Source organism: uncultured Methanobrevibacter sp. (assembly GCF_937898925.1).
Taxonomy (GTDB): Archaea; Methanobacteriota; Methanobacteria; order Methanobacteriales; family Methanobacteriaceae; genus Methanobrevibacter.
This window is the reverse complement of record NZ_CALDKF010000056.1, coordinates 1-54,335: the sequence shown is the minus strand read 5'-3', so window position 1 is coordinate 54,335 and position 54,335 is coordinate 1. Positions and strand designations below refer to the sequence as shown.

The 54,335-nt window shown below is 32.3% G+C and carries 50 protein-coding genes and 1 pseudogene; 10 read left to right on the top strand and 41 right to left on the bottom strand.

The window, feature by feature from the left end; all coding sequences use genetic code 11:
* The first annotated feature begins 191 nt into the window (after positions 1–191).
* Complete coding sequence (locus Q0409_RS10380) at positions 192–362, top strand: acyl-ACP thioesterase domain-containing protein (RefSeq protein ID WP_366940071.1); 171 nt, start codon at positions 192–194, stop codon at positions 360–362.
* 485 nt (positions 363–847) lie between these two features.
* On the opposite strand, the gene Q0409_RS04475 is transcribed toward Q0409_RS10380, so the two are convergent.
* The 9 genes from Q0409_RS04475 to Q0409_RS04435 all read right to left on the bottom strand — a co-directional run bounded on the left by Q0409_RS04475 (position 848) and on the right by Q0409_RS04435 (position 11,566).
* The gene (locus Q0409_RS04475) at positions 848–3,058 is read right to left on the bottom strand and encodes a CDC48 family AAA ATPase (RefSeq protein WP_298535531.1); all 2,211 of its coding nucleotides are present in this window, start codon (positions 3,056–3,058) and stop codon (positions 848–850) included.
* Between the two features lie 829 nt (positions 3,059–3,887).
* On the bottom strand, positions 3,888–4,712 hold the full coding sequence (locus Q0409_RS04470; RefSeq protein ID WP_298535530.1) for a winged helix-turn-helix domain-containing protein: 825 nt from the start codon (positions 4,710–4,712) through the stop codon (positions 3,888–3,890).
* A 1-nt stretch (position 4,713) separates the two neighbouring features.
* Positions 4,714–5,553 carry a winged helix-turn-helix domain-containing protein gene (locus Q0409_RS04465; protein WP_298535528.1) on the bottom strand — a complete coding sequence of 280 codons (840 nt, stop codon included), beginning with the start codon at positions 5,551–5,553 and terminating at the stop codon, positions 4,714–4,716.
* A gap of 358 nt (positions 5,554–5,911) precedes the next feature.
* A complete protein-coding gene (npdG, locus tag Q0409_RS04460; RefSeq protein ID WP_298535537.1) occupies positions 5,912–6,598 on the bottom strand; it encodes an NADPH-dependent F420 reductase in 687 nt (228 codons plus the stop codon).
* An 83-nt stretch (positions 6,599–6,681) separates the two neighbouring features.
* Complete coding sequence (locus Q0409_RS04455) at positions 6,682–7,518, bottom strand: SDR family oxidoreductase (RefSeq protein ID WP_298535525.1); 837 nt, start codon at positions 7,516–7,518, stop codon at positions 6,682–6,684.
* A 181-nt stretch (positions 7,519–7,699) separates the two neighbouring features.
* Positions 7,700–8,464 (bottom strand): glucose 1-dehydrogenase, encoded by a 765-nt coding sequence (locus Q0409_RS04450; RefSeq protein WP_298535522.1) that lies wholly within the window; start codon positions 8,462–8,464, stop codon positions 7,700–7,702.
* A 408-nt stretch (positions 8,465–8,872) separates the two neighbouring features.
* Entirely contained in the window at positions 8,873–9,562 is a 690-nt protein-coding gene (locus Q0409_RS04445; RefSeq protein ID WP_298535520.1) for a diacylglycerol/polyprenol kinase family protein, read from the bottom strand.
* Between the two features lie 121 nt (positions 9,563–9,683).
* The gene (locus Q0409_RS04440) at positions 9,684–10,832 is read right to left on the bottom strand and encodes a tocopherol cyclase family protein (protein WP_298535517.1); all 1,149 of its coding nucleotides are present in this window, start codon (positions 10,830–10,832) and stop codon (positions 9,684–9,686) included.
* 434 nt (positions 10,833–11,266) lie between these two features.
* Positions 11,267–11,566, bottom strand: a complete 300-nt coding sequence (locus tag Q0409_RS04435; protein ID WP_298535515.1) for a DNA-binding protein — start codon at positions 11,564–11,566, stop codon at positions 11,267–11,269.
* 185 nt (positions 11,567–11,751) lie between these two features.
* Here Q0409_RS04435 and Q0409_RS04430 point away from each other — a divergent pair, with 185 nt between their 5' ends.
* Complete coding sequence (locus tag Q0409_RS04430) at positions 11,752–11,946, top strand: helix-turn-helix transcriptional regulator (protein WP_298535512.1); 195 nt, start codon at positions 11,752–11,754, stop codon at positions 11,944–11,946.
* A gap of 147 nt (positions 11,947–12,093) precedes the next feature.
* On the opposite strand, the gene Q0409_RS04425 is transcribed toward Q0409_RS04430, so the two are convergent.
* The 4 genes from Q0409_RS04425 to Q0409_RS04410 form a co-directional block, all read right to left on the bottom strand.
* Positions 12,094–12,804, bottom strand: coding sequence for a hypothetical protein (locus Q0409_RS04425; RefSeq protein WP_298535509.1), 711 nt, complete (start codon positions 12,802–12,804; stop codon positions 12,094–12,096).
* A 503-nt stretch (positions 12,805–13,307) separates the two neighbouring features.
* A complete protein-coding gene (gene mtnP / locus Q0409_RS04420) occupies positions 13,308–14,081 on the bottom strand; it encodes an S-methyl-5'-thioadenosine phosphorylase (RefSeq protein WP_298535507.1) in 774 nt (257 codons plus the stop codon).
* Positions 14,082–14,226: 145 nt separating this feature from the next.
* Entirely contained in the window at positions 14,227–15,675 is a 1,449-nt protein-coding gene (locus Q0409_RS04415; RefSeq protein WP_298535504.1) for an RtcB family protein, read from the bottom strand.
* Positions 15,676–16,193: 518 nt separating this feature from the next.
* Positions 16,194–16,382 (bottom strand): hypothetical protein, encoded by a 189-nt coding sequence (locus Q0409_RS04410; protein ID WP_295607006.1) that lies wholly within the window; start codon positions 16,380–16,382, stop codon positions 16,194–16,196.
* A 254-nt stretch (positions 16,383–16,636) separates the two neighbouring features.
* Between Q0409_RS04410 and Q0409_RS04405 the strand changes: the two genes are divergently transcribed.
* Positions 16,637–17,104, top strand: coding sequence for an archease (locus Q0409_RS04405; RefSeq protein ID WP_298535501.1), 468 nt, complete (start codon positions 16,637–16,639; stop codon positions 17,102–17,104).
* Positions 17,105–17,225: 121 nt separating this feature from the next.
* Here Q0409_RS04405 and Q0409_RS04400 read toward each other — a convergent pair whose 3' ends face one another.
* The 5 genes from Q0409_RS04400 to Q0409_RS04380 form a co-directional block, all read right to left on the bottom strand.
* Positions 17,226–18,353 (bottom strand): ORC1-type DNA replication protein, encoded by a 1,128-nt coding sequence (locus Q0409_RS04400; protein WP_298535536.1) that lies wholly within the window; start codon positions 18,351–18,353, stop codon positions 17,226–17,228.
* 169 nt (positions 18,354–18,522) lie between these two features.
* Positions 18,523–19,260 (bottom strand): 6-hydroxymethylpterin diphosphokinase MptE-like protein, encoded by a 738-nt coding sequence (locus Q0409_RS04395; protein WP_298535499.1) that lies wholly within the window; start codon positions 19,258–19,260, stop codon positions 18,523–18,525.
* A 57-nt stretch (positions 19,261–19,317) separates the two neighbouring features.
* On the bottom strand, positions 19,318–20,106 hold the full coding sequence (gene surE, locus Q0409_RS04390; RefSeq protein ID WP_292787778.1) for a 5'/3'-nucleotidase SurE: 789 nt from the start codon (positions 20,104–20,106) through the stop codon (positions 19,318–19,320).
* Positions 20,107–20,291: 185 nt separating this feature from the next.
* Positions 20,292–21,557 (bottom strand): aldo/keto reductase, encoded by a 1,266-nt coding sequence (locus Q0409_RS04385; protein WP_298535494.1) that lies wholly within the window; start codon positions 21,555–21,557, stop codon positions 20,292–20,294.
* A 48-nt stretch (positions 21,558–21,605) separates the two neighbouring features.
* Complete coding sequence (locus Q0409_RS04380; protein ID WP_298535492.1) at positions 21,606–22,688, bottom strand: metallophosphoesterase; 1,083 nt, start codon at positions 22,686–22,688, stop codon at positions 21,606–21,608.
* 277 nt (positions 22,689–22,965) lie between these two features.
* Between Q0409_RS04380 and Q0409_RS04375 the strand changes: the two genes are divergently transcribed.
* From Q0409_RS04375 to Q0409_RS04360, 4 genes are all read left to right on the top strand, one after another.
* Positions 22,966–24,108 carry an alanine--glyoxylate aminotransferase family protein gene (locus tag Q0409_RS04375; RefSeq protein ID WP_298535490.1) on the top strand — a complete coding sequence of 381 codons (1,143 nt, stop codon included), beginning with the start codon at positions 22,966–22,968 and terminating at the stop codon, positions 24,106–24,108.
* A 296-nt stretch (positions 24,109–24,404) separates the two neighbouring features.
* Entirely contained in the window at positions 24,405–24,890 is a 486-nt protein-coding gene (locus Q0409_RS04370; protein ID WP_298535488.1) for a GerW family sporulation protein, read from the top strand.
* A 98-nt stretch (positions 24,891–24,988) separates the two neighbouring features.
* Positions 24,989–25,729, top strand: a complete 741-nt coding sequence (locus Q0409_RS04365) for a hypothetical protein (RefSeq protein ID WP_298535486.1) — start codon at positions 24,989–24,991, stop codon at positions 25,727–25,729.
* A gap of 25 nt (positions 25,730–25,754) precedes the next feature.
* Positions 25,755–26,114, top strand: coding sequence for a hypothetical protein (locus Q0409_RS04360; RefSeq protein WP_298535483.1), 360 nt, complete (start codon positions 25,755–25,757; stop codon positions 26,112–26,114).
* A gap of 35 nt (positions 26,115–26,149) precedes the next feature.
* Here the strand turns inward: Q0409_RS04360 and Q0409_RS04355 are convergent, their stop codons facing one another.
* From Q0409_RS04355 to Q0409_RS04245, 23 genes are all read right to left on the bottom strand, one after another.
* Positions 26,150–27,964, bottom strand: a complete 1,815-nt coding sequence (locus tag Q0409_RS04355; protein ID WP_298535480.1) for a thiamine pyrophosphate-binding protein — start codon at positions 27,962–27,964, stop codon at positions 26,150–26,152.
* An 81-nt stretch (positions 27,965–28,045) separates the two neighbouring features.
* A complete protein-coding gene (locus tag Q0409_RS04350) occupies positions 28,046–28,576 on the bottom strand; it encodes a hypothetical protein (RefSeq protein WP_298535477.1) in 531 nt (176 codons plus the stop codon).
* Positions 28,577–28,786: 210 nt separating this feature from the next.
* The gene (locus Q0409_RS04345; protein ID WP_298535475.1) at positions 28,787–31,207 is read right to left on the bottom strand and encodes a sodium-dependent transporter; all 2,421 of its coding nucleotides are present in this window, start codon (positions 31,205–31,207) and stop codon (positions 28,787–28,789) included.
* Positions 31,208–31,472: 265 nt separating this feature from the next.
* On the bottom strand, positions 31,473–32,960 hold the full coding sequence (locus Q0409_RS04340; RefSeq protein WP_298535473.1) for a sodium-dependent transporter: 1,488 nt from the start codon (positions 32,958–32,960) through the stop codon (positions 31,473–31,475).
* A gap of 243 nt (positions 32,961–33,203) precedes the next feature.
* Positions 33,204–34,928, bottom strand: a complete 1,725-nt coding sequence (locus Q0409_RS04335; RefSeq protein ID WP_298535471.1) for a Na+/H+ antiporter NhaC family protein — start codon at positions 34,926–34,928, stop codon at positions 33,204–33,206.
* Positions 34,929–35,300: 372 nt separating this feature from the next.
* Positions 35,301–36,728: a signal recognition particle-docking protein FtsY gene (gene ftsY, locus Q0409_RS04330; RefSeq protein ID WP_298535469.1), complete on the bottom strand. Its 1,428-nt coding sequence runs from the start codon at positions 36,726–36,728 to the stop codon at positions 35,301–35,303.
* A gap of 306 nt (positions 36,729–37,034) precedes the next feature.
* On the bottom strand, positions 37,035–37,463 hold the full coding sequence (pfdA, locus tag Q0409_RS04325; RefSeq protein ID WP_295607046.1) for a prefoldin subunit alpha: 429 nt from the start codon (positions 37,461–37,463) through the stop codon (positions 37,035–37,037).
* Positions 37,464–37,492: 29 nt separating this feature from the next.
* Positions 37,493–37,717: a 50S ribosomal protein L18Ae gene (rpl18a, locus tag Q0409_RS04320; protein ID WP_298535467.1), complete on the bottom strand. Its 225-nt coding sequence runs from the start codon at positions 37,715–37,717 to the stop codon at positions 37,493–37,495.
* Positions 37,718–37,820: 103 nt separating this feature from the next.
* Complete coding sequence (locus Q0409_RS04315) at positions 37,821–38,498, bottom strand: translation initiation factor IF-6 (protein ID WP_298535464.1); 678 nt, start codon at positions 38,496–38,498, stop codon at positions 37,821–37,823.
* A 69-nt stretch (positions 38,499–38,567) separates the two neighbouring features.
* Positions 38,568–38,828, bottom strand: a complete 261-nt coding sequence (locus tag Q0409_RS04310) for a 50S ribosomal protein L31e (protein WP_292778657.1) — start codon at positions 38,826–38,828, stop codon at positions 38,568–38,570.
* 11 nt (positions 38,829–38,839) lie between these two features.
* The gene (locus Q0409_RS04305) at positions 38,840–38,995 is read right to left on the bottom strand and encodes a 50S ribosomal protein L39e (protein WP_067145211.1); all 156 of its coding nucleotides are present in this window, start codon (positions 38,993–38,995) and stop codon (positions 38,840–38,842) included.
* A gap of 91 nt (positions 38,996–39,086) precedes the next feature.
* Positions 39,087–39,671: a hypothetical protein gene (locus tag Q0409_RS04300; protein WP_298535460.1), complete on the bottom strand. Its 585-nt coding sequence runs from the start codon at positions 39,669–39,671 to the stop codon at positions 39,087–39,089.
* Positions 39,672–39,691: 20 nt separating this feature from the next.
* Positions 39,692–40,057, bottom strand: coding sequence for a DNA-binding protein (locus tag Q0409_RS04295; RefSeq protein WP_298535458.1), 366 nt, complete (start codon positions 40,055–40,057; stop codon positions 39,692–39,694).
* A gap of 92 nt (positions 40,058–40,149) precedes the next feature.
* Positions 40,150–40,590 carry a 30S ribosomal protein S19e gene (locus Q0409_RS04290; RefSeq protein WP_292778664.1) on the bottom strand — a complete coding sequence of 147 codons (441 nt, stop codon included), beginning with the start codon at positions 40,588–40,590 and terminating at the stop codon, positions 40,150–40,152.
* Between the two features lie 81 nt (positions 40,591–40,671).
* The gene (locus tag Q0409_RS04285; protein ID WP_067148918.1) at positions 40,672–40,908 is read right to left on the bottom strand and encodes a YhbY family RNA-binding protein; all 237 of its coding nucleotides are present in this window, start codon (positions 40,906–40,908) and stop codon (positions 40,672–40,674) included.
* Positions 40,901–41,272: a ribonuclease P protein component 4 gene (locus Q0409_RS04280; protein WP_298535455.1), complete on the bottom strand. Its 372-nt coding sequence runs from the start codon at positions 41,270–41,272 to the stop codon at positions 40,901–40,903. Before Q0409_RS04280 ends, Q0409_RS04285 begins: the two co-directional genes overlap by 8 nt.
* A gap of 301 nt (positions 41,273–41,573) precedes the next feature.
* Complete coding sequence (locus Q0409_RS04275) at positions 41,574–42,155, bottom strand: adenylate kinase family protein (protein ID WP_298535453.1); 582 nt, start codon at positions 42,153–42,155, stop codon at positions 41,574–41,576.
* A 16-nt stretch (positions 42,156–42,171) separates the two neighbouring features.
* On the bottom strand, positions 42,172–43,266 hold the full coding sequence (locus tag Q0409_RS04270) for a GTP-binding protein (RefSeq protein WP_298535451.1): 1,095 nt from the start codon (positions 43,264–43,266) through the stop codon (positions 42,172–42,174).
* 361 nt (positions 43,267–43,627) lie between these two features.
* On the bottom strand, positions 43,628–46,333 hold the full coding sequence (locus tag Q0409_RS04265; protein ID WP_298535449.1) for an STT3 domain-containing protein: 2,706 nt from the start codon (positions 46,331–46,333) through the stop codon (positions 43,628–43,630).
* Between the two features lie 588 nt (positions 46,334–46,921).
* Positions 46,922–49,105: a DNA topoisomerase I gene (gene topA, locus Q0409_RS04260; RefSeq protein WP_298535447.1), complete on the bottom strand. Its 2,184-nt coding sequence runs from the start codon at positions 49,103–49,105 to the stop codon at positions 46,922–46,924.
* 336 nt (positions 49,106–49,441) lie between these two features.
* On the bottom strand, positions 49,442–49,624 hold the full coding sequence (locus Q0409_RS04255) for a hypothetical protein (protein WP_296855867.1): 183 nt from the start codon (positions 49,622–49,624) through the stop codon (positions 49,442–49,444).
* 302 nt (positions 49,625–49,926) lie between these two features.
* Positions 49,927–51,744, bottom strand: a complete 1,818-nt coding sequence (gene serB, locus Q0409_RS04250; protein WP_298535445.1) for a phosphoserine phosphatase SerB — start codon at positions 51,742–51,744, stop codon at positions 49,927–49,929.
* A 12-nt stretch (positions 51,745–51,756) separates the two neighbouring features.
* Positions 51,757–52,302 carry a TATA-box-binding protein gene (locus Q0409_RS04245; RefSeq protein ID WP_296855871.1) on the bottom strand — a complete coding sequence of 182 codons (546 nt, stop codon included), beginning with the start codon at positions 52,300–52,302 and terminating at the stop codon, positions 51,757–51,759.
* A 361-nt stretch (positions 52,303–52,663) separates the two neighbouring features.
* Between Q0409_RS04245 and cyaB the strand changes: the two genes are divergently transcribed.
* The 3 genes and pseudogenes from cyaB to Q0409_RS04230 all read left to right on the top strand — a co-directional run.
* Positions 52,664–53,209, top strand: coding sequence for a class IV adenylate cyclase (gene cyaB, locus Q0409_RS04240; protein ID WP_298535442.1), 546 nt, complete (start codon positions 52,664–52,666; stop codon positions 53,207–53,209).
* A gap of 161 nt (positions 53,210–53,370) precedes the next feature.
* Positions 53,371–54,114: pseudogene (gene aksA, locus Q0409_RS04235) on the top strand (homoaconitate hydratase); the annotation flags it as partial.
* A partial coding sequence (locus tag Q0409_RS04230) for a hypothetical protein (protein ID WP_298535440.1) occupies positions 54,086–54,335 on the top strand: 250 nt, incomplete at its 3' end. The pseudogene aksA and the gene Q0409_RS04230, both read left to right, overlap by 29 nt.

Sequence of the window (54,335 nt, the reverse complement as noted above, 5' to 3'; positions counted from 1 at the left end):
TTCTCGCTAACAACGCTCGAAATCAAGAATAGCTGGGTTCGGTGTCAAATCCAGCTATACCTCAGCCACTTCAAGTTTTTACTGATATTTAGAAAGAATTTTATAAGTAATATTACATAATATTTTATATTTTTCTTTACAAAATTTATGTTTATAAATAAAATTATTTTATAAATTTAAGAGGTTTTAATATGAGTAAATTACAAGAAAAATTTGAAATAAAAACTTATCAATGTAATGAGTTTGGGAAAATGAAACTTCGTCATCTTTTTGATTGTTTTCAAGAATTGGCAAGTGATCATGCAGATAAACTTGGGGTAGGATATTATTCCTTATTTTTCCATCTTGAACTGTTATTTTAGCTCTTCCTAAAGCTTCAATTACATGCTTATCCATAATAATCCCCAATTATTAACAATTGTTAAAATTATAAACTTTATACTTAATTTATTCCTCATTAAATAAATAGGTTTTTGAAAATAAAAAGTTTAATGAAAATCAATGAAAAGAAAATAATGGAAGAATAATAGAAAAATAATAGAAAAATAAGGAATAATATTTGAAAAAATTAAAAAATAATAAAAAATAATAAAAACAGAGGAAATGGATTAAAGATAGATAAAAGGTATGAAAATCTATTCTCTAATCCATTGCATATATTATAGGTGTTTTTAGTGTTTTAATTTAATTTTGAGTGTGTTTTATGTTTTGATCTTATGTTTAGTGTTTTAAGTTGATTTTATAGTGTGTTTTGTGTTTTGATTTGTGTTTTATGTGTGATTTATTTGATTTGAGCGATTAAATATGTTAATTAAGGAGGAAAAAAGTGATAAAGGAATTAATCCAATTAGTAGTATTGAATCAATTCTTCTTCATCACTTACACTTTTTGGCTTCACCTTATCCATAGCTTCATCGAAGAATTTAGCTGAGACTTCAGTCGCTTCAATGTTCTCTCTTAAAGCGAGCATTGCAGCTTCACGGCATACAGCTTCAATGTCTGCCCCAACATATCCTTCGGTGTTTTTAGCCAATTTCTTAAGCTTGACATCTTTTGCAAGAGGCATGTCTTTGGTATGTACCTTGAATATTGCAAGTCTTGCATCTTCGTTTGGAGCATCAACCTTAATGTGTCTGTCAAATCTACCTGGCCTCATGAGACCCGGATCTATGATGTCCGGTCTGTTGGTTGCTGCAATGATTGCAACATCCTCCAATTCTTCAAGACCATCGATTTCAGTCAATAATTGATTTACGACACGTTTGGTTACTCCAGAATCACCAGCTTCTGCACCTCTTGAACTTGCGATTGAATCGATTTCATCAAAGAAGATTACAGTAGGAGCTGTTTGTCTTGCTTTTCTAAAGACTTCCCTTACACCTTTCTCAGACTCACCAACCCATTTGGACAAGAGTTCAGGTCCTTTGATTGCAATGAAGTTAGCTTCACTTTCGTTTGCTACTGCCTTTGCAAGCATGGTCTTACCAGTACCTGGAATACCATACAATAAGGTACCTTTAGGTGGTCTTACACCAAATTCCTTGAATTTGTCTGGGTATTTTAAAGGCCATTCGACAGCTTCTTTCAATTCCTGTTTAGCTTCATCCAATCCACCGACATCATCCCAGGTTACATTTGGAACTTGAACAAGAACTTCCCTAAGTGCAGATGGTTGGATCTCTCTAAGAGCAGACTTGAAGTCATCCTTGGTTACTACAAGTTTCTCCAATACTTCAGGAGGAATCTCATCATCAGCACCTAAATCCGGAATGATTCTTCTTACAACCCTCATAGCTGCTTCCTTAGCCAATGCTTCAAGGTCTGCACCTACAAATCCATGGGTTGTATCTGCCAAATCATCTAAGTCAACATCATCGGCAAGAGGCATTCCTCTTGTGTGGATTTCCATGATCTCTTTACGTTCATCCTTATCAGGAACACCGATTTCAATTTCACGGTCAAACCTACCAGGTCTTCTTAGTGCACCATCAAGGGAATCCGGCCTGTTTGTTGCACCGATTACAACCACTTGACCTCTGGAATTAAGCCCATCCATTAAGGTCAATAGCTGTGCAACAGTTCTTCTTTCCACTTCACCTTGAGTTTCTTCACGTTTAGGTGCAATAGCATCCAATTCATCTATAAATATGATAGATGGAGCATTTTCTTCAGCTTCCTCGAAGAATTCCCTTAGGTTTTCTTCAGATCCACCAACATATTTGCTCATGATTTCCGGACCGTTGATTACAATGAAGTGAGCATCACTTTCATTTGCTACTGCCTTTGCAAGCAAGGTCTTACCTGTACCTGGAGGACCGTGCATCAATACTCCTTTTGGAGGAGCAATACCTAACTTATCAAATAATTCCGGTTTCTTAAGAGGGATTTCGATCATTTCCCTGACCTTTTTAACCTCATCCTTTAAACCGCCTATGTCATCGTAACTGATATCTACAAGATTGGATACACCTTCCAATTTGGAAACATCTACCGGTTCCTCGTTGATTTCCACTTTAGTGTTTGGACCGACTTTTACGACACCACCAGGGTTAGTGCTTACAACTGCCAACTTGATTTGGCTCATTGCACCAATGCCTGGAACATTCATGATGTCATCAAAGATATCATCAAAGAACCCACTGCCAACAGATCTTCTTTGAGGAGTTTTAATGCCAGTATTTATCAAGTCCCCTTGAACCATTACTTGGTTTCTGAATGCTCTGTTGAAATCTCCTCCAATCCTGATTCTTGCATCAATAGGAGCTAGAACAATTTTTTTAGCTTCTTTTGCTTCTGCTCTTTTGATGGTAACTTCCTCACCTATTGAAGCACCTGAATTCTTACGGGTTGTACCGTCTATCCTTATGATTGATTCCATGTCAGATTGAGAAGCAATTGCAACAGCTGCAGTATGTTTGGATCCGATAATCTCGATTAAGTCTCCATCCTTAAGACCTAATTTAAACATGGATTCCATATCCAGTTTAGCTATATTTTTACCAACGTCTTTTTGAGATAATGTTTCTGCAACTTTGATTTTAAGTTCTACATCAGCCATAATCTTCAACTCCTTTTATTTTTTGTGAATAGTAATGAATAGATAAATATGATAATTAGCTAATTGGATCTTTAACTAAGATTTGCTTAGCTAATTTTCGTTACAATAAACAATAAAAGACCATTAATAATCATTGATGGTACAGAAATATCAATTGTTTAGAATTAATTTTAAAATTATTTATTTAATGCTTGAATCTAATCAATAATCCAAATAAAGGATTGGTCAAATACAAACAAATGAAATTTTAAAAACTTCAACAAATACATTAAAATTAAACTAAAGATTTAAAGACCATCAATTTATTTAAATAACCAAATAAATACAAATTAATCATCAATAAATAATTAAAAGAATTAATTCTCGTTAAATTCCAATAATTCAATTATTCAACCGTTTTAATCATAATAACTTGATTTAATTAACCAAATAAAGAATTAAAAGAATTTATTAAAAATTTATCAACAATTATTAATGTAAATCTTTTAGTTAGTTTTTGTAACTAAATAATACTTGCACTTCATAGTATATAAAGGTTTCGATTTTATTAACAAAAAGTTATTTTAATCTAAAATTTGTTGAAATAATAAAAAATAGTTTAAAATAGTTTAATTTAAAAAAATAAAATTTAAAATTGTTTTTATTATTAAAGAAATAATTATATTCTTTTAAAATTAAAATAAAAGGATTAAATAAAAAATAAACTTTAGTTATTTTAGTAAAAAAATATGAGGAAAGCATAAGATAATTTGAATGAATAAAAACAAAAGGAAGTTGGAAGAAGATGGGAAAAGAAAATAATAGAAAAAGTCATTTTCAAAAAAGGGAATCAATTAATGATATTTACTCCTTCAATAAATGAATTGAAAATCCTTAAAGCATCTTCAATATCATCTTCATCTTCAATCAAAAGCATTTCAGAGTCATCAAACAGTTGCTTATCAAAGAATAATGACAATGAAGAGAAATTATCACATACAGTGAAAAACAATTCCAGATTATATTCAGTTAAATAAACATCAATTCTGCCTTCCTTAACTAAAGAATCAAAAATATTTTCAAAGTCCTCTTCATAAATCAAATCTAAAATGGTTTCATTAGTGATTAGCTTTAAATGACCTTCGTTTTTCAAAAGCGCATCCAAAATTAAATCTACATACATCTTTGAATAGAATGGCAAATCAATATTGATATCCTTGGACTGCCTTATTTTCTCAGAGTATATCCTAAAGGTCTTTGCAATGTCAACATTATCAGATTCTATTAGCTTAGAATTGTTCCAAATATTAATCTTTCTCATGAATTCAGGCGAAAATGAAACAACTGTATGCTTTTGCCAAAAGTCATGATGATTATTGATTGCATCCCAATTATCAAATAAGTTTATAATATTCAAAGCAATCAGATAGCCAATATTGGACAATGAATAGGATTTGTCATATTTGACCACCAAATTCCTTTCAACCAATTCGTTCAATCCCCTTATCAGATTTCCAGGGTTCTTATCCAAATGCAAACGAATCTCTTCAAAAACTTTCTCCCCATCATATAAGTCTAGAATAAGGTTTAATCGAAGTTCTGATGTTAAAATATATCTTGTCAAATCAAATTGTTCATTAGAGAAATCCAAGACATTGAATAACTTAAATCTCATTTCAAGATTCCTCCATTAACTCATTCAATGAAATGTATTCGCTGCATAACTTTTCATATTCTTCAAAGAGGTTCCTGCCCCAAACTATTGCATCCTCATCTTCAGATATATAAACTGCATTTTGGTCAAATTTCCCATCCTCCTTATTGAATCCTAGAATGATCCCCTTGTCTGTGACAACCAATGCAAAGTCAAGAGCTTCCTCGAAGATCTTTACTGAAATTTCGCTTTTGGAATCCTTTTCAAACTTAAAATTCCTGACAGCATCAATGAAAACATCTGAAACCCTCTTTTCTAAAATCAATTTAACATCCACATCGTTACTGAACCAACCATTCAAGAGGTCATTAATTTGAGGGTGCATAAATGGAAAGATGGCCTTAATAGATTTGGATCCTAAACTAAAGTCCTTAAATAATCGAATGACTTTGTAAATATCTAAATGATTTGCTTCAACTAGTTGAGAATCTCCTATATAGGACATATCCTTCAATGCATTTATTCCTAACTTGCTGATTTTATGGGAGTTCAAGAAATCAGCATTGCAATCGAAGAAATTAATTGACTTGTTCAGATAAAAGATATTTGTCAAAATCATTTTAGAGGAGTTGGTCAAATAATATACATCATTCTTATTTATTACATAATTCTTATTTTCCAAATCTGAAATGTTTATGGAAATGGAACTATTGTTCAAACCGGTCTTTTCATGAATTTCCTTTAATGTGTGAGGAGATTTGTAGAGGCAATACAAAATTTCCAAACGGTTATCTGAGTTTGTCAGAAACTTAATTTCCTTTTGTATGTCCTTTATACGATTTGCATCAAAATTTCTAAGCAATTTAATCCCTCAAAAACATAAATTGAAAATCATGAAAATGAAAAGATAAAGATTATCTAAAAAAATAATATCCTTAGATAGATATAGAATAAAAAAATAAAATTATAAGTTTATTTCCAAGTTTATTATATTATAATCTGTTAGAATAAATATAAAAAATTTATGAAATGTGATTAGAATATATGATATAAAAAAGTTAAATAATATCCAATTACAATTATAAACAGACATGACTTAAAATAAACACATGAAAGTTAAATAAATAGAAAGTTATAAAAAAAGAGGGAATGGGTAACTTTCTAATTATCTAACTTTAGGTTGAGAAAAATTTTTAAGAGATATTTAGATTTTAAAGAAACTATTCGTCCAATTTTGGAATACCTGTAATTCTGAGTCCTCCATAATGAGATCTGTATTTGATGTTTAATCCAATGAGAAGAGGAGTGATCCTTTCAATGATTCTGGATTTTTCCAAAATACCTGTATCAATGGTTCTTACGCCTGGAATCTTATTGATGATTTCAGCAACAACTTCCTTAGCTTCCTTGTCATCTCCTGCAATCAAGCAGTCACAGTCGATGTCTTCTGGAATGTTTGCAAGGTGAGAATTGCTTATATTACAGAATGCACAGATTACCTTTGCGCCAGTACCTTCAAGGATTTTAGCAGTACGCTCAGCAGCTGAGCCTTCCATTAAGTCAATGAATCTGAATGGCTTTCCACCGATTGCAGTTTCCAATGGCACAGTAGCGTCCAATATGATTTTGTCGCTGCAGAATTCCTTAATGCTTTCAAGAGTTGGTTTTTGTGCCGCTAAAGGAACAGTGATGATCAATACATCCCCTGCTTTTGCTGCGTCTTCATTAGCCATACCTTTAATTTCAGCAATGGAATAATCCTTCAATTCTTCAATAGTCTCTTCTACAACTTGCAATGCCTTTTCTTCCTTACGGGAACCGACAATAACAGGTTCACCTGCTAAAGCTAACCTTTTTGCAATACCTAGACCTTGAGGTCCAGTTCCACCAATAACACTAATCATAATATCACCAACATTTTTAAATCAAAGTTACTATCTAATTTAATAATTTAAAAACCTTAAAATAAAACAAATTTAAACATTATAATTTAACCCCTCATTTCATGTAAAGCCGCAATAGAACCTCCATCATACAGAATATCTGTTCCAGTGAGATAGGAGCATTCATCACTTACCATGAATGCCATCATCTTAGCTATTTCTACAGGATCTCCAACTCTTCCAAGAGCGCCCATTTTTGCAAAATTTTCAGCCTCTTCCCCTTCAATTTCGCCCATAGGAGTTGCAAAAGTTCCTGGAGAAATAGAGACTACTCTAATACCATTTTTACCATATTTTAAAGCCATTTTTTCAGTAAACCATAAAACAAAGTTCTTTGAAACACTATAAGCGAAACCATTTGCCTCCTCTCCTGGAATCGCTGAAATCATTTGTTTAAATCCATTAGCTAAGGATTCAACATTTTCCATAGCAAGTTTATATAAATTAGCAGGGACTTGATCTGGAGGCATTGCATATGCCGCCATTGATGCAACATTTAGAATTGCTCCTCCCTTTGCCATAGCTGGGCCAAATTCTTCGTCGATATTTATGGTGCCTATCGCATTAATATTAAATATCATCTCAGGATTATCCATATGAGGTGAAACGCCTGCTGCATGAATAACAGTTTTAATATCCCCCAAATCAGATGAAAAGTCCACTAATTTCTTAATTGAATCCCTATCACTTGCATCTGCAGGAAATGCTACTGCATCAATGCCAAGAGATTTTAACTCTTCAATACCATTATCCAATTTAGATACAGTGCGGCCAACCAATACAATTTTTTGATTTTTACCAATGATTTTTGCAGCTTCCAAACCCATTCCACTGCCACCACCAGTAATGACACAAACATTCATAGTTTTACTATCTCCTTCCACATTAACACCCAGTTTAATTTAAAATCATACATATATAAAAAAATAAAAAAATAAAAAAATAAAAAAATGTAGAATTGAAAAATATTAAAAATCACTATTGATAAATGAACATTTTATCATGGCAAATCTGATTAAAAACTAAAATGAACATTAACCCTAGCAATATCAATTAAAAACTAATTTAAGCAGTCCATCCTCCGTCTGCAGTGACTACAGCACCATTTACAAGTGATGCTTCATCAGATGCTAGGAATAATGCAAGATCTGCAATTTCTTCTGCTTCACCAGTTTTTGGATTCATTTCAACAAATGCTGCACATGCACCGTATCCTTCCATATCCAATTTTGCAGGATCCATAGTTGCAGCAATTTCAGTGTTTACTCCTCCAGGAGCAATCACGTTGCAACGAATGCCTTGTTTAGCATATAGCCAAGCAGTGCTTTTGGACATACCAATCACAGCATGTTTAGATGCAGTGTATGCAGTACCGCTTACCTTACCGTATAAACCTCCAATGGAAGCAACAGTTACAAGAGAACCTCCCCCATTTTCAAGCATTTTAGGAATTACCGCCCTGTAAAGTTTCATAGGGCCACTTACATTTACATTAAAGACTCTATCCCATGTTTCATCATCAACATTTACAATAGTCTTGAAGTTATCCATAATTCCTGCATTATTGATAGCTATGTCGATTTTGCCATATTCATTAATAGCCAAGTCCACTAATGCATCAATATCTTCCTGTTTGGAAATATCTCCTGCATAATAGACAGCTTTTCCACCAGCATCTTCAATTTCTGCAACTAAATTTTGCAATCTTTCTTCTCTTCTTGCAAATAAGACTACGGAAGCTCCTTCTTTAGAGAAGAGTTCTGCCATCGCTTTACCCATACCAGCAGTAGCGCCAGTAATAATTGCAACTTTATCTTCTAATCTTGCCATAATATCACCTATATTCTTAACCCATAAATTTTCAAAAATGAAAAATGAAAAATGAAAAAAATAAAAGAATAAATGGAAAGTAGAATTCTTTTGAAAAATTATGGGTTGTTAATAGTTAATTTATTGAATAATTTATATAAAATTTTCTTTTTAAATAAACAAACAATTAATAATGATATAAATAAATAAACAAAATGAATATATTTTAGTAAAATGCAAAAAATTTCAACAAATGCATATTTTTTTAATCGAATGAGGATAAACTCCTGATACCCAAAAAAGCATTGAAAAATATGAACTATAGAACTTCCAAAAAATGAAAATATCGATAAAAAGAGATTGAAAAATAAGAATGATTATATAAACAAAAACAAAAAAAGAAAGGTTATCACAATAAGTGATAACATTTTATAATACAGTTGCAACCAAATAGTATAAAATCGCGGTTACAGAAGGTACAGTAAGGTTATCAATACCGCCATAACTGATAGCTTCAGCAACAGTTGCAATTGCAGAAATAATCAATATGTACCAGAAATTAAGTTCTGGAAGTGTGTATCCCATTGCACCATAAAATACCCATACGAATACGGATAAAACTGCAGTTACTGCAAGCATTGCAAGGGAACCTGCAATGGTTTTTTCTCCACCGAATACATGGTATTTGATTTTTCCCCATTTTGCACCGACAAGCGCTGCAAATCCATCACCGTATACTAAAGGAACAATAGCTAATGCTACAATCCAAAGCAAATTAGGATCTAATAAAATTGGGAATATCAAAAGCAATACTGACCAAATACCTGCATAGAAGAACAATCCCAATGCATGACCTGATTCAGTTACGCTATTATGGATTGTGATTGGTGAGTACTCTGTCAAGAAGAATAGCGCAATTGTTATAGGCAATGTGATAAACCAAAGCAAGATTGAAGGGTCTGAGAAGAATGGCATGGCAAATATCATATTACCAACCATGATATGAACAAACTTACGTGAAACTTCCGCCTTGCTCTTTAAAACCTTTTCTGCCAATATGAATATGACAACTACATAAAGATAAACAATAATCAATGCAATTATATCACTAAATAACATAATATCTCTCTAGAAATAAAATTAATCATAAAACACTGAAATAATATAAAAATTATAAAAATAATAAATATTAAATCGATTAAGGAATGGATATGATAAAAAAATAAATGCCATAGATGACTTATCTATCATCTATAACATTATGTGTTCTGTCATCATCATATTCTCCGTATTCACAACCTGCATTTTCTATTTTGATATGGTCAATCAAGGTTCCATCCTTTTTCATCAACTTGATTTCACCGTAACCGTTTCCACCATTCCAAAGACGGGTATGAAGTTTTTTACCGGTAGGTGCCTCATAATTGAAAAGCAACATTTCATCACGTTTGCAGTATAGTTTCAATTCAATTTTGCTGTTCCAATTACTTGCATTAATGAACCATTCATTTTCTTCCTTGCCTTCCTTAAATCCAAACTCTTGATGGACATTGTTCCAGAATCTTGCAAAGTTGTATTCATACATTTTTCCTTCATAGTATAATCCAATCAATAGTTTACGAGGAAGGGAAATTCCAAATGCCTTAGGTTTTCCTCCGCCTGCTTCAAAAGCAGAATTATTGAGCTTTTTGCCAGTGATTAAACTTGTTAGATTACATGAGGAAATCCATAACCAAGGGCTTGTAAAGTCTGCTCCCCAATTCTTATCCGCATATCCAAAGGATTTTTCAGGAATGACTTCATATTCAACACCATCCATTTCAATGGTACCGCTGTATTGGGTCTTTATTCCTTCAGCATGCCAAAACATTTCAAATGAATTTAATTTTCTAAAGAAACTGTTAGCACCATAACCTACATTAAAAGCGATTTGCTTGTCAATATCCAAGTCCCATTTCATTTCTCCTGCATCACACATGTATTCCGGATGTTCACGTGCTTCCTCTTCAGTTACTTTACAGTATCCAGTCATGTGGGTTTCAGTCAAGCTGTATTCTCCAACCTTTATGTCCAATTTGTCATCAGGACATGAGAAATCCTTCATGGAATAGTAATTATGGATCTGTTTAGGCTCTTTACCCCATGCTCCAACTTTTAACATACAGTAAGAAGGTCTTTTGCCCGCTTCAATGTTTTTAGGGTCTTGACCTAAGGTAGGTTCATCTTCAGCTAAATCTGGGTTACATACAAAGTATTCTATAAAGAATGGTCTTGGTTCACCAGTTTCCTTATTGTAAGCTGTTAAAGAATGCCACCACCAGTCATAACCTTGCTTAGCAAGGGGACCTTTCAACATATAATGGTCTCTTTTCAAATCACTTTTATTCATTCAAAATCCTCCAAAAGAAATAATTTAAATTATTTGATAAATCCAATAAATCTAATAATTTATGAGTTAATTATTAAAAGTATTATAGAATAACTAACTTAAATGTCTTATATTTTAATTTATATTATCTTTATAATAAATATTTTATTATTTAATTGGAAACTAGAAAAAATAGATAAAATAGTGAATTTAGTGAATTTAACAATAAAGGGATAGAAAATAAAAATTTAATTAAAAAATAAAAAGTTAGCGAGATATTAAATTAAAAAAATTGATAAAAAAAATTAGAAAAGAAAAAATTGGTTGAGTGGGATAATTAATATCCAACAGAAATAGGAGGTATTAAAAAGGAAAGAATAACTGACTATTGAATACTAATTATCCATTTTTTTTAGTTTTAAGGTAAATGAGCATTAAATCAATGAATGAATCACTTATTCATTGTAGCCACAGCAAGTTCTCTTATCATGGCTATGATGTGGAATATTAGGATTAGCATGATCAGGCATAGGTTTACCACAGGTTAAAGGACCTTTTCCACGTGCTGATCCGCAACATCCACCTCTCCTTTTATTATGAGCAAGAATTGCATCAATATCCAAATCTTTCACTTCTTCTAGAAATTCAATATTTTCACTGTGACATTTAGGACAGATTGAGTGTTCACCATTTAAGGTAATCCAAGTGAATCCACAATCTTTACAAGTATATTTTAAAGTTAAAGCTTTTTCCATATTATCAACTACCTTATTTTTTATTTATATCAAATTACATTTTGAATATATATTCATAATCTTATATAAATACATAGGAATAGTAAATAATATTTAACATAAAGTAAATATATTTATATAATAAGTAAATATAACTTTACATAATATTTTAAAATTCAAATCAAATTATAAAAAAGAGGGCAAATATGAGAAATAATCTAAGAATTTACAGAGCCATTGAGAATATTACCCAAGAGGAATTGGCAAATGAATTGGGAGTCAGCAGACAAACCATAGTGGCTATTGAAAATGACAAATACAATCCATCACTTGAACTTGCCTTTAAAATAGCCCATAAGTTTGATGTGAAAATAGAAGACATATTCATTAGCGAAATATGAATGAAAACTAAAAGTAGAATTTAGAATTGAATTTAGGATATGAATTTAAAATAATTGAAACAAGCTAAAATAAGTAAAAAATAGTGAAAAAATAGTGAAAACAAGTTAAAATAAGTAAAAAATAGTAAAAAGAAATGATGAATTCATTTAATCAAAATCATCATTATAATCAAATATGCCGAAGTCCCTGCCTTTTGAAGAGCTGAAATCAATAAGGTGTGCAATGAATTCCTCCAATGAAACTTCCTCATCTTCACTTAAGATATCCTCTTCATCTGGAAATGCTTCTGGAGCCAAAGTGAAACTGAGGCCTTCTTGATTTTGAGTAAGGATCTTTATAAAATCCACTACAGAAATCTCACGGGACTCATCAGGTTTCATGTCAAAAAGCTCCAATAATGGATTTTCATCATTTATTTCAAATTCAAACTCATTAGGGATTTCAACAATATCCCCTTCCAATACAGGCCCATTGATAACCTTTTCAAAATCATTATCATCAATTACACCAAACCTTTGATTCTCAATGAATGGATTTTCAAATCTGAGATTGACTTCATCACCACCAGATAAATCCAAATGAACTTCCTCATCTTCAAAAGCACCTATCTGTTCATAGAAATGTTGGAACAAAACCATTTCAACTTCATCAACAATGCTTGAGATATTTTTGACATCTCTCCAGTTTTGGGAGTTAATTACAAATGCACAGAAGTCATCAATAGCTGAAATGACAGATTTATATCTGTTCACGTCTCTTTCAGATAATCTGTTGCATTCAATTAAAGTATTTATCCTAGCTGTTTCACTTACCAATCTCTTAATCCAAATCAATTGCACTAAACCAAAATCATTCATTAAAACACCTCACAGATGAAAATTCATTCGACAACAAAATACGTTAAATAAGAACAACCCACCCCATTATAAAATAAGCCCCCTTGAAACCTATTAAATAATATCCCAACCAAGTTCTCCCAAAAAATCATCATAACGAAAAAATGCAAACAAAATACAAAGGCACAAATGAGTTGATACTATGAACAAACGAAATATAGGAGTGATTTAATATGATGAAACTCTATTATGATGATCTATTGGTGTAATCAACCACAATTATAGGTTCATGCCCCCTTCATTAAATCTATAATAACTAAATCCAAACATGAAAACACCCTCGTTTTAACATGCTTGAAAATTTTAGATTATGTGGTTGATATGGTAACAATTATATAAACTTGGTTGCATATAAAGGTTTTGAATTTATTGAAAAAAATAAAATTAAAGCTAAAAAAAGCACAATAAAATAAGAAAAAATAGTTAAAAATAAAAAATTAATTAAAATTATAAAAAAAATTTAACTACATATGAGCATCATCTAAAATGTGATGACACTCACAATCACACTCTTTTGACAATTCCTTGATTGTGTTGAACAATAATTTAATTAATTCCCCTTTCTTTTTAGCCATTATCCCATAAACCTCATCAGTATTCAATTTAGTGGGGGAAATGGAAGTTGAATAATTGGAAACAACAGCTATAGGAGCATAACACATTTCCTTTTCCCTTGCAAGAACCGCTTCAGGCAAGGTGGTCATGCCAACAATTGATCCTCCAAGTATGCCAAACATTTTAATCTCAGCAGGAGTTTCAAATCTTGGTCCTTCGGTACATACAATTGTTCCTCCATCAACCACAGGCCCATTTACACATCCAGAATTAGCCAAAATAGCTCCTCTTAATCTGTTACAGAAGGGTTCAGTCATATCTATATGAATAACCTCATTATCATAGAAAGTCCTATCCCTATTTACAGTGAAATCCAAAAAGTCATCTGGGAGAACTATAGATCCTGGGCCAATATCCAAATCAAGTGAACCTACAGCATTTGTAGCCATGATCTGAGTGACTCCTAACTCCTTAAGTGCCATAATGTTTGCCTTAAAATTGATTTTATGTGGAGGGCAAGTGTGACCTGCAGAGTGTCTTGGCAAGAAAGCAACTGTCTTATCCCCAATGCTTAAAAGGGAAACCTCAACAGAGCCATATTCAGTCTCAACAACTTTAGTTTCAGTTGAATCCGCCAATTCACTTATTTCCTCTACTCCACTACCGCCAATAATTCCAATCATATGATAACCTCAACAAAAATAAAAAAATAATTATTTTAATAAATTAATAAAACATTTTAACAAACGTATAAAATATTTTAACAAATTAAGAAACTATTTTAATAAATAAATCAAAAATTCAAAATAAAATAAGAAAAGGATAATATTATCCTTTTGTAACTGCTAAAGGAACAACTTTTGCAACTAATTTAGCAATTCCTGCATCGTGAGATGTTTTGACAACTGAATCAACATTCTTGTATGCACCAGGTGCCTCTTCAGCTAAAACAGGAGCTGAATTTGCTTTTACATGAATTCCTTTTGCATTCAATTCCTTCTCGATTCCTTCTGCAGTGAATTGTTTTTTAGCTGCAGTTCTTGATAAGACTCTTCCTGCACCATGAGCGGTTGAACCGAAAGTCTCTTCCATAGCGACATCAGTACCATGCAAAATGTAAGAAGCGGGACCCATAGTTCCAGGAATCAATACAGGTTGTCCTACATCCCTGTATTCCTTAGGAATTTCACGTCTTCCAGGCCCAAATGCACGAGTAGCTCCTTTTCTGTGAACAAGAACTTCCATATGGGAACCTTTTACCTTATGAACTTCCTTTTTAGCGATGTTGTGTGCAACATCGTAAATGGTGCTCATGCCCATATCATCAGCACTGCGGGAGAACACTTCCTCAAATGATTCTCTAACCCAATGGGACATCATTTGACGATTTGCCCATGCATAATTAGCACCAGCAGCCATAGCCTTCAAGTAACCTTGTGCCTCTTTGGAATCAATAGGTGCACAAGCCAATTGCCTATCAGGAATATTGATTTTATAATTTCTATAAGCCTTATCCATTTGCCTTAAATAGTCAGAACAGATTTGGTGTCCACAACCTCTTGAACCACTGTGAATCATGATGGCTATTGATCCTGCTTCAAGACCAAATGCCTTTGCTACATTTTCATCATAAATCTCTTCAATCTTTTGAACTTCAAGGAAGTGATTTCCAGAACCTAATGAACCTAATTGAGGAATTCCTCTCTTTTTAGCCTTATCACTTACAACAGCGGATTCAGCATCCTTCATTCTACCGTTTTCTTCCAAGAACTTAAGGTCGTCTTCCCAACCGAATCCACGTTCTACAGCCCACCAAGCACCGTAGTCTAAAACCTCATTGATCTCATTATCCTTAAGTCTGATTTGACCTTTACTTCCTACACCTGATGGAATGTTCTTAAACAATACTTCAGTAAGTTCCTTAATCTTAGGTTTGATTTCATCTTCTGTCAAGTTAGTTCTAAGCATTCTAACTCCACAGTTAATGTCAAAACCTACTCCACCCGGACTTACGACACCATTATTGTAATTGAAAGCTCCTACACCACCAATGCTGAAACCATATCCAAAATGAATGTCTGGCATAGCTATTGACGCACCTTGAATACCAGGCATGCAAGCTACATTTGCCACTTGCTCAAGAGCTCCCTCTTCAATATCCTTAACGGATTCATCATCAAGATACAATCTTCCAGGAACTCTCATTTCCTTTTTATAACTGCTTGGGAGTTCCCATACATTGTCTCTTACCTTTTCAAGATTTTCTTTAACTGACATAAATATCACTGAATAAGTTAAAATAACAATTTAAATAATAAGTTTGTATAAAAATTTTTCGTATAAAAATTATGAATTTCAATTATATTTAATATAACTTCTAATTAAATTCCATATAATTTTTAATATAATATTATAGTTATGTTTTATAATACATTTAAAATTAATTGTTAAAATTAAAACTAACAAAATCAAGAAAAGGAATATTTGAAAAATGGTTTAAGAAATTTCATAATCTCAATGAATCTAAAAAAAGCAAAAATTGATGTATGGTGTAAAGGATTAAATGATGGTTATTGAGTTTTTAGTGTTTAAAAAATGATAAAATAAAAATAAAAATTTTAATTCTAAAAACACATTGATTAAAGGATGTAAACTATGTAATTTATAAAATCTAAATATTTATGAGATGTTTCTTTTTTAAGAAATTGCACGATAATATTCATAAATCTTTAGTAGTTTTTATCCTATATGGTTACATCCTTTAATAAACAATGGGTTTGGTTTCATTTGTTTAATTATACCCAGCTCATCATTTCTGGGCTTGGAGCTGCGCTAACAGCTAAAATAGATAAAAGTAATACTGTAAGAACTACAAATATTACCATGCAATCTTTAAAATCAATTCTAAGGTTGTGGAAGTTCATAGGATCCATAATACTGGTTTTTCTTCTTAAGTCACAATTATTGTTAGTATGTTTTATCATTTTTTCACCTCATTTTAATTTAAGTTTTCTTATAAATTTTCTCTCTGTAATATTACTAAGTTCTAAAGCATATATAAAAAAAGAGAAAGAGAGCATTTGAAAACTAATATGGGGTTGGATTTCAAGTGTATTTATTTGGGAATGAAAACAATTTTCCAATTGGTTTTCAAGCAGTTTATATAATATTAAAATTAAATAATTAATTGGTAGAATTAATAATAAACTTAATAATGAAATAATATTGGTGCATAGCTATGGAAAATAATGAATCAAAATCTAATAAATATGATTATTTTGATGTCACTGCAGACATTGGATTTCATGCCTATGGGAAATCCCTAAATGAAGCATACGAAAATGCAGGGCTCGCTATGTTCAATGTTATAACAGACATAAGCAAGGTAAAAAAAGATGAATCTAGAGAATTTGAAATAGTTTCAGAGGATTTGGTTTCTCTTTTATATGATTATTTAGAAGAGCTCTTATTCCTTCAGGATACAGAGTTCCTATTCTTTTCTGATTTTAAAGTGAATATTGAAAAAATAGTTGATGATGAGTCTTCCAATCTAGAAAATTATAAATTGACTTGTTTTGCTTGCGGTGAAGAAATAGATTGGAATGTTCATAGCCCAAAATCTGAAGTTAAGGCTATCACTTTTCATAAGATGTGTGTAAAAGAAGATGATGGTGTCTTTAAGCTTAGAGCTATTTTAGACTTATGATTTTATATTCATTTTGAAAATAATAAAAAATAGAATTTTAATTAAGAATAATAAAAAAATAAAAAAAAGAAACAGTTTTGATCAAACTTTTTTTAAAAGTTTGAAAAGTAGGATATTAAATCTAAAGATTGCAGCGTTTAATATCCTCAGGTGAAAATCTTAAAATGATTTCTCTTGAATTTCCCCTAACTCCTTTTCCAGTGAACTTAGTGTCCACCAATCTTAAGAATTCAAGTTTTTCAAGAGTCCTGTTGAATGTAGCATAACTAACTCCTGCCTCTTCCTTAAACTGTTTAGACAAATCACCAGCAGTCAATATTTCATCACTATCAACAACTGCCCTTAGCAAAGTCCTTTCAATGTCATTTAAGGAATTGATAGTTTCCATCAAATTAATGGAACCTTGTTTGGATACTGCTTCTTCAACATGCTCTAAAGTAATGGATCTGCTTGCATTTGCTTCTGCAATATTACCACATACTCTAAGAAGGTCAATTCCAACCCTTAAATCTCCCACTTCAATGGTGTGATTAGCTATTTCTTCAATGATTTCATCTGAAATCACTCCAGGATAGAATCCCGCTCTAGCCCTATCTTGAAGAATGCTGAATATTTCAGAGTAAGTGTATGGCTGGAATGTAATGTCTTGAGGAATGAATACAGTATTTACATTCTTGTCAAGAGCATATCTGAATTCCAAATCTGAAAGAATTGCAAAAATACCTGTTCTTACTCCTTCAAATTCTTCATAAGCCCTTAAAATATCATAAAATATTTTATTTGCATGTTGGGTTTGGAATAAGTAATTAACATCATCAAAAGCAACAACCAATGCTTTATTGTCAGCAGAAAGCTTGTTCATGACTTTTTCATACACTCTTGAAAAAGGAACTCCTGTTTCTGGAGGTTGATGTCCAAATAATTTTTTATGAATTTGAGAAAAGATTCCAAAACGTGTTGTGTGCAATTGACAATTAATGTAACAGCAAACCACCTTATCAGTGGTGTGTTCAACCAATTCAAAAACCTTTTTAAGCGCTGTTGTTTTCCCTGTAGCGCATGATCCCATAATCACTGAATTGGTAGGGCGTCCGCCTTGAATGGCTGGCCTAATGCACATAGCCATCCCTTCCATTTGGCTGTCCCTAAAATTAAAGTTTTCAGGCATATAATCAGGATTAAATGCATTTATGTTTTGGAATAATGTTTCATCTCCCATCAAAATATCTTCTATTGCCATATAGTTTATTATATGTTAACTTATATAAAAAAGTTCTTTAATTTTGAATAATGACATACAAATTTTAATAAAAAAAGAAAATTCATAAAAATTATTGAAAAAAGAGAATAAGGGAATAAAAGAATAAAATAAGAAAATAAGGAAAATGGAAAAGAAAAATAAAAAGTGAGAAAAATGATTACTTGTCAATATCAACTAAATTAATCACTTTTACATCAGTGTTTTCCTTTATCCAAGCAAGCAATCTCTCTGCAAAGATTAGCTTTTTGGTTTTAACCTCATCTGCAGGACCTGTTGGCCCTTCAATGTTAGGTCTTGAATATTTGGTTACAGTTGTTCCAAAGTCCATTCCTGCAAGAACCATTTCTTTACATCCTAATGCAAGAGTGAAAAACATTGCCCTATCACCATCAGTAAATCCGCCAAAGTTGTATAAATGACCTATAGGCTTGGATTGAGTGGTTCCAAGAATCTTATCAAAACGGGTAGTGTAGGTATTAATAAGCTCTTCATTGTCTCCATGAGCATGGATTACAAAATAAGACCCTAATGAATTTGCAGCTAACAAATCATCCATCTTGCCGTCTAAGTCAGTAGCAACAATGTCTGGAACAAGATCATCTTCAAGCATTGCAGTGGTAGCGCCATCTGCAGAAACAATAAGGTAATCATTCAAGTCATAATTTTCCTTTACATATTTAATATGCTTCTTTATGGAAGGACCCGCACCAACAACAATGAATTTTGAAGTGTCTTTTTTCTCCATCATTTCATCAAAGAATTGCTCAATGGTCAAGCAACCTTTTTCATCAAGAATCTTATCTAACAATGCTGCAGTATTCTCATCACCTTCTCTTGAAAATCCGAGAGTATCAAGGATTTCCTTATACCATCCTTCCCATTCATTAAAATCCATATTTACACCTTATAATTAATGCCTTAATAATTAATGATTATGATTATAATTTAAAAATTAAAATTCCCAATCCTCTAAATTACTGATTTTACCACCAAAACTGACACTTAAAGGAGTCAAACTAGGTCTTCTTTCAACCAAAAGACAATATCCATCTGTTCCCTCTTCATAATCTTCAACCAGTTGAGGAACATTCATTACTGTATCGTTTCCATCATCATCCACTCTTTCAAGAATATTGAAGTCCAACATCCTATCTGCAAGAGTTGTTATCTTAATCTTGTCAGATGATGGCTTGGATGGAATATTCAAGTTAAATAGATCAACTCCCTCTGGAAGACCTTCATCCAACACTTTCTTAACCACTTTAGCAAGAATCTCTTGAGCAAAGCTATAATCTGTATCAACGTACCAATTGCCCTCTTCATCCTGCTTGAAGCAATCGTCATCCAAGAACAATGAGCATGCAATAGCTGGCACTCCAAGACCTACAGCTTCAAGTGCTGCACAGACAGTTCCAGATGTGGTAATCTGTAATCTGCTGATGTTTATTCCGGGATTGATTCCAGTTACAACAAGATCTGGCTTTTCATCACAAACATAATTAACACCTACATTAACTGAATCCGCTGGAGTTCCAGACAATCCATAAGCTTCGCTACCATCAGCCAATTCATACTTGTCCAAATACATGTGTTTCATTATATTGACTTTACGGCCTACAGCGCTATTGTTTTCCTGAGGGGCTACAACAACAGTATTTGCAATGCCCTCAAGCGCTTGCTTTGTAGCTAAAATACCTGGACCAAGAACACCATCATCATTGGATATTAAAATAGTTTTCATAAAAAGCCTCTTAGAATTTTTTTAAAGAATAATTTTTCTTGATAATATTATATTTTTAATAATACTTATAAATTCTTAAATGATTTCATGAAAAATGGAAAATAAAATAAAAAAATAGAATGAAAAAATAGAAAAAAGAAAAAAACTTCCCCTAAAATGAAAAAATGAAAAATAAAAAAAGAAAATTAAGAATTCTTAAAGAAGTCAAAAACTTTAGAAATCCTATTTATTGAAGGCATTGCAATGTTTTTAACAAATTTAATCTGATAATTGAATCCAAATAGCTCAAATTCAGACTTTACAGTATCCAATTCATTTGGAATATCCAATGACTGAGGACATAATCTCTTGCATCTTCCGCAATGATTGCAAAGACCAGCACTCGCTTGCTTGTTTGCCACTCCTCCAACAACCATATAATAATTCATCATGGCATTGGAAATAGGCCCAATTCCTTTCTTATTAAATAAGTATTTTTCATTGTAAATCTTAAAGCAATCTGGAATGTTTACTCCTTTAGGACAAGGCAAGCAATAGCCGCAACCTGTACAATTGATCTTCATCATTGAGTCAAAAATATCCTGTGCCTGCTTCAATACATCCTTTTCATCTTCAGACAATGAATCGATTTCAACTCTGCCTGCAATTGCCATGTTCTCCTTGATCTGATCAAGAGAGCCCATACCAGATAGAACACATGTGATTTCCTTTTGATTCAAGATCCAGCTAAAAGCCCAATCAACAGCAGACCTGTTGGAATCAACACTATCGAATAGGTTTTGAACCTTTTCAGGCAATTCTCCTGCAAGAATTCCACCTTTCAAAGGCTCCATGACAAACACTGCAATGTCCTTTTCATAAGCGTATTGGATTCCACGAATTCCTGCCTGAGCATTGACATCTGAATAGTTGTACTGGACAAGAACCATATCCCAATCAAAATCATCAAGCAATGTTTTGAACTCATTAGGAGATCCATGATAGGAAAATCCCATATTCCTTATCTTTCCATCAGCTCTTGCCTTTTCCAAAAACTCATACAATCCCAAGTCCTTAAGTCTCATTACACTTGACAAGTCAACATTATGAACAAAATAATAGTCAATTGAATCTGTTTTAAGCTTTCTTAACTGCTCATTTAAAAATGCATCCATATCCTCTCTGGACCTTACCATCCAGGAAGGCAATTTAGTGGATAGCTTTACTCTGTCCCTATACTTAACTCCTTCAGAATCCGTGAGACTTAAGATATCCCCTAAAAATGTTTCACTTTCTCCACCATGATAGGCATAAGCGGTATCAATGAAATTCACTCCATTTTCAATTGCATATAGAATGTATTCCTTTGAGACTTCCTTATCAATTGAATTGTTCTTTGTGGCAAGCCTCATTGCTCCAAGCCCAAGTGGAAACAATTCATCCCCATTTCTTTTTACAATTCTTTTATTCATTTTATCACATAAACAATTAGAAACTTGACAAGCTAATACAAAGATTGCTTAATTTTTAGGCCTTAATTTTAAAATAACAAGCTCAGAATCGGTTCCCCATCTAAAGGGATAATCCATAGAACCTACACCAGTTGTAACATGCAAATACTTATCTTTTCCATCAATATTCTTTTTAAACAAGCCCATATTATACATGATTAAATTTCCTATCCAAACAACTGGATAAAACTGTCCTCCATGGGTATGGCCGGACAATTGGATATCAAAGCCTAAGCTTGAAAATTCCTCCCAATTTTGAGGAACATGGTAATTGATGACATTGACTTTAGCACCATCAACAAAGGACAATAATTCATCAGCACTTACAGTTTCAATTTCATCAAAACTGTAAGTCAATCCAAAGATGTTCAAATCCTTGAATGACCTTCCTTCATTGTCCAATATAATAATTCCTGCTTTCCTGCATGCATTGTAAACATTTTCAATTCCCGGATAAAAATCATGGTTTCCTGGAGTGAATACAATAGGAATATTCACATCTTTCAAAGGAAGAAGATCATCCTCTTCAACAATGCAGGACCCATCAGCAAGGTCTCCGGAAATGATGGCCAAATCGCATCGATTTTCTATTTCCTTCATCTTATTCGCTAAATCCAAAATATGTTTCTTATGCCTAATGGAACCATAATGAACATCTGAAAGATGAAGAATGTTTATATCTTGGTTAATATTGTCCAATTCAATGGTTTTCTCATGAACAATGATCTTATGAGCATGCCAATAGCTATAGACTGTTACTATAGGAACCAAGAGAAGCAAGAGAACAATAACATAAAATGGAAGTTCCATGAAAGCTCCAAGAGCATAAATCAGAACGATATCAAAGAAGAAAAACAAGGACATCCAAATCCAAATTCCAGATATTCCATCCAGAAGACGTGTGATGAATCTTGATTTTCTCTCTTCAAAGAGCATAGGAACAGTGTTCAGTATAATGAACAATGCAGTTAAGAAGAATATGTACAAGTCATCTAATCCGCCGAACAACAAAAACAGGTATTTCATAAGGAAAAACTCAAATATTGCAATTAGTGGAGTGGAAAACAATACCCTTCTTGTTCTAAAGCTCATAAGAAAACCTCTATTTATATTCTTTATAAAGTCATTTATAAAAATTACCGTGAATAACTTAAGTAATTTTGAGAGAAATGAAGTGCAAAAAACTAAAGAAAAAAATAAGAAAATAAAGTGCCGGCACAATATTTAAAAAGTATAAATAATAAAGATTACTATAAGCTTGAATTTAAATAATTTTAAAAAATATTTAATTTAATCTATAACTTATTAATTTTATAAAAACTAATAAAATTCAATTTATCAAGCTCAATTTTTAATTGGAGGAAACTAAATGAACGAAATATTATTAATGCTCCCTGGTCCAACAACCGCTGACCCAAGAGTATTGCAAGCAATGGGAAAAGCTGTTGTAAACCACAGAGGAGACGAATTCGGAGAAATCTATACTGAAACCACTCAGTTAATGTCTAAAACTTTCCAAACCAAAAATGATTCTTACATCCTTACTGGTTCAGGAACTTCTGCAATGGAAGCAGCTCTTTCCAACCTTGTTAACAGAGGAGACAAAGTATTGAATGTTATCGGAGGAAAATTCGGAGAAAGATTTGCAGAAATTGCAAACTACCACGGAATTGAATCAGTCCCTTTAAATGTTGAATGGGGAACTGCTGTAACCCCTGACCAAGTGGAAGAAGCTTTAGAAGCAGATGAAGACATCAAGGCAGTAACCATGGTCCACAACGAAACCTCCACTGGAGTGGCTGCACCTATTCAAGAAGTAGGGGAAGTCATGAAAAACCACGATGCATTATTCATTGTAGACACTGTATCATCCTTAGGTGGAGACTATGTTGATGTAGACAAGTTCCACATCGACGCTTGTGTAACCGGATCTCAAAAATGTCTCGCTGCACCACCTGGACTTGCAGCTATTACCTTCAATGACGATGCATGGGCAGCATGTGAAAAAGTTGAACCTAACAACTACTACTTAAACATGCCTAAATACAGAGCAAACGGTAACAAAACTCCTGCTCAAACTCCTTACACCCCATCAGTTTCATTGATTTACGGATTAAAAGCAGCACTTGAAGTCATTCATGAAGAAGGACTTGAAAACAGTGTAGCAAGACACCACCAAGCAGCAGCTGCATCAAGAGATGCTGTTAAAGCTTTAGGTCTCGAATTGTTCCCTGATGAAGCTGTATCCTCTGCAACTGTAACTGCAGTAAACATCCCTGAAGGTGTAACTGACGATGATATCAGAGGAACCATGTTAAACAAATACAAAGTTCAATTAGCTGGTGGACAAGACCATCTTAAAGGAAACATCATCAGAATTGGACACATGGGTGTAATCAATTACCAAGAATTGGCTATTACATTTACTGCATTAGGATTAACCTTAAAAGGATTAGGCTTAGTTGAAGATGCAGGTGCAGGTGTAGCAGCTCTTGCTGATCATTACATTTAAACCCATTTCTTCTTTTTTTCTTTTTTTATTTTTCTTGTATTACTACTAATTTTATTTTTACTTTTAAATTTTCAAATCAAGCATCTCTTTTTCAAAAAATTAACTCAAGCTTAGAAACATTTATATAGAATGTAATATAATTTTAACATATGGAATGTATTTTTAACATATCAATGTATCCAACATATAAATGTAAATAGTAAAAAAAGTATATTAAAAAAATATAATATATTATATGTTAATAGCAAACCATAATTAAAAATTATAGAATATTGATAAAAACAAGGAGTTAAATAATGATTGATGAAGCACCAATTAAATCAACTGTAGAAGAATTAAGAAAACTTATCCACATTAGCAATTATGTTGGAGAACCTATTGAAAGTGAAGATAAAATATTGATTCCAGTAACTAAAGCAGCAATAGGGTTCGGTATAGGAGAACAGAAAGCTGGACAACAAATAACCGCTACTGGTGCTGGTGTAAGTGTTGAACCTGTAACCATGGTCGTTGTATCAAAAGGAAACAGCGGTGCAGATGGAATCAGAACCATAAATTTATCAAAAGGAAATAATGCTAACAAAAGTTTAAACGAATTAGGATTGATTTTAACCGATATCCTAAAAGATGTCATCCCATCAAAAAATAAAGATGACAAATACATAAATGTCGACGATGTTACTGAAGTTGAAATCCAAGACGGAGAAATTAAGGAAAAAGCTGAAGACATAGTTGACGAAGTTGAAGATGGATTAGACATTGAAGTGGATGATGAGGAATAAATAAATCATCAATCTATAAGATATATCTAATAAAAATAAATTAAAAATATTAAAATATTAAAATATTAAAACTAAAAACAATATGAAAAGGCGATGAAATGAACTTCAATCTTTTTTTAATTATCCTAATCGCCTTAATCCTCATATTTTTAATAATTTTATACAACGGAATAAGACTATTTTTAACCGTTGAAAAAGAGAAAGGCATAGTTAAATATGAATTTAAAGTAACTATGCTAAAAATAGCTATTTTTACAAGAAAAGGCACTAAAGAAATAATCGATAGCATCATGCCTAAGCAAGATGAAGATTTAGAAGAAACTGAAGAGGAAGATGAGAAAAAATCTGAAGAAAAATCTGAATCTGGAGAAGAAGAGGAAGAAAACAAGGAAGATAAGAAAGGTTTGAAAGAGAAATATGAAGAAATCAAACCCCTCTTAAAAGAGCTAAATAAATCCAAAGAGGAACTGAAAAGCTTCTTGAAAGATATTCTAAAAGCAATCGATTTAAAGAAACTTGAAGGAAATCTAATAATTGGTCTTAGCGACCATGCAACCACTGTAAAAATAGCAAGTTGGATCTGGTCAATAGGCGCTATTGTAAACCGCTCCAAACCAACACAACTAAGTGTAGAGCCTAGATTTAACGAAATAATAACTGATTTTGAAGGAAAGATAGAACTAAAAATAAATATTCTGCTCTTATTGATTTATAGTTTAGTCTTATTAACTAAAAAGAACATTAGAGAACTGATTAAAGAACTCTATAGACAAAAGAAATCTAAAGATAAAAAAGAAAAAGAGCCAATAAGTGACAATTCACAAAAAGAAGAAAAATAACTAAACAAAAAAACAAGTGATTTAAATGGATGGAAAGGAAATAATGAATAGCTTTAAAAAAGAAACATTTTACGAGTTTAGCGAAGCTGTTCCTGTATTCAATGATAACATATACTTTATTTTCAAAGTAGACATCATTTCAATTGACGTGAACCCATCCAAAAGCAAAATAGATAAGCTAAAAAAATTGATGAATAATGAAAACACTGAAAATTCTATATCCCATCTAGACATTGAACCAATAGCTTACCTATTAGAAACTAAAAATAATAGTGAATTGGACTGGCAAATTGAATCAATTGATGAAAAATATACCCTATTTATTGAAAAAAATAAAAACCAGTTATTAAAAGAGTTCCTTGAAAGAGAAAAAACTAAAAATTGAAAAAAGATGGGATAGGAATTTTATAGTTGAAAATCTTATTTAGGCAAAGGAATATTCTCTTCACATACACATACATCAACCAAAAATGGATGATTGGAACTAAACGCCTCATCAATAGCCAAATCAAGATCATCTCTAGATTCAACTCTCATTGAATCGATTCCATAAGCTTCAGCCAATTTGGCAAAATTCGGATTTGAGAGATCAATTTGATATTTATCCATATCATAAACTGTTTCTTCCCATTGGCGAATGATGCCTAATTGAGAGTTGTCTATAATGAAAATATTCACATTCAAGTCATATTCCCTAATGGTAGCCAATTCCTGAATGACCATCTGAATGTCTCCATCACCACATATGACAACGACTTGATCATCAGGATGGGCAATAGCTACACCAATGGAAGCAGGCAAACCATAACCCATTGGCCCAAATCCTCCTGAAAACAAGAGTTTTCCAAACCTATCATTTTTGGAAAGCAAGGTTGTCCAGGTTGTATGAGTTCCTGCATCTGAGAGGAAATAGCTACCTTTGAATGCATTCACTATCTTATTGATTGCATAAGGTGGCCTCAATGGAATGTAATTATCCTCAACATCATCAATTCCATCAACAATCAACTCTTCATAATGAGAGTAAATTTCATTGATCCAATCATTATACAATATAAATTCATTATTCTTATAATCCTTAGATTCTATTTCTCTCAGCAATAAATCCAAAAAGTCTGATGCATCCATGGAAATGTCAATATTACCCTTAAGGCAATCATCATCAATATTCACATGGATTATCTTATCCTTGACATCATCATACCCGCAGGATGCAATTGTCCTTTCAGATAATTTTGCACCTAAAACAAGAATGCAGTCTGAATTCTCATATGCATAATTAGCAAGTGAAGTTCCCCTAAGACCAACAATGCCAAGGTTCAATTTATCGCTTTCACTGATGATTCCTTTAGAGTGAAAAGTAGTAGCAATAGGTGACCATGTTTTACTTACAAAAATGCTTAATTTATCGATAGCTTTACCCCAAACTATACCATTTCCTACAACGACTAATGGTTTTCGTGAAAGTTTGAATTTATCAATAGCTAAGTCGATATTGTTATCTACATCACTCGCATTATTTTTTGAAAAAGAGTTAAAATTCTTAGAAAAATCATCATCCAACACTAATTTTCCACCATAATAAATGAAGTGATTATCAAAGACATCTATCAATTCATGGAAATCATCAAAACTGGAAATTTTTTCATCAAATATTTCCAAATTGGAATCAATACCCTCAAAAATATCATGATTAAAAGAATCAATCATTTCTTTCAAGTCAACATCATTCAAATCAATGCCTTCAAGGAGAACATCTTTTGATAGGTTAATATGAACTGGCCCTTTAGGATATTTGTGAAGCATGACTAAAGCTTCAATTAAATTAAAAATAGCTGATTTTCCAGAATAAGGATGAAAACTCTTGATGGTTATGTTTTCAAAAACACTGTTGATTGGTGAATTTTGAAAAATATCCTCATCCTTTTTGGAATAATCATTATCTCCAGTAATGACAAGAAGAGGTACAGAATCCTTAAAGGCAGTAGCGACTCCCATAACTAAGTTCATAGCACCAGGACCTGCAGTGGAAATGCATAATCCGTAATTGCCTGATGAACGAGCGTATGCATCTGCTGCATGAGCCGCTCCCTGTTCATGCCTTGTTAAAATATGCTCTATTGAAGAATCCTTCAAAGCCTTATAAAAAGGGAGTATCTGTTCTCCAGGGTGCCCAAATATATGTTTAACACCATCATCTTCAAGCAATTTGATTAATGCTTCTGCAGTATTCATATTATCACATTGGATGAAAAATTAAAAAATTTAAAAAAGTTTGTATTAAAATTAAAATGTTAAATTAAAAAAATTGAAAGCTTAATAATAACGAGATGAATTGTTAGAGGTATTGTTTGAATACATCTGTTGCAACTCATAATCATTTACAACGATTCTTGCCTCTAAACTATCATAAACTGTATTTAAAATGGTTAAATCCTTTGAGGACATTAAAATAAAGTTATTTGACATTTTATCCTCAACAAATACAGTGTAAGTTCCAAGCTTATTGTTCTTATAATAAGTGAAATTGCCATTTTTTGCTTTTTCAGTACCTAAGACTTCTTTTTTAATATTGTTAAATCTTAGAAGCCCTTGTGATCCTGTAACTGGGGACCCATTGTTAAAGCTGGTAATGTTGAGACCATAATCGTAATCAGAATAATAATGAATGTCCAGATTATCGGTATATTCGGACACTTGATCAGTTACTGGAACTTTAGCAGAGCATGAATTTGTTAAATTGACTTGATGATAAGTGACATCCCTGCCTGGTTCAAATATCAAGTATGAACCTACACATAATAAACAAAATACAGCAATTATTAGAATAGCCATTTTTTTATCCATATAATACACCTTTCTTTAAGATATTATTAATTATGTTTTCATCTTTATATATATTATTATAAAATAATTATAAAATAATTATAAAAATAGTTAGATTTATATAAAAAATGAAAAAAATAAAAATAGAAATAAAGAAAGAAGATGAAAAATTATAAATAAAAATAAATACTCACAACTTAGGAAAAAGTTTTGGTCAAAAAGATTGGTGGATTAGTCATCTAAATTGAAAACAGAATCTGCCCCTTTTCCTTCATAGTCATAATATCTATCTTCATCCTCACTTGATTCTCTTTTAACAGATTTGGATTTCTTTTTAGATGATTTAGGTTTAGTTTTAGGTTTTTCAACATAATCATCCAAAAGTGATTCGTATCCCTCATCACCAAATACACCATCATCAAAGAAATCATCACTGAAATCCTCATACTCCTCTTCCGGCGGTTCTTCAACTTTAGGTTTTTTAAGAGCCTTAGACTTAGATTCGGACTTAACTTTGGCTTTTGATTTGGATTTAGGTTTGGCCTTAGCCTTAGGCTTTTCAACATAATCATCCAAATTGTCAAAAACGTCTGCATCCTTAGAGCTTTTAAATCTATGTTTTGGTTTTTTAGTGTCTTCTTCATCCCTAATAGGGGCTATGTAATCTCCACCACCGAAATCATCATCAAAGCTCACATCTTCAAATTCATCATCCAAATCAGATTCGCCCTTATCCCTATTGAACATGTTTATTTTATCAAATAATGATTTTGATTTCCTTTTGCCATTATCTGAAGGGGAATCCTCTGCACCATAATCTGAATCATCATAATCATAGCGATTATACTTATCATCAAAGTCTTCATCATAAGGGGAATCAAACTCTTCAGATGACAAATCAACATTCCTTAAGACATTTTTACCTGATTTGGACCTTGAACTTCCAAACCTATCCAATCTTCTGGATTTTGATTTGCTTTCATCAACAGCATCTTCAAACTCCTCACCATCATTATCTTCCCTTTTGAACCTGTTCCTTAAGGACTTATAAGGACTTACAAATGAACCGTTCTTATCAAATAATGAATTATGATCTTCTTCTGCATAATCATCAATAGTCTTTTCAACATATTCCTTTTCCTTGAAGTAGTTCATTCCACCTTTATTATCGGAGAAATCAAGAGAATAATCTCCATTATAAGGGATAACTGTTAAAGCTAAAGGAACAAGCACAAATATTGAAGCGATAACTGACTGTACAAGCAAGCTTTGTCTATCTCCAACAAGAATTAAATTGTAAACCCCTAAAATCCAAATAATGGTCAAAATTATTGGAAGGATGAATTTAATAGTAATTATCCAAGATTTATCCACTTTAATATAGGAATTGCCATTTAAGACTGAACGTATGTCTTCAATATCAAAAACCCAACCTAAAACGATTATTTCAAGAAGAACTCCCAATATAATTGCAAATTGAGTTATGAATGAGTCTGTAATTCTTAAAAGGTATTCACCCATTCCAGTTGCAAATATGAATGACAGGAACAAACCAACTAAAACAAGCTGCCTGACAGCCCTATCCCTTGTCCATCCGAATTTTTCGCTTATTGCATTGGACAATGGTTCGATTAATGCTAAGACAGTGCTTAAGCTTCCAACAAATATAAGCAAGAAAAATGCTGGAGCAACCATATAAACCCATGGGTCCATTATATTGAATACATTAGGGAAAACAACGAATATCAATGAAAATCCATCACTTACTAAGCTGGTGATTGGAATATTTCTTCCTAATGCCATATATCCCATGATTGCGAATAGGAGAACTGAAACCAACACTTCAAAGACAAGACTTACCAAAACAATGATCCATGCATTGTCAATCAGTTTTGCATTGTCATCCAAATAAGAGGAATATGTACTTGCAATTGCATATCCTAAACCATATGAGAATATCAATTGACCAAATGCCGCTATCCATACATTCAAATCCAATAGCACAGACCAATTTGGATTGAACAATGCCATTATTCCAGTACGGGAGCCCGGCAATTGAAGAGCAAAAAGCAACATGCCAATCAACAATACAAAGGACAATATCAAAGATATTTTACTGATTGTCAAGATTCCCTTGTTGATTTCCTTACGGGAGAATAAATAAATCAAACCCCATATTACTATCAAGCCTACTCCAATAGGAACTACAAGATAAGTTAGCCCATATGGATTGGAGGTGCTGTGAAGCAATGTTGTTGTAAAGAAAACACTAGGATTACTGCCCCATCCTTTAAATAAACTAAGTACAATATAGATAAGGTCCCAAGACATTATGCATGTATAATAAATCAGCACGATAAAAATCAAGAACACTATAAACCATGCTATGATTTCAAACTCTGACTTGATATTATAAAATACCTTAGGCAGACTTGACTTGAACTTGAAACCCACACCGAATTCCAATACTAAAATAGGGATGGCCATGATTACAATAGCTAAAATATATGGTATGAGGAATGTTCCTCCACCATTTTCATACATAAGATAAGAAAATTTCCAAATTCCAGACAGCCCAATAATGGCTCCTATCATAGCTATTAGGAAGCCTGTTGAACTATCCCATCTATTTCCTATAATTTCATCACCCATCTTACATCACATCAATAAGAATAATCATTTTTTTATTTTAAATTACATCTCATAAATAATTTAATTTTAGAATTTTATTATTATATAATATATTAAAGTTTTAATTATTTAAAAAATTTGCTTATTTTAAAAAAAAATTATGAAAAATATAAAATGAGAAAAAATAATGGAAAAAGTAAAAATGCCTAAAATGATAAGAATAGTAAAAATAGTGAAAATAGTAAGAAAAAAGTAAAAATAAAAAATAAAAAGATGATTATTAATTTTAATCATCTTGAATTGGCTTGTAATAATCCTCATTCTTTGCAGGCAATAGAGTGAATACTATTGGAACAACCACAAGAACAATAGCTAAAGCAAGCATAATCATATGGCTTGTAGTGTCTCCAGTTAAGATAGTGCTGTAAACTCCTTGAGCCCACAATACAAATATGCAAACAGGCAGTATATATTTGATAATAATCTTCCAGAATGGATCCATTTGAATGGATGAATGGCTGTTTAAGACTTCAACAAGCTCATCGAAATTGTATATCCAACCGAATATTATACATTCAAGGAATACACCGAATAGCAATGCAAAGTTGTTTAGGAATGCATCAAAGATTCCTAAGAGATAACTTCCTGCAGCAGTTGCAAATAAGCAGGATATGCAGAATCCAACAACACATACCAAAGTTGCGGATTTTCTTCTTGAAAAGCCAAATTTTTCAGAAATTGCAAATGAAGCCACTTCAAGGAGAGCAATTAGAGAAGTTAAACCTGCAAATAAGATACATAAGAAGAATAATGGTCCAATAACAGATGCCCAAGGACCCATTACATTAAATACCTTTGGGAAAACAACAAATGCCAAACCTGTTCCTTCAGTAACCAATTCGTTGAATGGAATTCCACTGGTTAAAGTCATGAATCCTAAGATTGAGAAGATTCCAATTGCATTGAACACTTCAAATCCAGAGTTGGAAAATGCTACAATCAAAGCATTGTCAGTTAATTTGGAATCCTCAGGAAGGTAGCTTGCATAGGTAAGTGCAATGGACATGCCTAAACTAAGTGAGAATACGATTTGACCGAATGCTGCTAACCAGACGTTCAAATTGGTTAATGCAGACCAATCTGGAGTGAATATCTGAGTATAACCTATTGAAGCACCAGGTAAAGTCAAGGAAAATGCAACAATCACAATTACAATTACAACTAAGACAGGCAATAGTATTTTACTTACTTTACCAATACCCTCATTCAAGTCTTTTTGAACAATAGCCCATGAACTTAACCAAACAAGGAAAACAGATATGAAAACCCATGGAACAATAGCAGTAATACCTGAAAGGGAATCAGATGCATGCAAAACACTAACTGTAAAGAACAAATCAGGATTTGCACCCCATGCCTTGGTTAAACTCAAAGCAACATATATCAAGTCCCAAGCAACTACACAAACATAATAAGTTGTGATTAAGAATACAACCAATATGATGAACCAAGCAATAGGTTCCAATCTAGACTTGATGGTGAAAAATATCTTGGACAAGGATGTTTTGAATTTAAATCCTACTGCATATTCCACTAAAACAAAGGAGATTCCTAAAATAAATAGAGATACTATATAAGGAATCATGAATGATCCCCCACCATTGGAATAAAGAACATTTGGGAAACGCCAAATATTACCTAAACCAACAGCAGAACCAATCATTGCCAAAACAAAGGCAATGTTACTATCCCACACAGACTTTTCAGACGCCATAAAAATCACATATAAATAATAAAAATATAATAACAGTACAAAATTATAATAACAATATAAAATTATAATAAAAGTTTAATAAGAATATATTACTTGAAACTAGTAAATAAAACTTGTTAAAATAATTAAGTATTTTGATAAAAAATAGGGTTAATTAGAATTATAAAAAATAATGTATTGAAAAATAAAAATAAAAAAGAAAAAGAACTTAAATGGATTTAACCATTTAAGTAAAAATCATATTTAAGCAACTTCATCAAAAGGTACTTTTTCACCAAGTACTCTTAATCCGATGTACATCACTACAATAGCTACAGGGATTGAAATGTACCATTGGATACCGAATCCCGCAGGGATGTAACCGAATATGATAGCAATAGCTGCAACGAATATTGCATAGTATATCTGAGTACTTACGTGGTCAATGTGGTTACAGCTTGTACCCATAGAGGATAAAATTGTGGTATCTGAAATTGGTGAACAGTGGTCACCAAAGATAGCTCCAGTCAATACACCACTGGTACATACGATTACAAAGCCCATTTCAGGGTTTACTGCCCAAGCAAGAGGAATGGTTAATGGCATTAAAATACTCATAGTACCATATGAAGTACCTGTTGCAAAGGAAATCAAAGCACCTAAAACGAAGATTAATGTTGGTAAGATAAATATAGGTATTGCACCTGCCAATACACCTACTAAATAATCAGCAGTGCCTAATTCACCAATAACTCCACCTAAGGACCAAGCAAGGAGTAAGATTACACCAGTGATAACGATAGTTTTCATACCGCCTACCCATTCACTGATAGCTTCTTCGATGGACATGATTTTTTGGAGCACTGCCATGAGGATAGCTACAATGGAAGCAAGCAATGCTGCCTGGAACAAAGCAACAGATGCATCAGAAGCTGCTAATGCTTCAAATATGCCGCTGAATGATAATGGAGAGGTTTTCATTAAGGTAATTAAAGCTTGATCTTCTCCACCTAAGATAGTGGTATAACCGCTCCAGTAGAATGCAATAAGCGCACCGACAATCAATACACCAATAGGGATAATTGCATTCCAAACGGATAATTTAATACCTTCAACCGGTTTAACATCATCAAAACTGGTTGCTTCAAGAGATTCGACGGGTTCATCTTCTTTTCTAGCACGAGCTTTTTTCTCTGCTTCTTTCATTGGTCCGAATTCATAGTAAGTGAGTGCAGAGATAACAATGAATATTAAGATTAAAATGTTATAGAATCTAAATGGAATAGTTTGTAAAAATATACCGAATCCACTTACATTCATTCCAATGGATTGGAAACCTTGAGTAATTAAACTGAGTTCTAAACCAATCCAGGTAGAAATAATAGCAATACCTGCAACAGGAGCTGCAGTTGCGTCTACTACAAATGCTAATTTTTCTCTGGATACGTGAAGTTTGTCCATAACAGGTCTCATAATAGGACCTACAATTAAAGAGTTAGCGTAATCGTCAAAGAATACACATAAACCTAAAAGTTCAGTGAATAATTGAGCTTTTCTAGGAGTGTCAGCACGTTTAGCAAATTCATCTGCTAAAGCTTTTGCACCACCCATCTTTGTTACTAATTGGATGATACCACCAATAAGTAAACATTGAAGGATAATACCTGCATTCCATGGATCAGCCATACAAGATATAATTTGAGTACCCATTGCTAAAAATGCATTGATAGCAGAACTGATAATGTTTAAATCGTTAACAGAAACCATAAATTCTCCAACGAAAACCCCAATAAACAAAGATAAAATAGTCTCTTTGGTTATGAATGCTAAAGCAATAGCCACAAGAGGCGGTAAGAGAGTTAAAATACCGAAACGAACTGCATTATCGTCCCCAGCTGGTGCATTGGTAATTAGCAAGGATAAAACGAAAAGAGCTATTACAGAAATAGCTACAATCAATCCAATTTTTAAATTTCTATTCATTTCCATAATCACACCATTTTTATAAAAAATTAAAAAAATACGAATTAAACGATTGGAAGAAATTTTATTTAAAAAAATCCAAAATAAGATATTTTAGATTATAAATAAAAATTAAAAACCGTTCAACATAATAAGTAAAAACATAGCATTTAATATATTATGTGAAATATTAAACAAAATTTTACTTAATTAATATATAATATATTTATAAAATTAATATATAAATTTAACTTTATAATTCAGTAAATTTAGCTTTAAAATTGATTAAAATTAATAAAATAAGACTAAAATAAGATTAAAAATTAGACGTGAAAAATTATAAAAAATTAACTAAAATTAATAAAATAAGAGTAAAATAAAAAAATAAAAATGATGAATTTAAGAGAATATCTGCTCTAACATCCAGTCAGCATCATATTCCTTAATGTCATCATAGGATTGTCCCATACCTAAGAATAGAATTGGCTTTTTAATGATATAACCAATTGAAAGTGCAGCACCACCTTTTGAATCTGCATCTGCCTTGGTAAGTATGACACCATCTATATCAATAGCTTCATTGAATTTTCTTGCCTGTTCTGTTGCATCGTTACCGGTTAATGCATCACCTACAAACACGACCAAATCAGGTTTAGAAACTCTACGGATCTTTTTCATCTCATCCATAAGGTTAGTGTTTGTTTGCATTCTTCCAGCAGTGTCAATCAATACAAGCTCTTTTCCTTTAGCTCTAGCATGCTGGACTGCATCAAATGCTACTGCTGCAGGGTCAGACCCCTTTTCATGCTTGATCAATTTAACGCCTAAATTATCTGCATGGTATTGGACCTGTTCAATAGCTCCTGCCCTAAATGTATCTGATGCAGCAATAACTGGAGTGTAACCTTTTTTAATGTAATAATTAGAAAGCTTCCCGATAGTGGTGGTTTTTCCAGTACCGTTGATACCTACAAGCATTACAACAAGAGGTTCACCTTGAGCAACTTTCTCTTCAAGGAGTTCAGTCATTGATTTTCCTTCAATGTCAATGATTTTAGAAACTGCATTCTTAAGAGCTTTGTAAGTGTATTCCTCAATATCACTGCTTCTTTTTATCTTTTGACCAACCAAGTCATTTTTAACTGATTCGACAACAACACTTGAAACATCCATTGCCACATCCGCTTCCAAAAGACCTAATTCAAGTTCAAATAGGATATCTTCAACATCATCTTCAGATATTGACTTTTCCTTAATGAATGATAAGAATCCGCCTGATTTTTCCTTTTTATCTTCATCTTCAGATTCATCAGATTCTTCTTTCTTCTTACGTCTGAAGAATGAACGTTTAGATTTTTTAGATTCCTCTTCTTTTTCTTCTTCCACTTCATCTTCTGGAATCTCTTCTTCAGAACCTTCAACTGATTCAAGCTGAGAATCTTCTTCAGACTCTTCTGCTGCTTCTTCGATTTCAGGTTCATATTCTTCCTCTTCTTCAAGACCTGCATCTGAATCTTCTTCAGCCTCTTCTTTTTTATCTCTTTTTAAGAAACCTAAGAATCCTGATTTTTCCTTTTTATCTGCATCTGAATCTTCTTCAGACTCTTCCTCTAAAGCAGCATCTAGCATTTCATCCAATTCTTCTTCTGAAATATCTTCGTCATCTGAAAATTCTTCAATCTCTTCAGATTCTTCAATTTCATCAAAAGTTTCTTCGCTAGGCTCTTCGATTAATTCTACATTATTCTCTTCTTTAGCCTCATCTTCGACTTTATTCCTTAATTTACCACTTGCATCAGCAAATTTTTTCTTTAATGAATCAAACAAGTTTATCCCTGCCTAATAATAAGTATTATAATTTAAATTTTTTAGATATTTTTAAAATATTTCTTAAATATTTTTATCAATAATTATTTTTATATTTAAAAATTAATAAACTTACTTATTTATAAACTTACTTATTTTAATAAAATATGAATTTTGTTATTAAAATCTAAAAAAAACAGCTACAAAACATATGAAAAAATAAAATAAAATAAAACAAGAAAATTTAATAAAAATAAAAAATAGTTAAAAAAAAGAAGAATAATAGATAAAAATCTATTAGTTAACCCAATAAAAATAAATTATTACTTACATCATTCCTTGAGCTTGAAGTTTTTGCATTAATTGTTCAGCTTGAGGAGAAAGCTGAGCTACAATATTGGTGATTTGTTGTAAATCTGCAAATAACTTGTCTAAAGTATTTTCAAGCTCTTGTTTTTGTTGAGCAGCAGTTTCTTTAGCTTCTTCAAAAGTTTTGGATACTGCTACACCAGAACCGAGGCTCATAATAACTTTATTTTCATTTTTAATCTCTGCATTAATGAAGGAGCCAGCACCGAGAGGTACTAAAGTCTCAACAGTGTCTTTACCACTTATATCATCTAATGTAGATTCTAAAATTTTAATTTCAGCAAGAGAAGTTTGAACTGCATCAATTTGAGTTTGGTATAACTCAGATTGGGATTTGTAAACTTCAAGTTGAGCTAAAATTTGTTGTAATTTTTGCTGGTCTTCCATTTTAACACCTTAAGATTATGATTGATCCTCTAGAGAATTGCTTTAACTACAGGATCTTCTACTTCATCCTCAGAAATTTCTTCAATAGAGTCAACTTTAATTTGACTTCTTTTTATTCTATGTTTACTTCCAAAAATGGAATAAAGTTTTTCATAAATGTCTTCTTCGTTGATAGCTTTGAATTCTTTAGTGAAAACTTGGGTTTCACTGCCCATTACAAAACTACCTTTAATTCTATAAATTTTTGTTAACATAAGAATCCCTTCCTAATAATACTATAATTAATCATCTGACATATAATCGAATATTTAATGAAAATAATCAATTAACACAACATATCCTTAAACTATGATGAAATTAAAAATCACCGAAATCCAAAAAGCCTAAAGCCTCTTCGATTCTAGCCATTTCAGGACCAGTGGTATGTTCTCCAACCATAACTCCATTAGAGTTAGCGATACCACATGCACCTACAAGAGGCATACCTTTGCATACAGTTCCAATATTTCCTTCAACCTTAAAGAACTCTTCAACATGTTCAAGTTCATTGGATAAGGTATCTCTATGTAAAAGAGCACCCTTATTGGTAACTATACTTGCTGAACCGACAATTTTGGAATCAGCGAATTGGTATATTTCTACAGGAACCTTTAAGGTATCTTCAATGACTTTGATAGTTTCTTCCTTAATGTTTGGACCTGCCATAGCACCATAATCGTTTACTGCAAGGATATTTCCCACTGCAGTATATTTTCCAGGAAGTCTTGCAACATTAAGCCCGGCATCCTCTAAAAGTTCCATTTCCCTATCAGTTGTGTGTGGAGAAACAACAAAACCATTAGAATTTCCAGTAGCGAGAACTCCATTCAAATTGCATCCTGCAATGGAAGTTCTAATCAAATCGACTTCAAGCGCCTCTTTCATCACAGGTTCCATTTCAGTAGGAAGATTAAAAGGAACAATAGCTACTTCATCATTAACGGATATGTAAACTCCTAAATTAGGATTTCCAGTTAAATTTATTCTTTTAAGCATATTTTATTCCTTATATAAATTTTAATTCTTAATAGATTGAAAAGATGATTAAATATAGTCATAGCAAAATTAGTTTTCTGCTAAAGTTGCTTTAACAACACCTTCTTCATCTTTTACAGCGTTTACTTTTACTTTAGATGGAATTTTTTGAATTCCTCTTTCCCAAATAAATTCATTAATAGAAGCATCAAGTTTAACTTCTTCCGCTTTCATATGTTTCATTAAAAAGTTTTGAACTTCTCTGATAGCTCTAGGAGCTCTGATAGTTCTTTTTACATTTTTAACTTTTCTAAGTGGAATAACATAAGTTCTTTCTAATTCTTCTGCCATATTAAACACCCCTATATTTTAAGATCATTTCTTCTCCAATGTCTAGGTTTAGGTCTGTATCTTAATTTACGTTGAGTTTTAGAATAAGCCCAAATAGGGATTCTTCTGTTTTGTTTATTAGCTTTAGCCATTCTTAATTTTTTAGCTAATGGTTTATTTCTACTCATTTTTTCACCGCGAATATAATAAATTTGATATTTTGAAAAATAATTTAATTAATTTTAAATGATATCGATAACAACTTAAATCCGGTTTGATTTATTTCTTTAGTCCAATAACATTAGTTTGATAATGTTCTGGGAAAATATCTGAGGAATTTCCTCCTTTTTTATCAATCAATAAGCGGATTTCAACCTCATAATCTGAACTGGTATCCTTGTTGCTCTTTTCATGCTTCAATTCAAAAAGATTATCCACAAGATAATTGATGGTCTTGTAGCCGAAACTATCAAGATTCATATATTGAATATCTTTTCTGTCCTCCAGGCTTCTGATTTGATTTCTGTTGAGCTTAGGAGTCTTGTCATCCCTTCTTGTGCCATCGGCAACAAGTTCGTAATGATTTGCAACTTCCTCAACAACAGCTTCGTGAAGATACTTTATTCCATCATTAGGAAATCCATCTTCCATAATCATATCAACAGCTTTTTCCAGAATGGAAATGTCCAAATCTAAAACCTTATGCTTTAAGCCAATGGACTCTGCAGATTTTTGAGCTGGATGAAATGAATCATAAACGCCGAAGTTAGCAGTAACGAGTTCAACATCAAATCCTAATTTGTCAAGGATAATTCCCATCAATGAACTGTCTTTGCCACCGCTATAAAGAACACAAGCTTTCATTTTACCAAATCACTATCCAATTACCTTCTTGTAATGTGGATTTCTCTTTTTTGACCCATGAGATTTTTAAGTAAAACTTTAAGCTGTTCATCAGTTACTTTTCCTCTAAGAGAACCTGCTTGAGCTGATTGAAGCAATTGGATTTCAATATTTTGAACGAGTTCAGGTTTAGTTAATCTAAGATTATCTAATCTTCCACGAGCCTCAGGAGTCAAAATCTGTTTCATAGCTTGCTTTAACTGAGCTTCCATTTCTGCTTGTTTTTGTTGAGCCGCTTGCTGCTCTAGCATTTGTTGCTGAGCCAATTGCTGTGGGTCAGCATTCATAGCTGCTTGTTGTTGTAATTCAGCCATACGTCTTTTGCGTATTTCATCAAGTTCACTCATAATAAAAACCCCATTAATTTAAATATTTTTCATTGAATCAACCATTAAATAATCATCAAAAATATTCCATGATTAATTCTAATTAATTCTACCTAATATTTTGAAAGTTCTGGAATATCTTTAATTAATTCAGCAGAAGTATTATCTAAGAAAGATCTACCTTCTGGAGTAATAATTCTTCCAGCATCGACTTTTTCTACGTAACCTGCATCTTCTAATTGATGTAAAGCTACTCTTACAATAGAGCCACTACCTTTTCTGAATTTTTCAGGGTTAACTCCTCTGTCTTTTTTACCACCGTAGAAGGTTCTTAAACTTCTTACTCCAACTGGTCCATCAATATAAACTCTTCTTAAGATAGAAGCGCATCTTACATACCACCAGTCGATGTTTTCTGGTTTTCTTTCTTTGTGAACACCAGTTTTAACAAGTTTTGTCCATTCAGGGGCAACAATTTTATCATTATTATCTCTAAATTCATCTGCAACAGTATTAATTAATAACTCTGCAGGAACATCAAATACAGTTGTCATATAATTTTCTCCAATTAATATGTGTCTAATCCAATTCTCTTACTCACCTAAGACTGGTGTCTGTAACTCTAAGCGAATAATCTAATTGGATTGCTTTTTATAAATAACAGCAACATTTCCTCTAACGTCAATAAGTTGGGATTTAGTGCCTTCAACAATGTTGCTTATTAAATCATCTTTATTTCTTGCTACATTTTTAGCAAATCGTAATTTAATAATAGGATTGGATTTTAACTGACGTTTAATCTCTTCAATAACATTGTCATTAACACCAGCTTTTCCAATATTTATTGTCATAGCGGAACGAGCTTCATTCATAATCTCTTTTTTTGAAAGTGTAAGAGTCAATTTTAGCTCTCCTTTTTAACTTTTTTTCCCTGATGTAAGGAATTTTCATGATATGGCCACACTCGCCACAATAAATATTAATTTCATTATTAATTAGCCGGACAGCGCAGTTGTGACCGGGAACCAAAAACTTGTAACAATTTTTACAGTATCTTCGTCCCCAGACTTGAGGAATTTTTGTATTGTACTTTTTGGAAATCTTTCGAGCAAGCTCAACATAACGATGAGATCTTTCAGGATGTTCTTTATATTCCTTTTCTGCACGATTAAAAAGAATATTCATCCTTTCTTGAGCTATCTCAATCATCCAATCAGGTTTTTTTCCTCTAGCCATAGATACTCCTCTCATACATAGTATAACTCTTTAAAATAACTTATTGCTTAAATAAAAGTAGATTTTGATGAGAAATCACATTTTAAGCAATGTAAAAATAAAGTAATTAAATAAATATTCCTATAATATAATAGTACAAGAGGAATATTAAGATAAGATATGTTTTTTATTATATAAAAAGGTTTTCTATATTATATATAATATTATAAAAATAAGACAAAAATAGTAGGAATAAATTAATTATTTTTAAAATTTAAGGTTCAAGACATATGAAAATGATATGGGAATAACAATGAAAAAATTATTCCAAAAGCCATTCCATAAAATCAATTGAACCAACAGGGCAATCCATTTTATCAGATGCAATAGCTATTATCAAATCTCGAATCTCTTCAACAGACTTGTCGCTTGCATCTATTTCATTGGTTTTATCACCATAAATCTCATAAGCTTCTGCTGAGCAGACCGCCAATGATTCTGCTTCAAGGTTTTCTTGAATTTTAGACTCTGCATAATCCCTTTCTTCAAGCCTATTTTTAAGAATGGATGGATTTAAACGAAGAACAATCATTTTATCTGCACCTTCACAAAGATGAGATAAATGACCTTCCACTATGAGAATGCAATTGCTTCTTTGATCGATTTCTTCATTCAAGCATTCATTCAATCCATCAATGTCAATGACTTTATAAAGCTTATCAGGATCTTCACCTAAAACCAAGTCATTGTCAATTGCAAAATCATTTACCTTAATGAGTCTTGAATGAAATCCATTGCTAGATAGGTAATCATTCAAATCACTTGCAACAGTTGTTTTGCCAGTACAAGGAGTGCCTGAAATGAAAATAACTGTATCTTTGGATAAATCATCTAAAATAGACATGCTAAACACTGCAATATTATTTCTTAAGGATTATACGCAAAACATCCTCGTCTTCCAAGACATGGTCTGGACCTACCTTTTGACCTGGGAATTTAACTGAAGTTCCCCAAATCTTAGCATGCCTAAAGTTTTTAACAAACTCTCTGTGCAATTTTTCACATGCATCAATAACTGTAGATCCTCTTCTGATAACCAATGGATCTTCCATATCCGCTTTTCTACCTTGTGGTTTTAAATAAACTCTAATTAAGTCTACACGATCGAATATTTCCTCTTTAAGCGCATCAATATTGAGTTTCTTATCTGCAGAAATAGGTATGAATTCAGGAATTTCCTTTTGAAGTTCCTTTAGATAATCAAGGTCAACCAAATCCACCTTATTCAAAAGAATCATCATAGGGACATAGGACTTATTGTCTTCAATAACATCAATGAACTGGTCAATTGTTACATCATCCCTAAATAATACATCTGCATTGTGAATTCCATATTCATTGATGATTGATCTGATGGTTTTCTCATCCAAATAGGTTAAAGGAACTGTTGTGGAAACATTGACTCCACCTTTACGTGTCTTTTTGATTCTAACATCTGGCTTGGTTTGATTTGGCCTTACACCTACATTATCAAGCTCCTTTAAGATAACATTCAAATGCTGCGGATTAAGTGTATCCAATACCACGATAATCAAGTCTGCAGTTCTTGCAACAGATAGGATCTCTTTACCTCTACCTTTACCTCCAGCAGCACCAGTAATGATTCCGGGAATATCAAAAATTTGAATTTGAGCATTATTATATTCCATAACTCCAGGAATAATTTCTAAAGTAGTGAATTGATAAGCTCCAACCTTACTTTCAGCATTGGTTAATTCATTAAGCAATGTAGATTTACCTACAGATGGGAAACCTACCAAAACCGCTGTAGCATCCCCACTCTTTTTAATGTGGAACCCTTCACCTTTGGATCCACCACTACTTCTTTTAATCTGTTCTTCCTTAAGCTTTGAAATCTTAGCCTTTAATTTACCTATATGGTGAGAAGTAGCTTTATTATAAGGTGTCTTTTGAATTTCCTCTTCAATAGCTTTTATTTTTTCTTCTATAGACATAAACTCCCCAATAAATAATTTATTACGAAATAAGAATTAATTTTGAAATAATCTAATAATCATCCAATAATCATCTAATAATCATCTAATAATCATCTAATAATCATCTAATAATCATCTAATAATCAATTTTATGATGCCATTATTAGAAAATTGAAAAATGCAAATATTTTATTATAATATAAATTTTGTATTTTTAACATATAAAATATGCGGTAAAATAAGAAACTAAATTGCAAAAAGATAGCAATGATTAAAAAAAAAAGAAAAAAGTTAAAGAGTTATAAGAAAAACTAATGGACAGTTTTAATTATAACCTTAACTCCATTTTAAATTTTAAACATAACTAAACGTTATGTCACTATGCATTAGAATCTGCGTTATCAGAACTTGAAGCACCATTATTGATGGTCCAAGTAGCAACTCCATCTTGCATGTCACTTATTGTAAAGGTGTCTTGGCCTACACCACCTAATAGGAATAATCTGGTAAAGACAGAGTCTTTAAGTTCATTATCCATTAATATGGCAGTGTACTCATTATCGGAACTTAAAAGGTATAATGTGAAATTTCCGTTTTTATCCAAGGTCTTGTTTACAGTTAAGTAGCCGTCTTCAATAGCAACAAGATTACTTGCTTTGAGAGGGTTATAATCAGTACCGTTTAAGTTGACTTTACTACCATTGTTAGCCCAAACAGCAGTCATTTGAGCAGTGGTTTGATTAGTACCATTAGATCCTCTTTTTACTTCAGCATTGTATAAGACATTGCTCTCATTTAAAACTGTAATGCTGCCTTGAGAGTTAGGCTTGATTGTAACATAATTTGGAGCCACATAATATTGATAGTTAGTACTGTCTAATGTATCAAAGTTCCATGAACCGAAGTAGGACCACCATCCAGCTTTTTGAATCATGTCTGAACTTAAAACAAATGCAACATTATTCGGATTGGATGGGTGTGACTGTTTTACAACAGCACTTGCTTGGCTTTCAGTTAAATTATAGTCTTTGACTAAAGTTGATTTAGCATTTTCCCTACTCATGCCTAATGTCTTGTCCAATGCATCAACTGCAGTTACATTGCTTCCTGTGTAATTGCATAATAACTCAGAAGCATTGCTACCGGTAGTTCCCAACATCTGCAAGATTCCTTTAGATTGGGCGAAATCCGAAGTAGTCAATGCTTTACCTACCCAGTATGCACGGTCCCCTGACTGAGAACCCCCATCGAAAGAAGTTGGATGGTCAGATGCAATTTGGAATAGGTAACCGAAGTCCCACCAGGAAATGATAACTGTATCGTTAGTGGTGTTTTCCTTAACATAGTCCATAGCATTCCATATTGGGTCACTTGAACCAGGAACTGTGAGAGCAGTAGTCTGGTAAGCACCACAAACAGTTGGAGACACTAAAGCTAAAGTGATCAATACAACAACCAATGCCTTTTTAATGGACACATCTGAGTCCCTAATAGATTTTCTAAGGTAGATGAATACTCCAGAAATAACTACAAGAGCAACAAATACGATTGAACCTATCATTAAAGCATTATCAACAGCATAACCTATTTGACTAATTGGGAATGCAATCAAGAATGAACATACAATAGCTATCAAGAATAAAGTTCTGTCATCATCAACATTTGCTTTGACATAATCAACTGCATATCCTACAAAGATACCTGCACAGATACCCATAGGAACAACCAATACCTGAATAAACCTTGTACCTTGAGTTACTGCTGCTGCAGATGCAAGAATCCATACAAGGAATAAGCTTAAGTAAAGTACATTCAAACGTTTGCTTTTATTGATTTCATCAGTTGAACCGAAAGAACCAATGTCTTTAAGGGAAATTCTGAATCTGTCTTGTTCTTTTCTTACAGAAGTAGCTTTACGTTTAGATTTATGTGGTTTTGATGAATCTCCTTTAACCTTTACAGATCTTAATCTGAGCAATCTTTGTATGAAAGTGAATAAGACCAATAAAACACCGAAGAATGCAACTATTCCACCAACCCCATTTATGATACCGCTTGTGTTTGCTAAAAATGCTCCTGGAAGTCCACCAGCTAAAAGGTTAGGCCTTTGCATCTCTGCAACAGAAATAAATACGTTAGGCCATACATCATTTGCAGTGGATAAAAGTGAGAAACCTCCAGTAAGGCCGGATATAGCGTCTAGTATACCACCTATTCCAACTGTGAACAATAAGCCGATAGCACCTAAAACAACAATTAAAACTACTGGGAACAATTCTTTTTGGTTAACCAACCAGCTTAGCTTATTACTATAATTTTTAAATGGTTCCAATACTTCAATGTCCAGATAGAAACATAATATGAAGAACACTATCATCACAATTATCATTACCGCAGGATAAAACATATACCCAGTCCATGAAAGGGAATAAATACCAATAGTGATAACAGATAAAATTGCAAATATTACCCTATGAACCAATTTATCGCTTTTAACCGCTTCAACAAAGAAGAGTATGAAGAATAAAGGCAAGGTTACGTTAAACATATCTGTATCGAAAAATCCTGCAAATGTGTGTGTAATATAATTAGGACCTAAAGCTACAATCAAGGTAGCTGCAATTGCCCCATAATCATTGGTTATTCTTCTTGTGAATATGTAAACAGGAATAACAGCAAATGATGAAATTAATGCACCAGTCCAAAATGCCACTTCCTTAAGGGACATGTCTTGGAACATATTCACTATTCCATATAAGAATGATGTAACATATGCAATCATCGGCTGATAGGACCCTACATCCCTTCCTGATGGATAGTATGAATGCATATCCCAACCAGAACCATTTACTAAAGTATCACCAAAATATCCATGATCCATATAATCCTGAGTCATCCTTAAGTTAAAGTATGAGTCCATTTCACTGAAATAAGGAAGACCATCAGCATCCATATAATTTGCTTTAAGTTCATTTGGAACTCCGCCAATATCAGCAGCTTGAGCCCTAAGACCAAAAACCAAAACAAACAATATTGCTATGATAACCACAGATTTTAATATTGTTTTAACTTTCTGATTTTCCATATAAAATCCTCGTACATTTTACAAATTTATATTCGAATATAATTCATAGTCAGTAACCAATCATCTCATGAAAGATAAAAGCGCTTAAATTATCTCATTTTCATAAAACAACAGCATACGACTTGTAAAACAAATAATTAAATATATTTTAAAATATATTGCAAATAATTATTTTGAATTAAAATTATTAAACTTAAGATTTGAAAGATTGTTATTAAACCAATGTTAATAAAAATCAATTTAAATTTAATAATAATTAAATATACATTTTATATACATATATAATTTTCTAATATTCTATATAAAGGAAAAAGGAATATTATGAACATTTGAATATATGCGAATAAAATTATTGGTTAAAAAATGAAAAAGAAATAAGAATAAATTAAAAAAAAGTTTAAAAAAATAAAGAAAATAATAAAGGAAATGATGAAGAAAATGATAAAGAAAATGATAAAGAAAATGATAAAGAAAAATAGTCAATGCAAAAGAAATAGAAAAATAAAATAGAAAAATAAAATAGAAAAATAAAATAGAAAAATAAAATAGAAAAAATAGAATCATTAATTCTTATTAATAATCATCAAATCATTTACTTAATTCTTCTGATTTTTCTAGTAATATTTTGTCCAAATCCTTCAATTGGCAACTGAATCTACATTGTGGGAAGCCACTGCATCCGACAAATTCACCAAATCTTCCGGACCGTTTCAATAAGTCTCTGCCACATTCAGGACATTTTCCGACGACTTCTGGAGCGCGCCTTTTGCTTACTTCCTTACCGCAATTTGGATCAAGGCAAACATGTTCCCTTCCCTTTTGACCTTTTCTCTTAATTGAAATCATAGGCAAACCACAGGTTGGGCAAGTGGATTTCAATATATTAGCGCCTTTAGGAAGTGAGTAAGTGTTTCTGCATTGAGGGAAATTTGAACATCCGATAAATGTTTGCTTATTCCTTCTTGAATACTTTTTAAGCAGTTTACCACCACAGGAACATTCACCAACGACATTGGATTCCTGATAGGATTCATAAAGCTTTGAACCAATTTCCTTTTGGTTGTTATTAATATCCTTAAGAATTGATCTGACTTCCTTTTCACCATTTGCAAGAATTTCCTCTTTTGTAATCTTATCAGCAGATAAGCAATCGAGTTCCCTTTCAAATTCACGGGTCAACTCTTCACTGGTTAAGTTCTTACAGTATTGCTTCAATGTATCGATGATATGAACACCTAATGGCTTGACTTCAATCTTTTTGCCATCGATATATTTTCTATCATAGAGCTTTGCAATGATATCTGCACGGGTAGCCTTTGTACCAAGCTCTCTTTTCTCCAATTCCTTGATGAGAGAAGCTTCGTTGTATCTTGCAGGAGGTTTGGTTTCCTTTTCCTCTGAAATGATTTCATGAATCTTTAGGAAATCTCCTTTTTTAAGTGGAGGGAACTCATCAGCTTCCTGTTTCTTGAATGGATAATGCTTTAGCCATCCTTCATGAGAAACCCTTTTTCTTGTAAAGACAAATTCCTCATTGTTAACATTCAAGTCAACTTTCATAGTTTCCAATTTGGAATCCTCACTGAAGACGCTTATGAACCTATAAACAATCAAACGATAGATTTTTTCCTCATCTGGAGATAAGTTAGATGGCAATACGCCAGTTGGGTGAATAGCTGGGTGTGCTGCATCCTCTTTCTTACCTTCATTTGGCTTTAATTTTGCAGGCAAATCAGCAATATGCTTTCTAAACTCTTCATCCTTAAGAAGACCTGCAAAAATCTCCTTAAATCCTAATGATTCGGGGAGCTTTTGGGATGAGGTACGTGGATAGGAAGTGTATCCTCCAACGTACAAGTTCTGAGCTGCAACTTGAGTCCTTTTAGGTGAAAATCCGAATACAGTGTGTGCTTCAGATTGCAAACCGCCTAAATTGAATGGAATAGGAGGTTTTCTGATGGTTTCCTTAACATTTACATTAGTTACAGTTGCATCAGCACCTTGACATTCATCAAATATTCTTTTAGCCCTTTCCTCATCAAAGATCTTATCTTCAACATGATTTGCTATAATGTCAAAATCAGATTTGGCCTTGATTTGCCAATAAGGTTCTGGAATGAATGATTGTATCTCCTTTTCCCTATCCACTAAAATGGATAAAGTAGGAGTTTGCACACGCCCTGCAGACAAGCTTATGCGACTTGAAGAGGATGATCTGACAGCTTTCATTAAAGCGGAAGATATGTTCATACCAAAGTAATAGTCTAGCATGTGCCTTGCAATACCGCTATCCACTTGGTGCAAGTCAATATCAATCATATGGTTATATGCCTCTACAATGTCCTTTTTGGTCAATGTGGAAAATTTCATACGGGATGCTTTCGCTTCAGCATTGTTTCCACAAGCGTATTTCAATGCATTATAACCAATCAATGTTCCTTCTACGTCGTAATCGCAAGCATGAACAAATTTATCTGCATCTTTAGAGAGTTTTTTAATAGCGTAAACATAATCCCTAACATATCCGCTATTCTTTTCAACTTCATATGCCGGAACCCATTTTAAATCAAAACCTAATCTGTCTCTTGAAGTAGCGGATGTCAAAGAGTAAAGGTGACCTACTGCAGACAAAACAGTGGTCCTTTTTCCATCTTCCTCAAATTCCCAATAGCTTATCTTCCTGCCGTATTTTTTCTTTTGGGCTTTTGAAGAGAGAGCCTTTGCTATCTTCTCAGCAGATTTCGGTTTTTCTGAAATAATCACTTCATGCATGTTATCACATAATAAATAAAAATTAAATATAAATTAATAATAAAATTGTTTAAAGCTTTTTCAAATATCAAAAAAGCTTATGAAAAATAGAATTCTATAAACTAATTTTTATAAAATCTAATGAAATAAATTGAAAAATTCAAATTTACAAATTATTCAAAATCATAAATACTTTATACATAACCATTATATTTAATATTTTCGTTTTTGAACAATTCCTATTTCAAGACAGATATAGTATTAAAATGAAAAGTAAAATTAGAATAGATGTGAAAAATTAAAAAATGGTTATTATAATCAATTAAATTCTAAAATAAAAAAAGAAATGATTTAAAATTATTTTTTATCCATCAAATCCTCTTTATAAAAACCATAGAAATTGCTGCAATATCCACACATCGGATATTTTCCATAGTGGTAATGAGCGCCTTCATCGCTGTTCATGTCAAATTCCTTTCCACAGGTGTAGCAAACTTCTATTTTTTCTTCCTTTTTATCATTATTTTCATTTTCTGCCATTGTATCCCCACAATATTATTTTTAAGATATTCCATCACAATTATAATAAAATTAGATTTAACTATTATATAAATTTACTTAACTATTATATTTCTATTATATTTCTATTATAATCTATTATAATCTATTAAAAAATCAGCTGGAAAATAACTAGAATAAATAAGCTCAAATGAAAAATAAACAAAATAAGAATTAAAATAAAATAATAAAAAAAGTAAATTAAAAAAATATAAAATAAACTAAATAAAAGAAAATTAAAAGAAATTAAAAGAAAAAATAAAAATTAATTAAATATAATTTAATTAATTAATATCGTATTTTTGCAAGAGTAAAAGCTCTTCGGTAGATAATTTCTTACCGTTTTTGAATTTATCAAAGATACTTTCAGCTCTTTCTTTTTCTTCACGATTTTTCTTATTGCTAGAAGAACCACCAGATTTATCAGATCTGCGTTTTCTGTTTTTGTTGCTTCCTAACTTTTTATTGATTACATGAATTTCACTTAAAATCATTTTAAATTCTTCATGTTTTGCAGAAGCATTCTTTCTAGCTTGGATGAATAACTTGTGTGCTTCATCAGCAGCAGTTCTGATTTCATCAGTTTTTCTGAAGTAAGAAAGCATTTGTTCGTGAGCTTCTTGTGCTTGTTCTGAAAGTTCAACTACTTTAGCGTGGAATTCTTCAGATTTTTTCTTGAGTTCAGCAGCTTCTTCTTTGACTTTATCGTCTTCTTTGATTTCTGCAAGTTCTTTTCTTAAATCATTTGCATTTTTAACAAGTTGATTTTCCTTTTTAATGTCTAAAACTCTGGTTTCGATAATTTTATCAATCTTTTTGATTTCAGCTTCAATCCTGATTTTATCTTTTTTACCAGAAGACCATTCAAGACTTTTAATTTCGTCATTGACTTTATTACGTGCTTTCTTGTTTTCTTCAACTTGTTTGTTGATTTCATTACGTTGATCTCTGAACTCAATAGCTTTAGCTAAGTTTTCTTTTAATTCAGAATTTAATTCATCACGTATTTTACGTTGTTCTTTAGCTTCCCTGTTAAATGCTTCTCTTTCATCAGCAACTTTAGCAATACGTTCTTCTCTTTCATCTTTTTGAGCTCTTACACCTTCAATGGTGTCAGCTAAATCAAAATCAGGTTCTGGAAGAGCGTTTTTCTTTTTGGATTTTTTAGGTTTTGCTTCTTTAACAGGTTTTTCTTCAGCTACTTCTTCTTCAGCTTCAGGAGCTTCTTCCTCTTCAACTTCTTCAGCTTCCTCTTCAGCAGCTTCCTCTTCAGCAGCTTCCTCTTCAGCAGCTTCCTCTTCAGCTTCTTCAACAACTTCTTCTGTTTCTTCGATTTCTTCAACTACTTCTTCAGTTGCGTCTGCAACTTGTTCTTCTTCTTGGTTTTCAACAACTACGTCAGTAGTTTCAACTACTTCAGTTTCTACAGCAACTTCTTTATCCACGTCAGCATCTCCTTCAGTGTTTTCAGAGTTTAAATTAATGATGACATTTAAAACGTCAGTTAAATCACGGGTTTCTACAATAATGTCTGCATTTTCCTTTAAAGCAGGTTTTGCATTAAAAGCAATTCCATATTTAGCAGATTCAATCATAGAGATATCATTTGCTCCATCTCCAACAGCAACACATTCATCTAAGGTATAACCTTTTTCTTCGATGAGCTTGGATAGAACATCTAATTTTGAACCAGATACTAATGGCCCAGTGACTTCACCAGTTAAGATCCCGTCTTCTTCAACTAATGAATTTGTGAATATGTTATCCACATCAAGTTTTCCCTTAATAGTATCGGCGATTATATCAAAACTACCGCTAATAATAGCTACTTCAAAACCATTTTCCTTTAATGAGGAAACAGTTTCTTCAGCTCCTTTCATTAGAGGCATTTCATTAGCTAATGTTCTAATATCGTCAGTAGCAACTCCTTTGAGAAGTCCTACTCTTTTCTTAATGGATGTTTCGAAGTCAATTTCACCTTGCATAGCCTGCTCAGTGATTGCTGCAATTTGATCTTCAATATTAATTAATTTTCCAATCTCGTCTATGCCCTCACCATCAATAATAACATTATCTAAGTCAAATACTACAAGTTTAATCAATAATATCACCAATTATATTAAGTCCAATTCGCTAAGTCTAGCTTTTGCATTTTCTACACCTAACCTAGCGTCTTTTTTGGTTTTAGCTCCAGTACAAACAACTTTTCCGGAACCGAATAATAATAATACAACTTTAGGATCAGATAAACGGTATACTAAACCAGGGAATTGTTCTGGTTCGTATTCAGTGTTTTCCAATTCCAAAGCAACTGCTTCTAAATTTAAAGTAGATTGTAAATTTGCAGAAGCAACAATGTTTTGAATTTTAATATCAAACTCATGAGGAATTTCAGTATCAATAGTTCTCATAAGATCGACAGTTTTTTTAATAGCTAATTTTGAATCATCGATTGATTTAGCACCAGTACATACAAGTTTACCGGAACTAAAAATTAAAGCAGCAGTTTTAGGATCTTGAAGTTTAAATACTAATCCTGGGAACTGTTCTCTGTTAAAATCGACACCTTCTAACGCTTTTGCCACTTCGGTAAGAACAATGTCTTTACCAATGCTTGCAGAAGCTACAATGTTTTCTATTTTTATATCAACATCGGTCAATTTATTACCTCCAAAATTATTTAAAAAAAGTAAGTAAATATTTTAAAAAATTAATATAATTTTAGTTTTGACAAATAAAGAAAATTGACAATAAAAATCAGTTAAAATTAATAATTTTTTTATTAAAATTTTTACTAATAAAATATATCATTTATATAGTATATAAAGTTAATGCTTATAAAGCATATAAATGGTAATACTTTTTTGTATATAAAGTATTAATAAAAACTGAATAGGATTATTTATAAGGGTATTTGAAACAAATATAAAAATTGAATTGAAAATTAAAAAATGTTTAAAAGCAGTTTAGAAAATTGCTTAGAAAAGAGTTAGAAAATATTAATGATAGTGGGAAATTCCTATGATAGAAGTAGAAGTGAAAGCAAAAATAAAAAGCTTTGATGAAATGAGAAAAATGCTTGATGAGATAAATGCCATAAAGGTCAAAACCGAACATCAGGAGGACAGGTATTTCAATAGTCCAGTCCGTGACTTTGCACAAACCGATGAGGCATTGAGAATCAGACAAACAAAATCAGATGAAAATCACAACTTGTTCATTACCTACAAAGGCCCTAAAATCGATGCAAAAAGCAAAACCAGAGAAGAGGTTGAAATGGAAATAGAAGATGCTGACAAAGCTTCTAAAATATTTGAGAATTTAGGTTTCAAGGAAGTCAGAACTGTTGTGAAGGATCGTGAATACTACAAATATGAAAACTATGAAATCAGCTTGGACAATGTCCATGGCCTTGAACCATATATGGAAATAGAAATAAGCTTAGATGACAATTCTGACTATTCAAAGGCACAGGAAAGCATATTTGAACTCTTTGAAAAATTAGGAATTACAGACGGATTTGAGCGAACTTCCTACCTGGAATTGCTAGAGGAACTGGACAATTAAATTTCAATCACTTGAAAAATTATAAAAAAGTTTATAAAACAAAAATACATAACTTATTATATTAAATTTAAACTAAAGAAATTTAAGAATATTAAATTTAAGAATATTAAAAAAACATAAAACTAACTAAAATACAAAAGACACAAAGAGTTGATAAAAAAATGCAATATTATACAAGTCCTTTCAACAAGGAAGAGGAATACAAATTCCCAAAAGATATTACTATTTATGATACAACTTTAAGAGATGGGGAACAGACTCCTGGAGTATGTTTCTCACTGGATGACAAATTGGAAATAGCCCGAAAGCTTGATCAATTAAGAATCCATCAGATTGAAGCAGGATTCCCTATCGTCTCAGATAGGGAATCAGCTGCAGTCAAGGCAATAGCTAATGAAGGATTGGATGCTGAAATCATCTGTTTGGCAAGAACCAAAAAAGGAGACATTGACAGAGCTCTTGACTGTGATGTGGATGGAATCATTACATTCATGGGAACTTCCGACATTCATTTGGAACATAAGATGCATATCAAAAGGCAAGAAGCATTGAACATCTGCATGAAATCCATTGAATATGCTAAAGACCATGGATTGTTTGTAGCATTTTCAGCAGAGGATGCAACAAGAACTGACTTAGACTTCTTGAAAAGAGTTTACTCAAAAGCAGAAAGCTATGGTGCTGACAGAGTGCATATTGCAGATACCGTTGGAGCAATCACCCCACAAGGAATTACCTTTTTAATTAAGGAACTTAGAAAAGTGACTGATGTCCAAATAGCTATGCACTGTCATAATGACTTTGGATTAGCTGTAATAAACTCAATTTATGGATTGCTTGCAGGAGGAAGTGCTGTTTCAACAACCGTTAACGGTATTGGAGAAAGAGCAGGAAAAGCTCAGATATACCGAAATGCTTGAATACCAGATCAAGGACATCAACGCTCTTGAGCTTTACGACGGCGAAGAAGAGGAGCTCGTTGATAAAAAGGTTAAGATAAAAAACAGCGAGCGTATCTTAAAGCAATCAGGTTTCGTTTATAAGGCTTTGAAGGGAAGCGAAAAGGGAAGCGTTTCATTCCTTCTGGATAGGGCGGCGACAGCCCTCTCTCAGCTTGCTGATTTTG

Coding starts and splice junctions, on each gene's coding strand:
- Q0409_RS04270 (WP_298535451.1), bottom strand. CDS start 43,266: ATGTCTATAGAAGAAAAAATAAAAGCTATTGAAGAGGAAATTCAAAAG.
- Q0409_RS04410 (WP_295607006.1), bottom strand. CDS start 16,382: ATGATAAAACATACTAACAATAATTGTGACTTAAGAAGAAAAACCAGT.
- Q0409_RS04315 (WP_298535464.1), bottom strand. CDS start 38,498: ATGCTTAAAAGAATAAATTTAACTGGAAATCCTAATTTAGGAGTTTAC.
- Q0409_RS04435 (WP_298535515.1), bottom strand. CDS start 11,566: ATGGAAAAAGCTTTAACTTTAAAATATACTTGTAAAGATTGTGGATTC.
- mtnP (WP_298535507.1), bottom strand. CDS start 14,081: ATGATTGGAATTATTGGCGGTAGTGGAGTAGAGGAAATAAGTGAATTG.
- Q0409_RS04425 (WP_298535509.1), bottom strand. CDS start 12,804: ATGAATGATTTTGGTTTAGTGCAATTGATTTGGATTAAGAGATTGGTA.
- Q0409_RS04275 (WP_298535453.1), bottom strand. CDS start 42,155: ATGTCTATTTTAGATGATTTATCCAAAGATACAGTTATTTTCATTTCA.
- Q0409_RS04370 (WP_298535488.1), top strand. CDS start 24,405: ATGATTGATGAAGCACCAATTAAATCAACTGTAGAAGAATTAAGAAAA.
- Q0409_RS04255 (WP_296855867.1), bottom strand. CDS start 49,624: ATGGCAGAAAATGAAAATAATGATAAAAAGGAAGAAAAAATAGAAGTT.
- Q0409_RS04290 (WP_292778664.1), bottom strand. CDS start 40,590: ATGACAACTGTATTTGATGTTCCTGCAGAGTTATTAATTAATACTGTT.
- Q0409_RS04345 (WP_298535475.1), bottom strand. CDS start 31,207: ATGGGTGATGAAATTATAGGAAATAGATGGGATAGTTCAACAGGCTTC.
- Q0409_RS04340 (WP_298535473.1), bottom strand. CDS start 32,960: ATGGCGTCTGAAAAGTCTGTGTGGGATAGTAACATTGCCTTTGTTTTG.
- Q0409_RS04405 (WP_298535501.1), top strand. CDS start 16,637: ATGGAAAATAATGAATCAAAATCTAATAAATATGATTATTTTGATGTC.
- Q0409_RS04355 (WP_298535480.1), bottom strand. CDS start 27,964: ATGAATACTGCAGAAGCATTAATCAAATTGCTTGAAGATGATGGTGTT.
- Q0409_RS04445 (WP_298535520.1), bottom strand. CDS start 9,562: ATGTTATTTAGTGATATAATTGCATTGATTATTGTTTATCTTTATGTA.
- Q0409_RS04365 (WP_298535486.1), top strand. CDS start 24,989: ATGAACTTCAATCTTTTTTTAATTATCCTAATCGCCTTAATCCTCATA.
- cyaB (WP_298535442.1), top strand. CDS start 52,664: ATGATAGAAGTAGAAGTGAAAGCAAAAATAAAAAGCTTTGATGAAATG.
- rpl18a (WP_298535467.1), bottom strand. CDS start 37,717: ATGTTAACAAAAATTTATAGAATTAAAGGTAGTTTTGTAATGGGCAGT.
- Q0409_RS04415 (WP_298535504.1), bottom strand. CDS start 15,675: ATGTCAGTTAAAGAAAATCTTGAAAAGGTAAGAGACAATGTATGGGAA.
- Q0409_RS04430 (WP_298535512.1), top strand. CDS start 11,752: ATGAGAAATAATCTAAGAATTTACAGAGCCATTGAGAATATTACCCAA.
- Q0409_RS04310 (WP_292778657.1), bottom strand. CDS start 38,828: ATGGCAGAAGAATTAGAAAGAACTTATGTTATTCCACTTAGAAAAGTT.
- Q0409_RS04295 (WP_298535458.1), bottom strand. CDS start 40,057: ATGAGTGAACTTGATGAAATACGCAAAAGACGTATGGCTGAATTACAA.
- Q0409_RS04265 (WP_298535449.1), bottom strand. CDS start 46,333: ATGGAAAATCAGAAAGTTAAAACAATATTAAAATCTGTGGTTATCATA.
- Q0409_RS04300 (WP_298535460.1), bottom strand. CDS start 39,671: ATGAAAGCTTGTGTTCTTTATAGCGGTGGCAAAGACAGTTCATTGATG.
- Q0409_RS04285 (WP_067148918.1), bottom strand. CDS start 40,908: ATGAATGAAGCTCGTTCCGCTATGACAATAAATATTGGAAAAGCTGGT.
- Q0409_RS04475 (WP_298535531.1), bottom strand. CDS start 3,058: ATGGCTGATGTAGAACTTAAAATCAAAGTTGCAGAAACATTATCTCAA.
- pfdA (WP_295607046.1), bottom strand. CDS start 37,463: ATGGAAGACCAGCAAAAATTACAACAAATTTTAGCTCAACTTGAAGTT.
- Q0409_RS04350 (WP_298535477.1), bottom strand. CDS start 28,576: ATGGATAAAAAAATGGCTATTCTAATAATTGCTGTATTTTGTTTATTA.
- Q0409_RS04385 (WP_298535494.1), bottom strand. CDS start 21,557: ATGAATAAAAGAATTGTAAAAAGAAATGGGGATGAATTGTTTCCACTT.
- Q0409_RS04450 (WP_298535522.1), bottom strand. CDS start 8,464: ATGGCAAGATTAGAAGATAAAGTTGCAATTATTACTGGCGCTACTGCT.
- surE (WP_292787778.1), bottom strand. CDS start 20,106: ATGAAAACTATTTTAATATCCAATGATGATGGTGTTCTTGGTCCAGGT.
- Q0409_RS04280 (WP_298535455.1), bottom strand. CDS start 41,272: ATGGCTAGAGGAAAAAAACCTGATTGGATGATTGAGATAGCTCAAGAA.
- Q0409_RS04360 (WP_298535483.1), top strand. CDS start 25,755: ATGGATGGAAAGGAAATAATGAATAGCTTTAAAAAAGAAACATTTTAC.
- Q0409_RS04375 (WP_298535490.1), top strand. CDS start 22,966: ATGAACGAAATATTATTAATGCTCCCTGGTCCAACAACCGCTGACCCA.
- Q0409_RS04440 (WP_298535517.1), bottom strand. CDS start 10,832: ATGAATAAAAGTGATTTGAAAAGAGACCATTATATGTTGAAAGGTCCC.
- topA (WP_298535447.1), bottom strand. CDS start 49,105: ATGCATGAAGTGATTATTTCAGAAAAACCGAAATCTGCTGAGAAGATA.
- Q0409_RS04380 (WP_298535492.1), bottom strand. CDS start 22,688: ATGAGCTTTAGAACAAGAAGGGTATTGTTTTCCACTCCACTAATTGCA.
- Q0409_RS04305 (WP_067145211.1), bottom strand. CDS start 38,995: ATGAGTAGAAATAAACCATTAGCTAAAAAATTAAGAATGGCTAAAGCT.
- Q0409_RS10380 (WP_366940071.1), top strand. CDS start 192: ATGAGTAAATTACAAGAAAAATTTGAAATAAAAACTTATCAATGTAAT.
- Q0409_RS04395 (WP_298535499.1), bottom strand. CDS start 19,260: ATGGATTTTAATGAATGGGAAGGATGGTATAAGGAAATCCTTGATACT.
- Q0409_RS04335 (WP_298535471.1), bottom strand. CDS start 34,928: ATGGAAATGAATAGAAATTTAAAAATTGGATTGATTGTAGCTATTTCT.
- Q0409_RS04470 (WP_298535530.1), bottom strand. CDS start 4,712: ATGAGATTTAAGTTATTCAATGTCTTGGATTTCTCTAATGAACAATTT.